The organism is Agromyces sp. NPDC058126 (assembly GCF_042884595.1).
GTDB lineage: Bacteria > Actinomycetota > Actinomycetes > Actinomycetales > Microbacteriaceae > Agromyces.
The window spans coordinates 922,447-979,729 of the sequence record NZ_JBHVTS010000001.1; the positions used below are offsets into that span (position 1 = coordinate 922,447).

51 protein-coding genes (2 of these 51 running past the window's edge) are annotated in these 57,283 nt (G+C 71.7%); 40 read left to right on the plus strand and 11 right to left on the minus strand.

Annotated features, from left to right (window positions below):
• The 10 genes from atpB to ACFVTR_RS04115 form a co-directional block, all read left to right on the plus strand.
• A protein-coding gene (atpB, locus tag ACFVTR_RS04070; protein ID WP_387035384.1) for a F0F1 ATP synthase subunit A crosses the window boundary here: on the plus strand, positions 1-365 show its 3' end. Its footprint begins 433 nt before the window's first position; 365 of the gene's 798 nt are visible here — the last part of the coding sequence; the start codon falls outside the window, past its left edge; its stop codon occupies positions 363-365.
• A gap of 45 nt (positions 366-410) precedes the next feature.
• Complete coding sequence (gene atpE, locus ACFVTR_RS04075) at positions 411-644, plus strand: ATP synthase F0 subunit C (protein WP_022888426.1); 234 nt, start codon at positions 411-413, stop codon at positions 642-644.
• A 28-nt stretch (positions 645-672) separates the two neighbouring features.
• A complete protein-coding gene (locus tag ACFVTR_RS04080; protein WP_387034978.1) occupies positions 673-1,236 on the plus strand; it encodes a F0F1 ATP synthase subunit B in 564 nt (187 codons plus the stop codon).
• A gap of 3 nt (positions 1,237-1,239) precedes the next feature.
• Positions 1,240-2,034, plus strand: a complete 795-nt coding sequence (locus ACFVTR_RS04085) for a F0F1 ATP synthase subunit delta (RefSeq protein WP_387034980.1) — start codon at positions 1,240-1,242, stop codon at positions 2,032-2,034.
• Between the two features lie 92 nt (positions 2,035-2,126).
• Entirely contained in the window at positions 2,127-3,767 is a 1,641-nt protein-coding gene (gene atpA / locus ACFVTR_RS04090; RefSeq protein ID WP_022888429.1) for a F0F1 ATP synthase subunit alpha, read from the plus strand.
• 47 nt (positions 3,768-3,814) lie between these two features.
• Positions 3,815-4,711: a F0F1 ATP synthase subunit gamma gene (locus ACFVTR_RS04095; protein ID WP_022888430.1), complete on the plus strand. Its 897-nt coding sequence runs from the start codon at positions 3,815-3,817 to the stop codon at positions 4,709-4,711.
• A 23-nt stretch (positions 4,712-4,734) separates the two neighbouring features.
• The gene (gene atpD / locus ACFVTR_RS04100) at positions 4,735-6,195 is read left to right on the plus strand and encodes a F0F1 ATP synthase subunit beta (RefSeq protein WP_022888431.1); all 1,461 of its coding nucleotides are present in this window, start codon (positions 4,735-4,737) and stop codon (positions 6,193-6,195) included.
• A 2-nt stretch (positions 6,196-6,197) separates the two neighbouring features.
• The gene (locus ACFVTR_RS04105) at positions 6,198-6,458 is read left to right on the plus strand and encodes a F0F1 ATP synthase subunit epsilon (RefSeq protein WP_022888432.1); all 261 of its coding nucleotides are present in this window, start codon (positions 6,198-6,200) and stop codon (positions 6,456-6,458) included.
• A 10-nt stretch (positions 6,459-6,468) separates the two neighbouring features.
• Entirely contained in the window at positions 6,469-7,041 is a 573-nt protein-coding gene (locus ACFVTR_RS04110; RefSeq protein WP_387034983.1) for an AAA family ATPase, read from the plus strand.
• The gene (locus tag ACFVTR_RS04115; RefSeq protein ID WP_387034985.1) at positions 7,041-7,802 is read left to right on the plus strand and encodes a YaaA family protein; all 762 of its coding nucleotides are present in this window, start codon (positions 7,041-7,043) and stop codon (positions 7,800-7,802) included. Before ACFVTR_RS04110 ends, ACFVTR_RS04115 begins: the two co-directional genes overlap by 1 nt.
• A 148-nt stretch (positions 7,803-7,950) precedes the next feature.
• On the opposite strand, the gene ACFVTR_RS04120 is transcribed toward ACFVTR_RS04115, so the two are convergent.
• The 3 genes from ACFVTR_RS04120 to ACFVTR_RS04130 all read right to left on the minus strand — a co-directional run bounded on the left by ACFVTR_RS04120 (position 7,951) and on the right by ACFVTR_RS04130 (position 10,021).
• Complete coding sequence (locus tag ACFVTR_RS04120; RefSeq protein WP_387034987.1) at positions 7,951-8,766, minus strand: M57 family metalloprotease; 816 nt, start codon at positions 8,764-8,766, stop codon at positions 7,951-7,953.
• Positions 8,767-8,933: 167 nt separating this feature from the next.
• Positions 8,934-9,524 carry a DNA-3-methyladenine glycosylase I gene (locus ACFVTR_RS04125; RefSeq protein WP_387035385.1) on the minus strand — a complete coding sequence of 197 codons (591 nt, stop codon included), beginning with the start codon at positions 9,522-9,524 and terminating at the stop codon, positions 8,934-8,936.
• A gap of 5 nt (positions 9,525-9,529) precedes the next feature.
• A complete protein-coding gene (locus ACFVTR_RS04130; protein WP_387034988.1) occupies positions 9,530-10,021 on the minus strand; it encodes a methylated-DNA--[protein]-cysteine S-methyltransferase in 492 nt (163 codons plus the stop codon).
• A gap of 210 nt (positions 10,022-10,231) precedes the next feature.
• Here ACFVTR_RS04130 and ACFVTR_RS04135 point away from each other — a divergent pair, with 210 nt between their 5' ends.
• The gene (locus ACFVTR_RS04135; protein ID WP_387034990.1) at positions 10,232-11,383 is read left to right on the plus strand and encodes a DUF4192 family protein; all 1,152 of its coding nucleotides are present in this window, start codon (positions 10,232-10,234) and stop codon (positions 11,381-11,383) included.
• A gap of 70 nt (positions 11,384-11,453) precedes the next feature.
• Here ACFVTR_RS04135 and ACFVTR_RS04140 read toward each other — a convergent pair whose 3' ends face one another.
• Together ACFVTR_RS04140 and ACFVTR_RS04145 are read right to left on the minus strand one after the other, a co-directional pair.
• Complete coding sequence (locus ACFVTR_RS04140) at positions 11,454-12,839, minus strand: aspartate aminotransferase family protein (RefSeq protein WP_376940951.1); 1,386 nt, start codon at positions 12,837-12,839, stop codon at positions 11,454-11,456.
• Between the two features lie 12 nt (positions 12,840-12,851).
• On the minus strand, positions 12,852-13,334 hold the full coding sequence (locus tag ACFVTR_RS04145) for an Lrp/AsnC family transcriptional regulator (protein WP_157422563.1): 483 nt from the start codon (positions 13,332-13,334) through the stop codon (positions 12,852-12,854).
• Between the two features lie 147 nt (positions 13,335-13,481).
• Here ACFVTR_RS04145 and ACFVTR_RS04150 point away from each other — a divergent pair, with 147 nt between their 5' ends.
• From ACFVTR_RS04150 to ACFVTR_RS04210, 13 genes are all read left to right on the plus strand, one after another.
• Complete coding sequence (locus tag ACFVTR_RS04150; protein WP_387034993.1) at positions 13,482-14,501, plus strand: FHA domain-containing protein; 1,020 nt, start codon at positions 13,482-13,484, stop codon at positions 14,499-14,501.
• Positions 14,498-15,337, plus strand: coding sequence for a PP2C family protein-serine/threonine phosphatase (locus tag ACFVTR_RS04155; protein ID WP_387034995.1), 840 nt, complete (start codon positions 14,498-14,500; stop codon positions 15,335-15,337). The genes ACFVTR_RS04150 and ACFVTR_RS04155 overlap by 4 nt, the downstream gene beginning before the upstream one ends.
• 116 nt (positions 15,338-15,453) lie before the next feature.
• Entirely contained in the window at positions 15,454-16,857 is a 1,404-nt protein-coding gene (locus ACFVTR_RS04160) for a serine/threonine-protein kinase (protein WP_387035387.1), read from the plus strand.
• A complete protein-coding gene (locus tag ACFVTR_RS04165) occupies positions 16,857-22,724 on the plus strand; it encodes an Ig-like domain-containing protein (protein ID WP_387034997.1) in 5,868 nt (1,955 codons plus the stop codon). The genes ACFVTR_RS04160 and ACFVTR_RS04165 overlap by 1 nt, the downstream gene beginning before the upstream one ends.
• A complete protein-coding gene (locus ACFVTR_RS04170; protein ID WP_387034999.1) occupies positions 22,721-23,692 on the plus strand; it encodes an AAA family ATPase in 972 nt (323 codons plus the stop codon). The genes ACFVTR_RS04165 and ACFVTR_RS04170 overlap by 4 nt, the downstream gene beginning before the upstream one ends.
• A complete protein-coding gene (locus tag ACFVTR_RS04175; protein WP_387035001.1) occupies positions 23,689-25,002 on the plus strand; it encodes a DUF58 domain-containing protein in 1,314 nt (437 codons plus the stop codon). The genes ACFVTR_RS04170 and ACFVTR_RS04175 overlap by 4 nt, the downstream gene beginning before the upstream one ends.
• Complete coding sequence (locus ACFVTR_RS04180) at positions 24,999-27,296, plus strand: transglutaminaseTgpA domain-containing protein (protein WP_387035003.1); 2,298 nt, start codon at positions 24,999-25,001, stop codon at positions 27,294-27,296. The genes ACFVTR_RS04175 and ACFVTR_RS04180 overlap by 4 nt, the downstream gene beginning before the upstream one ends.
• Positions 27,293-27,901 carry a hypothetical protein gene (locus tag ACFVTR_RS04185; protein ID WP_387035005.1) on the plus strand — a complete coding sequence of 203 codons (609 nt, stop codon included), beginning with the start codon at positions 27,293-27,295 and terminating at the stop codon, positions 27,899-27,901. Before ACFVTR_RS04180 ends, ACFVTR_RS04185 begins: the two co-directional genes overlap by 4 nt.
• A gap of 93 nt (positions 27,902-27,994) precedes the next feature.
• Positions 27,995-31,060: an FtsK/SpoIIIE domain-containing protein gene (locus ACFVTR_RS04190; RefSeq protein ID WP_387035007.1), complete on the plus strand. Its 3,066-nt coding sequence runs from the start codon at positions 27,995-27,997 to the stop codon at positions 31,058-31,060.
• A 136-nt stretch (positions 31,061-31,196) separates the two neighbouring features.
• Positions 31,197-32,411, plus strand: coding sequence for a PotD/PotF family extracellular solute-binding protein (locus ACFVTR_RS04195; RefSeq protein WP_376940941.1), 1,215 nt, complete (start codon positions 31,197-31,199; stop codon positions 32,409-32,411).
• Positions 32,412-32,413: 2 nt separating this feature from the next.
• Positions 32,414-33,613, plus strand: coding sequence for an ABC transporter ATP-binding protein (locus tag ACFVTR_RS04200; RefSeq protein WP_387035009.1), 1,200 nt, complete (start codon positions 32,414-32,416; stop codon positions 33,611-33,613).
• A gap of 2 nt (positions 33,614-33,615) precedes the next feature.
• Positions 33,616-34,527, plus strand: a complete 912-nt coding sequence (locus tag ACFVTR_RS04205; RefSeq protein WP_387035011.1) for an ABC transporter permease — start codon at positions 33,616-33,618, stop codon at positions 34,525-34,527.
• Between the two features lie 113 nt (positions 34,528-34,640).
• On the plus strand, positions 34,641-35,423 hold the full coding sequence (locus tag ACFVTR_RS04210) for an ABC transporter permease (protein ID WP_387035388.1): 783 nt from the start codon (positions 34,641-34,643) through the stop codon (positions 35,421-35,423).
• Between the two features lie 79 nt (positions 35,424-35,502).
• On the opposite strand, the gene ACFVTR_RS04215 is transcribed toward ACFVTR_RS04210, so the two are convergent.
• Positions 35,503-36,492, minus strand: a complete 990-nt coding sequence (locus ACFVTR_RS04215) for an asparaginase (protein WP_387035013.1) — start codon at positions 36,490-36,492, stop codon at positions 35,503-35,505.
• Between the two features lie 3 nt (positions 36,493-36,495).
• Entirely contained in the window at positions 36,496-37,869 is a 1,374-nt protein-coding gene (gabT, locus tag ACFVTR_RS04220; RefSeq protein WP_387035015.1) for a 4-aminobutyrate--2-oxoglutarate transaminase, read from the minus strand.
• A 125-nt stretch (positions 37,870-37,994) separates the two neighbouring features.
• Here gabT and ACFVTR_RS04225 point away from each other — a divergent pair, with 125 nt between their 5' ends.
• A complete protein-coding gene (locus ACFVTR_RS04225) occupies positions 37,995-38,474 on the plus strand; it encodes an OsmC family protein (protein WP_387035017.1) in 480 nt (159 codons plus the stop codon).
• Position 38,475: 1 nt separating this feature from the next.
• Here ACFVTR_RS04225 and ACFVTR_RS04230 read toward each other — a convergent pair whose 3' ends face one another.
• Entirely contained in the window at positions 38,476-39,417 is a 942-nt protein-coding gene (locus ACFVTR_RS04230; RefSeq protein WP_387035019.1) for a hypothetical protein, read from the minus strand.
• A 46-nt stretch (positions 39,418-39,463) separates the two neighbouring features.
• The gene (locus tag ACFVTR_RS04235) at positions 39,464-40,225 is read right to left on the minus strand and encodes a lysophospholipid acyltransferase family protein (protein WP_387035020.1); all 762 of its coding nucleotides are present in this window, start codon (positions 40,223-40,225) and stop codon (positions 39,464-39,466) included.
• 85 nt (positions 40,226-40,310) lie between these two features.
• On the opposite strand from ACFVTR_RS04235, the gene ACFVTR_RS04240 reads away from it, so the two are divergent.
• The 6 genes from ACFVTR_RS04240 (at position 40,311) to ACFVTR_RS04265 (ending at position 45,906) form a co-directional block, all read left to right on the plus strand.
• Positions 40,311-40,949: a 4'-phosphopantetheinyl transferase family protein gene (locus ACFVTR_RS04240; RefSeq protein WP_387035022.1), complete on the plus strand. Its 639-nt coding sequence runs from the start codon at positions 40,311-40,313 to the stop codon at positions 40,947-40,949.
• 37 nt (positions 40,950-40,986) lie between these two features.
• Entirely contained in the window at positions 40,987-42,081 is a 1,095-nt protein-coding gene (gene dxr, locus ACFVTR_RS04245; RefSeq protein ID WP_387035023.1) for a 1-deoxy-D-xylulose-5-phosphate reductoisomerase, read from the plus strand.
• Positions 42,082-42,126: 45 nt separating this feature from the next.
• On the plus strand, positions 42,127-43,452 hold the full coding sequence (locus ACFVTR_RS04250; protein ID WP_387035025.1) for a M50 family metallopeptidase: 1,326 nt from the start codon (positions 42,127-42,129) through the stop codon (positions 43,450-43,452).
• A 91-nt stretch (positions 43,453-43,543) separates the two neighbouring features.
• Positions 43,544-44,761, plus strand: a complete 1,218-nt coding sequence (locus tag ACFVTR_RS04255; protein ID WP_387035026.1) for a sensor histidine kinase — start codon at positions 43,544-43,546, stop codon at positions 44,759-44,761.
• Complete coding sequence (locus tag ACFVTR_RS04260) at positions 44,758-45,423, plus strand: response regulator (protein WP_387035389.1); 666 nt, start codon at positions 44,758-44,760, stop codon at positions 45,421-45,423. Before ACFVTR_RS04255 ends, ACFVTR_RS04260 begins: the two co-directional genes overlap by 4 nt.
• A gap of 180 nt (positions 45,424-45,603) precedes the next feature.
• Positions 45,604-45,906: an SHOCT domain-containing protein gene (locus tag ACFVTR_RS04265; RefSeq protein WP_387035027.1), complete on the plus strand. Its 303-nt coding sequence runs from the start codon at positions 45,604-45,606 to the stop codon at positions 45,904-45,906.
• A 59-nt stretch (positions 45,907-45,965) separates the two neighbouring features.
• On the opposite strand, the gene ACFVTR_RS04270 is transcribed toward ACFVTR_RS04265, so the two are convergent.
• Entirely contained in the window at positions 45,966-47,213 is a 1,248-nt protein-coding gene (locus ACFVTR_RS04270; protein ID WP_387035029.1) for a low temperature requirement protein A, read from the minus strand.
• Positions 47,214-47,343: 130 nt separating this feature from the next.
• Positions 47,344-48,528, minus strand: coding sequence for an acetyl-CoA C-acetyltransferase (locus tag ACFVTR_RS04275; RefSeq protein WP_387035031.1), 1,185 nt, complete (start codon positions 48,526-48,528; stop codon positions 47,344-47,346).
• 136 nt (positions 48,529-48,664) lie between these two features.
• Here ACFVTR_RS04275 and ACFVTR_RS04280 point away from each other — a divergent pair, with 136 nt between their 5' ends.
• The 9 genes from ACFVTR_RS04280 to ACFVTR_RS04320 form a co-directional block, all read left to right on the plus strand.
• On the plus strand, positions 48,665-49,861 hold the full coding sequence (locus tag ACFVTR_RS04280; RefSeq protein ID WP_387035033.1) for a substrate-binding domain-containing protein: 1,197 nt from the start codon (positions 48,665-48,667) through the stop codon (positions 49,859-49,861).
• A gap of 77 nt (positions 49,862-49,938) precedes the next feature.
• Entirely contained in the window at positions 49,939-50,694 is a 756-nt protein-coding gene (locus tag ACFVTR_RS04285) for an ABC transporter ATP-binding protein (protein ID WP_387035035.1), read from the plus strand.
• A 38-nt stretch (positions 50,695-50,732) separates the two neighbouring features.
• Positions 50,733-51,476 carry an ABC transporter ATP-binding protein gene (locus ACFVTR_RS04290; RefSeq protein WP_387035037.1) on the plus strand — a complete coding sequence of 248 codons (744 nt, stop codon included), beginning with the start codon at positions 50,733-50,735 and terminating at the stop codon, positions 51,474-51,476.
• Positions 51,476-52,351 carry a branched-chain amino acid ABC transporter permease gene (locus tag ACFVTR_RS04295; protein ID WP_387035039.1) on the plus strand — a complete coding sequence of 292 codons (876 nt, stop codon included), beginning with the start codon at positions 51,476-51,478 and terminating at the stop codon, positions 52,349-52,351. The genes ACFVTR_RS04290 and ACFVTR_RS04295 overlap by 1 nt, the downstream gene beginning before the upstream one ends.
• Positions 52,348-53,439 carry a branched-chain amino acid ABC transporter permease gene (locus tag ACFVTR_RS04300; RefSeq protein WP_387035041.1) on the plus strand — a complete coding sequence of 364 codons (1,092 nt, stop codon included), beginning with the start codon at positions 52,348-52,350 and terminating at the stop codon, positions 53,437-53,439. Before ACFVTR_RS04295 ends, ACFVTR_RS04300 begins: the two co-directional genes overlap by 4 nt.
• Entirely contained in the window at positions 53,432-55,006 is a 1,575-nt protein-coding gene (locus tag ACFVTR_RS04305) for a class I adenylate-forming enzyme family protein (RefSeq protein ID WP_387035043.1), read from the plus strand. The genes ACFVTR_RS04300 and ACFVTR_RS04305 overlap by 8 nt, the downstream gene beginning before the upstream one ends.
• Positions 55,003-55,743: a TetR/AcrR family transcriptional regulator gene (locus ACFVTR_RS04310; protein ID WP_387035045.1), complete on the plus strand. Its 741-nt coding sequence runs from the start codon at positions 55,003-55,005 to the stop codon at positions 55,741-55,743. The genes ACFVTR_RS04305 and ACFVTR_RS04310 overlap by 4 nt, the downstream gene beginning before the upstream one ends.
• Positions 55,740-56,486 carry a 3-hydroxybutyrate dehydrogenase gene (locus ACFVTR_RS04315; protein WP_387035047.1) on the plus strand — a complete coding sequence of 249 codons (747 nt, stop codon included), beginning with the start codon at positions 55,740-55,742 and terminating at the stop codon, positions 56,484-56,486. The genes ACFVTR_RS04310 and ACFVTR_RS04315 overlap by 4 nt, the downstream gene beginning before the upstream one ends.
• Positions 56,483-57,283, plus strand: the 5' portion of a protein-coding gene (locus ACFVTR_RS04320; protein ID WP_387035049.1) for an alpha/beta fold hydrolase. The gene runs 114 nt beyond the window's last position; only the first 801 of its 915 coding nucleotides appear in the window; it begins with the start codon at positions 56,483-56,485; its stop codon lies beyond the right edge, outside the window. Before ACFVTR_RS04315 ends, ACFVTR_RS04320 begins: the two co-directional genes overlap by 4 nt.

Here is a 57,283-nt window from a genome sequence, read left to right on the forward strand (position 1 = left end):
GCGTCAAGAAGAGCCCCAAGAACTTCTTCAAGAACGCCCTCTTCCCCTCGGGCGTGCCGTGGCCGGTGTACATCATCGTCACGCCGATCGAGTTCATCTCGACCTTCATCATCCGGCCCATCACGCTGACGCTCCGACTCATGATGAACATGATCGTCGGCCACCTGCTGCTCGTGCTCTTCTTCGCAGCCACGCAGTTCTTCGTCTTCCAGCTCAGCGGCTGGTGGACCATCCTCGGCGCCGGCACCCTGGCCTTCGGACTCGCGTTCACGCTGTTCGAGGTCCTCGTCGCCGTCCTGCAGGCGTACGTCTTCGCACTTCTCACCGCGGTCTACATCCAGCTCGCGGTCGCAGAAGAGCACTGAGCCCGGGCACCCGCCCAGAACATTCCCTAGGAAAGGAAACCCAACGTGGACGCAACCACCGTTCTCGCCGAGATCAACGGCAACATCGCGACGGTCGGCTACGGCCTCGCGGCGATCGGCCCGGCCATCGGCGTGGGCATCGTCGTCGGCAAGACGATCGAGGGCGTCGCCCGCCAGCCCGAGCTGGCCGGCCGCCTGCAGGTTCTGATGTGGATCGGTATCGCCTTCACCGAGGCGCTCGCCTTCATCGGTATCGCGACCTACTTCATCTTCGTCTGATCCACCCGCCGCAACTGAGGAGGCCAACGTGCTTCATGCAGTACTGAGCGCTGCAACCGAGGGTGGCGAGACGCACAGCCCGGTGATTCCGGAGTCGTACGACATCATCTGGTCGTCGGTCTGCTTCGTCATCATCCTCGTCTTCTTCTGGAAGTACGTGCTCCCGCGCGTCCAGAAGCTGCTCGACGAGCGTGCTGAGGCGATCGAAGGCAACATCGCGAAGGCCGACGAGGCCCAGCGCAAGGCCGAGGCCGCTCTCGAGGAGTACACGGCGCAGCTCGCCGACGCTCGAACCGAGGCCGGTCGCATCCGCGAGACGGCCCGCGAGGACGGCAAGAAGATCGTCGCCGAGGCCAAGGACACCGCGACCGCCGAGGCCGCTCGCGTCACCGCGAGCGCGCAGGCGCAGATCGAGGCCGAGCGTCAGACCGCGCTCGTCTCGCTCCGCTCCGAGGTGGGCACCCTCGCGATCGATCTCGCCTCCGGCGTGATCGGCGAGTCGCTCTCCGACGACGCCAAGGCGACCGCCGTCGTCGACCGTTTCCTCGCCGACCTGGAGGCCTCCGAGGCCACCGCCGGAGGGAAGAAGTAACCCATGGGTAGCGCTACGAGAGAGGCCCTGGCCGGGTCGCGGGCTGCGCTCGCCGAGCTCGGCCGGGCCGACCTTGCCGTCGCCGAGGGTCTCCTCGCCGCCGGCCGGGTGATCGGGTCGTCGTCGCAGCTGCGCACGGCGCTCACCGACGCCGAAGCGGATGCCACGCAGAAGCGCGCGCTCGTCGAGCGCGTCTTCGGCACGCAGCTGCCGGCCGCGGCGGTGTCGCTGGTCGTGACCGCCGCATCGAGCCGTTGGTCGAGCGGCGGGGACTTCCTCGCCGGCATCGAGGAGCTGGGTTACCGCATCGCGGCCGACTCGGCAGCGGAGGGCGTCGACATCGACGCCGAGCTCTTCGCCTTCGACCGTGCGGTCGCGACCGACTCCGAACTCGAGCTCGCGCTCGGTTCGAAGCTCAGCGCGGTCGACGTCAAGTCGAAGCTCGTCGACCGTCTGCTCGGCGGCAAGGCCTCCCCGCAGACCGTGGCGATCGTGCAGAACCTCGTGCAGCAGCCCCGCGGCCGCCGCATCGGCGAAGCCCTCCGGCACGCGGCCACCGTCGTCGCCGACCAGCGCGGCTTCGACATCGCGACCGTCACCTCGGCAGCACCGCTCTCGACTGAGCAGCTCGCCCGGCTCGAGCAGGGCCTTCAGGCCCAGTCCGGCCGACCCATCCGATTCGACACGATCGTCGATCCCGCCCTCCTCGGCGGGATCCGCGTTCAGATCGGCGACGACGTCATCGACGGCAGCGTCGCCAGCCGCCTCAGCTCGCTGCGGCAGAAGCTTGCCGGCTGACGCCGGTTGACATCACGACCGGCGTCCAGCGCCGCCAGACAAACACACTGCATCCGGCGCCCATGAGGCTCGGCCCAGAAAAGGAAATGGCAATGGCAGAACTCTCCATCAGCCCCGACGAGATCCGTTCGGCTCTCTCGGAGTTCGTCTCGTCGTACGAGCCGGGCCAGGCGCAGAAGACCGAAGTCGGCTACGTCACCGACGCCGGCGACGGCATCGCTCACGTCGGGGGCCTCCCCTCCGTCATGGCGAACGAGCTCGTCCGCTTCGCGGACGGCACGCTCGGCCTCGCGCAGAACCTCGACGAAGACGAGATCGGCGTCGTCGTGCTCGGCGAGTTCACCGGCATCGAAGAGGGCATGGAGGTGACCCGCACGGGCGAGGTCCTCTCCGTCCCCGTCGGCGAGGGCTACCTCGGCCGTGTCGTCGACCCGCTCGGCAACCCGATCGATGGCCTCGGCGAGATCACCGGCATCGAAGGCCGCCGTGCCCTCGAGCTGCAGGCGCCCGGCGTCATGCAGCGCAAGTCGGTGCACGAGCCGCTCCAGACCGGCATCAAGGCCATCGACGCGATGATCCCCGTCGGCCGCGGCCAGCGTCAGCTCATCATCGGCGACCGCCAGACCGGCAAGACGGCCATCGCGATCGACACGATCATCAACCAGAAGGCCAACTGGGAGTCGGGCGACGTCAACAAGCAGGTTCGCTGCATCTACGTCGCCATCGGCCAGAAGGGCTCGACCATCGCCTCGGTGAAGGGCGCCCTCGAAGACGCCGGCGCGATGGAGTACACCACCATCGTCGCCGCCCCGGCCTCCGACCCGGCCGGCTTCAAGTACCTCGCGCCGTACACCGGCTCGGCCATCGGCCAGCACTGGATGTACGACTCCAAGCACGTCCTCATCATCTTCGACGACCTGTCGAAGCAGGCCGAGGCCTACCGCGCCGTGTCGCTCCTCCTCCGTCGTCCGCCGGGACGCGAGGCGTACCCCGGCGACGTCTTCTACCTGCACTCGCGTCTGCTGGAGCGTTGCGCCAAGCTCTCCGACGAGCTCGGCGCCGGCTCGATGACCGGTCTCCCGATCATCGAGACGAAGGCGAACGACGTCTCGGCGTACATCCCGACCAACGTGATCTCGATCACCGACGGCCAGATCTTCCTCCAGTCCGACCTCTTCAACGCGAACCAGCGTCCGGCCGTCGACGTCGGCATCTCGGTCTCGCGAGTCGGTGGCGACGCGCAGGTCAAGTCGATCAAGTCGGTCTCGGGCACGCTGAAGCTCGAGCTCGCCCAGTACCGTTCGCTCGAGGCCTTCGCGATGTTCGCGTCCGACCTCGACGCCGCGAGCCGTCGTCAGCTGGCACGTGGTGCGCGCCTGACCGAGCTCCTCAAGCAGCCGCAGTACTCGCCGTACCCCGTCGAGGACCAGGTCGTCTCGATCTGGGCCGGCACGAAGGGCCACCTCGACGAGGTGCCCGTTGAGGACATCCTCCGCTTCGAGAGCGAGTTCCTCGATTACCTGCGCCGCAACACCGACGTGTTCGAGGTGCTGCGTTCGACGAACAAGCTCGAGGACGAGACGATCCAGAAGCTCGAGTCGTCGGTCGCGACCTTCAAGAGCGAGTTCCAGACCGGTGAGGGCAAGCCGCTCGCCTCGGTCGGCTCGGAGCAGTTCGAGGCCATTGCCGCGGAAGACGTCAACCAGGAAAAGATCGTCAAGGGTCGCCGCTAAGGCGGACCCGGCGAACTGAACCGCTGACGTAGGGATACAGGAGAGACATGGGAGCGCAACTTCGGGTCTACCGGCAGAAGATCAAGTCTGCCCAGACGACGAAGAAGATCACCAAGGCGATGGAGCTCATCGCCGCCTCGCGCATCCAGAAGGCGCAGGCTCGGGTGTCGGCTTCGACGCCGTACTCGCGGGCGATCACCCGTGCCGTCTCGGCCGTGGCGACGTACTCGAACGTCGACCACGTGCTGACGACCGAGCCCGAGAAGATCGAGCGCGCGGCGATCGTGATCCTCACGAGCGACCGCGGCCTCGCCGGCGCATTCAACTCGCAGGTCCTGCGCGAGGCGGAGGAGCTCGCCGAGCTCCTCCGCTCGCAGGGCAAGGAGGTCGTGTACTTCCTCGTCGGACGCAAGGCGGTCGGATACTTCCAGTTCCGTCACCGGGAGTCCGAGCGGCAGTGGACGGGCAGCTCCGAGAACCCCGAGTTCGAGCTGGCCAAGGAGATCGCCGACGCGGTGCTCGAGTCCTTCCTGCGCGACGCGTCCGACGGCGGTGTCGACGAGATCCACGTGGTCTACAACACCTTCGTGAGCATGATGACGCAGACCCCCACGGTCGTGCGCCTGCTGCCGCTCGAGGTCGTCGAGGGCGTCGAAGAGCCCGATGCGACGGTCCAGCCGCTGTACGAGTTCGAGCCCGACGTCGAGACGGTGCTCGACGGGCTGCTGCCGGTGTACATCGAGAGCCGCATCTTCAACGCCCTCCTGCAGTCGGCCGCTGCCAAGCACGCCGCCACGCAGAAGGCGATGAAGTCGGCCTCCGACAACGCCGACAAGCTCATCACCGACTACACCCGCCTGGCGAACAACGCGCGCCAGGCCGAGATCACGCAGCAGATCTCCGAGATCGTGGGCGGCGCGGACGCGCTCGTCGCCGCCAAGTAGCAACTCAGAAAAGAGAGAGCAGAATGACTGACACCGCAACCGCGCCGGTCGCCGAGCGTGCCGCCGGCGCTGTCGGACGCATCGCCCGCGTCACCGGCCCCGTCGTCGACATCGAGTTCCCGCACGACTCGATCCCCGAGATCTACAACGCACTGCAGACCGAGATCTCCCTCGGCGGCGAGACCTCCACGCTGACGCTCGAGGTCGCACAGCACCTCGGCGACGACGTCGTCCGTGCGATCGCCCTGAAGCCGACCGACGGCCTCGTCCGCGGCCAGGAGGTGCGCGACACCGGCTCGCCGATCTCGGTGCCCGTCGGCGACATCACCAAGGGCAAGGTCTTCAACGTCATCGGCGAGGTGCTGAACGGCGAGCCCGGCGAGCAGCTCGAGATCACCGAGCGCTGGCCGATCCACCGCAAGCCCCCGGCATTCGACCAGCTCGAGTCGAAGACGCAGCTCTTCGAGACCGGCATCAAGTCGATCGACCTCCTCACCCCGTACGTGCAGGGTGGAAAGATCGGCCTCTTCGGTGGTGCGGGCGTCGGCAAGACCGTCCTCATCCAGGAGATGATTCAGCGCGTCGCGCAGGACCACGGTGGTGTGTCGGTGTTCGCCGGTGTCGGCGAGCGCACCCGTGAGGGCAACGACCTCATCCACGAGATGGAGGAGGCGGGCGTCTTCGACAAGACCGCCCTCGTCTTCGGCCAGATGGACGAGCCGCCCGGGACGCGTCTGCGCGTCGCCCTCTCGGCCCTCACCATGGCCGAGTACTTCCGCGACGTGCAGAAGCAGGACGTCCTCCTCTTCATCGACAACATCTTCCGCTTCACGCAGGCGGGTTCCGAGGTGTCGACCCTGCTCGGCCGCATGCCCTCCGCGGTGGGCTACCAGCCGAACCTCGCCGACGAGATGGGCATCCTCCAGGAGCGCATCACCTCGACGCGCGGTCACTCGATCACCTCGCTGCAGGCGATCTACGTCCCCGCCGACGACTACACCGACCCGGCGCCGGCGACCACCTTCGCGCACCTCGACGCGACGACCGAGCTCTCGCGCGAGATCGCGTCGAAGGGTCTCTACCCCGCGATCGACCCGCTGACCTCGACGTCGCGCATCATGGACCCCCGCTACCTGGGCGAGGACCACTACCGCGTCGCGACGACGGTCAAGCAGATCCTCCAGAAGAACAAGGAGCTCCAGGAGATCATCGCGATCCTCGGTGTCGACGAGCTCTCCGAGGAAGACAAGATCACCGTCGCCCGCGCGCGTCGCATCCAGCAGTTCCTCTCGCAGAACACCTACATGGCGAAGAAGTTCACCGGTGTCGAGGGCTCGACCGTCCCCCTGAAGGACACCATCGAGTCGTTCGACGCCATCGCCCGCGGTGACTTCGACCACGTGGCCGAGCAGGCCTTCTTCAACGTCGGTGGCATCTCCGACGTCGAGGAGCAGTGGGCCCGCATCCAGAAGGAGAACGGCTGAGCATGGCCGCCCTCAACGTGAGTGTCGTCTCGGCCGACCAGGAAGTCTGGTCGGGCGAGGCGGCCATGGTGGTCGCGAAGACCGTCGAAGGCGAGATCGGCATCCTGCCGGGTCACGAGCCGATGCTCGCGATCCTCGCCGGCGGCGAGGTGCGCGTCACCCTGCCCAGCGGTGAGAAGGTCACCGCGAGCGCCGAGGACGGGTTCCTCTCGGTGCAGTCCAACTCGGTGCAAGTCGTCGCGTCTCGCGCCGAACTCTCCTGAGGGGAAGCGGATGCAGGGGGAGCAGCCGTTCGACCGCCAGTTCGGTGACCTGAGCGTCACCCAACTCATCGTCATGGCCGGGTTGCCGGGCGCGGGAAAGTCGACGATCGCCCAGATCGTCGGCGCCCGCCTCGGCGCCACGGTCGTGTCGGTCGACCCGATCGAATCGGCGATTCTGCGCGCCGGGATCGACGCCGACCAGCCCACGGGCCTCGCCGCCTACCTCGTCGCCGAGGAGATCGCCGAGAAGGAGCTCGACTCGGGCCGCACGGTGATCGTCGACGCGGTGAACGCCGCGGAGGCCGCCCGCCTGCAGTGGCGGGATCTCGCCGAGCGGGCCGACGTGCGCCTGCGGGTCATCGAGGTCGTCTGCTCCGACGAGGAGCTGCACCGGGCCCGACTCGAGAAGCGCGAGCGCAGGCTGCCCCACCTCGAGGAGACCACCTGGCGTGCCGTCGAGCAGAGCCTCGAGGGGTACGCCGCCTGGACCGGCCCCTCGTCGGCACTGCCGCGCGTCACGATCGACAGCATCGAGACGCTCGGCACGAACGTCGACGCAGCGCTCGCCTTCATCGGCGCGTAGTGCGGATCCTTCTCCCGCCGTCCGAGACGAAGCGCGACGGCGGCGCCGACGCGCCCCTGGCGCTTACTACGCTCTCGTTCCCGACGCTCTCCGCCGCCCGTGAGCAGACGCTCGCCGCGCTGGACGAGCTCTCGGTCGACGGCGAGGCGATGATGCGGGCACTGAAGCTCGGGCCCCGGCAGGCCGCCGAGGTCGACCGTAATCGCGAACTTCCGAGTGCTCCGACCATGGCGGCGATCGATCGCTACACCGGGGTGCTCTTCGACGCCCTCGACGCCCCGTCGCTCGATGCGGCCGCACGCGAGTTCGCGGGCCGCACCGTCGTCGTGCACTCAGCCCTCCTCGGGCTCGTCGGTGCGCTCGACCCCGTGCCGGCGTACCGCCTCTCGCACGACTCGAAGCTGCCCGGGCTGCGTCTGAAGGCGCATTGGCGTGCGCCGATCGCCGAGGTGCTCGGCCGCGAGCCCGGTCTCATCATCGACCTCCGCTCCGAGGGCTACGCCGAACTCGGCCCGGCGCCGGTGCGCCCCGGCAGCGTCTACGTGCGCGTCGTCTCGGTCGACGGCACCGGGCGCAAGCGGGCGCTGAACCACTTCAACAAGCAGGCGAAGGGGCGGTTCACCCGCGCCGTGCTCGAGGCTCGGCCCGAGCTCGGCACCCTCGACGAGATGCTCGACTGGGCGCTCGCTGCGGGCTTCTCGATGCAACTCGGCGAGGAGCGCGGCGCGGCGTCGCCGCGCGAGGTGGAACTCGTCGCCTGATTCGCCACGCTGACGACTCGGTGGCTGCGGTGTCGCACCTCGTCATGGCTCGGCCCCGGCATTGCGACGTCATGACGCACCGCTGGGTCCGGTCGAACACGACCGGACCCAGCGGGCCTTGACAATGGGAGTGGATGCGAGCGGTGACTCAGCCGCCGTAGAGTGCGACGACGCCCGAGCGGTCGGAGTTCGTCATCGACAGGTCGTCGGACGAGCCGTTGCACTGCGGGTAGTGCATGATCGAGGCCGAGTCGTACGGCGTCAGCGGACGCCAGTTGTTGTCCTCGAAGCAGGTGCCCGATTCGGGGCGCGTGTGCTCGTGCCGGAAGCCGAGGGTGTGCCCGAGTTCATGGCCGAGGATGTTGGTCGGAGTCCACGAGCCCGAGCTCCAGATCGAGTCGTCGATGAGCACGTTCTGCTGGCGGTCGGGCGAGCTCGGGAAGAAGGCGCGTGCGATGTACTGCGAGGTCTGCACCGGCTCGACCGAGAACAGGACCGACTTGTTGCGCGTCGTGCACTGGCCGTCGGCGCTGCTCACGTGCACGAAGTTGATCTTCGACGAGGCGGACTCCCAGAGGGCGGCGCCGCTCGCCATCGCGCTGACGACATCGGCGTGACGCGTGCCGAACTTCGTGCTCACGCAGTAGGTGAGGTTGCCCACCTGCGAGGCCGACCACTTGTCGTCGGCGCCGTTGACCGTGTTGACGATGAGGCCGTCGGTCGGCGTCTCGGGTCCGACGAGCTGGTCGTAGAACGACCGCAGCTCGCTCTTGCCCGAGATCAGCTCGTCACCGTTGACGATGTAGCCGCCGTCGACGTCTCGGAAGGTCGATGCCGAGAACTCCTGGTAGGAGGGAACGTCGGAGTCATCGAGCGGGGTTGCGCCGGCGGCCGGGATTGCCGTGCCGACGGCGAGCGCGGCTGCCGCGGTGGCGGCGAGCGCGAGTGTTCTCGTGATGCGCATGCATGTGCTCCTTCTGAAATGAGCGATCTCCGCTCGCCTGGTCGGCGAGCGGCTTCGGGCCCGCGGGTCGGGCGTCGTTGCCTACCCCCCGAAGTAGGCACAACGTAGCCTGCGCGATTCGAAGGTGTCAAGGATTTCAGGGGTGTTCCGCGCCGCGGGCGCGCGCATCAGACGCTGCGGGAATCCTTCGCCCGGAAGCAACCCGCCACGTGGTCGTCGACCATTCCCGCTGCCTGCATGAGTGCGTACATGGTGGTCGGTCCGACGAAGGCGAACCCACGGCGACGCAGTTCGCGGCTCATGGCGCTCGACTCGGGCGTGGTGGCCGGCACCTCGGCGAACGAGCCCGGAGCGTTCGGGCGCGGGGGAGGGGCGAAGCCCCAGAGCAGCTCGTCGAGCGGCGGTTCGAGCTCGAGTGCGGCGCGCGCGTTGGTGATCGTCGCGCGGATCTTGCCGCGGTGCCGGATGATCCGCGCATCGCCGAGGAGCCGTTCGACGTCGTCGTCGGTCATCGCGGCGACGAGGTGCGGGTCGAACCCGTGGAAGACCTCGCGGAAGGCGGGCCTCCTGCGGAGGATCGTGATCCAGGAGAGCCCGGCCTGGAAGCCCTCGAGGCACACCTTCTCGAAGAGCCGCTGCGGATCGTGCTGCGGGGTGCCCCACTCCTCGTCGTGATAGCGACGGTACTCGGGATCGGCCGCACCCCAGGCGCAGCGCGCGAGTCCGTCGTCACCCACGACCACATCGGGCCGGGGGATCACGCTCACGCGGCGAAGCCGATGCGCTCGTGCCCGAGGAGCCAGAGCTTGGTGGGGATGCCCTCTCCGCCCGAGTACCCGGTGATGCGACCGTCGGAGGCGAGCACGCGGTGGCAGCCGACGATGATCGGAATCGGGTTCGCGCCGACGGCGCCGCCGATCGCGCGGGCCGAGCCCGGGCGGCCGACCGCGGCGGCGAGCGACCCGTACGACACGGCCTCGCCCCAGCCGAGTCGGCGGAGTTCGGCCCAGACCGACTGCTGGAACTCGGTGCCCTCGAGGCGGACGGGGAGATCGAAGTCGGTGCGGGAACCGCTGAAGTACTCGTCGAGTTCGACCCGTGCACGGTCGAGCACGGCGTTGGATCGCTCGGGGGAGTCGTCGTGGGGGAGGACGCCGTCGCATTCGATGGAGAGACCGGTCACGGCGTCGTCGCCGGCGACGACCTCGATGCGGCCGATGGGGCTGTCGAGACGGATGAGGAACACGTTGGTCATGCTTCGAGCGTAACCTCGGCCTCCGACACGATCTCGCGAGAATCGGACATGGCGACGACGCCCACGACTGCGCCGGTGTGGAGGAGGAGTCACGTGGGGGCACAGGCCCCGCCGGGCGACCGCTCCTCCACAGCCGCGGTCGGTGGGCGGACCTCGTCGTCCGTACGGGCGGCGGCCGCGCCCGCCCGCTGCGCGGGGCATCGTCGGGGCATGACCACCATCATCCGCGCCGGATCGGCGCACGAGTTCCTGGCCTTCGTGCCGAGCCTCGCGGGCTTCGAGCCGGTGCGTTCGCTCGTCTGCGTGGCGTTCGAGGGCAGCCGGACCGTCGGGGTGCTCCGACACGACCTCCCTCGCCGTTCGCGCGACCGGAGCGCGCTCGTCGCGGTCGTCGTCGCCACCCTCTGCCGCATGCCGGGCGTCGACGGGGTGGTCCCCGTCGTCTACACCGAGGCGGGGTTCGCCGATCGCGGCGACGCTCCCGAGCGCCGACTCGTCGAACTCCTCGCGGCGCGCGCGAGCGAAGCGGGCTTCGTCGTGCGCGACGGGCTCTGCGTCGCGAACGACGGCTGGGGTTCCTATCTCGACCCCGCACTCCCACCGACGGGGCATCCGCTCGCGCTGATCGACGCGTTGCGGCCCGCGCCCTGCGCCGATGACCGCCGGCACGAACCCGTCGTGTACGCGCTCATCCCCGAGCGCGATCCGCGGCGCACCGCTGCGGTCGTGCGGGCGCTCGACCGTCTCGAGGCGGCCGATCCGAGCGGCGCGGAGTTCACCCGGCTCGGCGCCGACCTCGACCCGGTCGAGCTCGTCGAGCACCTGCTCGAGCCGGGGTCGGTTCCTGCACGGACAGCCGCCTGGTTCCTGCACCTGGCCGCGCGACCGGCGTTCCGCGACGGGATGATGCTCCAGTTCGCGTTCGGCCCGCTGGTCGGCGCGGCCGCGCACGACGATGCCGCGTCGAGCCTCGAACGGGCGGAGTCGCGGGGGATGACGGCCGAGGAGCTCGTGCTGGGCGAGCTCGCAGTCGAGTCGGACGACTCGGTCTCTGAGCTGCTCGCCCGGCTCCTCATGGGGCAGACCGTGCTGCGCCCCGAACGCGCGCGCGTCGAGCGCTCGGTCGACGTCCTCCGTCGGATGATCGCCGACGCTCCCGATCCGCACCGTCCGGGGCCGCTCTGCATCATGGCCTGGCTGATGTGGGCGCTCGGGCGTGGGTCGGCGGCGGGCGCGCTCCTCGACGCCGCGCTCGAACTCGACCCCGAGCACACCATGGCGACCCTGCTCGACCGGCACCTCGGCAGCGGAGCGCTCCCCGAATGGGCGTTCTCCCGACCTCGGGAGCACGGTGCGGGGTGAGGCGGCGCGCGGGACGCAGCAGGGGGTGGCGCCGGGCGAGCCCGGCGCCACCCCCTGTGGCCGTGCGCGATCAGAGGCGGTTCGACGCCTCGGTGAGCACGCTCCGCAGGATCTGCTCGATCTCCTGGAACTCGGGCACGCCGATCGTGAGCGGCGGCGAGAGCTGGATCACGGGGTCGCCGCGGTCGTCGGCGCGGCAGTACAGGCCCGCGTCGAACAGGGCCGTCGAGAGGAAGCCGCGGAGCAGCCGCTCCGACTCGTCCTCGTTGAAGGTCTCGCGCGTTGCCTTGTCCTTCACGAGCTCGACGGCGAAGAAGTAGCCGGCGCCGCGGACGTCGCCCACGATCGGAAGGTCGCTGAGCTTCTCGAGCTCGGCGCGGAACAGCGGCGAGTTGTCGCGCACGTGCTGGAGGAGGTTCTCCTCCTCGAAGATGTCGAGGTTCTCGAGCGCGACGGCGGCCGACACCGGGTGACCGGCCCACGTGTAGCCGTGGTAGAAGGTCGTGTCGCCCTTCGAGAACGGCTCGTAGATGCGCTCGTTGATGATGGTCGCACCCATCGGTGCGTAGCCCGAGGTCATCGCCTTCGCGCAGGTGATCATGTCGGGCACGTAGCCGTACTCGTCGCACGCGAACATGTGGCCGATGCGGCCGAACGCGCAGATGACCTCGTCGGAGACGAGCAGCACGTCGTACTTGTCGCAGATCTCGCGCACGCGCTGGAAGTAGCCGGGGGGCGGCGGGAAGCAGCCGCCCGAGTTCTGCACCGGCTCGAGGAAGACGGCCGCGACGGTGTCGGGGTCCTCCATGAGGATCTGCTCCTCGATGCGGTTCGCGGCCCAGATGCCGAACTCCTCCTCGCTGCCGGTGGGGGCGCCCATGTCGGCCGCACGGTAGAAGTTGGTGTTCGGAACGCGCAGGCCGCCGGGGGTGATCGGCTCGAACGGGGCCTTGATCGGCAGGCCCGTGACGGCGAGGGCGCCCTGGGGGGTGCCGTGGTATGCGAGGGCGCGCGAGATCACCTTGTACTTGCTCGGCTTGCCCATGAGCTTCCAGTAGTTCTTCGCCAGCTTGTAGGCGGTCTCGACCGCCTCGCCGCCGCCGGTCGAGAAGAACACGTGGTTGAGGTCGCCGGGCGCGTAGTCGGCGAGGCGGTCGGCCAGTTCGATCGCCTTCGGATGCGCGTAGGACCAGATCGGGAAGAAGGCGAGCTCCTCGGCCTGCTTCGCGCCCGCCTGCGCGAGGCGCTTGCGGCCGTGGCCGGCGTTGACCACGAAGAGTCCGGCGAGACCGTCGATGTAGCTCTTGCCGTTGATGTCGAAGACGCGGTGGCCCTCGCCCTTGGTGATGATCGGCACGCCCGAGGTCTCCATCGTGGACTGCCGGGCGAAGTGCATCCAGAGATGGTCCTTCGCCTTCTGCTGCAGTGCGGCGTTGTCGTAGACCGTGTCGGTCATGATCTTCCCTTCTTAGCGAGTGCCCCAGTTGTAGAACTGCTTCTGGAGCTTGAGGTAGACGAACGTCTCCGTCGAGTTCACGCCGTCGAGGTTCCGGATGCGCGAATTGAGCAGGGAGATGAGCTCCTCGTCGTTCTCGCACACGACCTCGGCGAGCAGGTCGAAGCTGCCCGCGGTGAGCACGACGTAGTCGATCTCGGGGATCTCGGACAGCTGCTCGGCGAGGACCCGGGTGTCGCCGGACGCCCGGATGCCGATCATCGCCTGGCGGGTGAACCCGAGCTGCATCGGATCGGTCACCGCGACGATCTGCATCACGCCCGACTCGGTCAGGCGCTGCACTCGCTGCCTGACGGCAGCCTCGGAGAGGCCGACCGCCTTGCCGATGTCGGCATAGGAGCGTCGGCCGTCGGCCTGCAGCTGCTCGATGATCGCCTTGGAGACCTCATCGAGCTGCACCGGCCGATGCCCGTTGGAACGACTTGCGTTCGTCATGCCCTCGATTGTGACAGTGAAGGATGCCACTGGCAAGTGATTCCGTTGAATTCCGTACGCTCGACGACGGATTCCATGCATTCCGCTCCCGTTCGCTGCTCAAATCGGGCTCGCTGGCGGGCACCCTGCAGTGCCAGACTGAACGACATGCTCCTCGGGTCGGTCACGAGTCTCGCGACCGCCGGCGCCCCGGCGTGGGATTCGATCGTCGGCGAACGTTTCATCGCGATCCTCGCCGCGCCCGCCGATCCGCGCGTGCTCGACGCGCTCGCCGAGGCCGCCGGCGACCCCCGACCGAGCCTCGAGCGGCTCGTCGCGCTCATCCCCGCACCGCTCGACGACCCGGGCGTCTCCTTCGCCCTCGTGTGGTGGGGCGGCGGCGACGCCGGATCGGTGACCGCGGTCGCGCGGGGCGACGCGGTCGTCGACCTCGACTCGCCCGGAGGGAGTCGCCGCTTCGACGCTCGCGGAATCAGGCCGTGGCATCTCGCGGAGTTCCACGAGGTGTCCGGGCTCCGCCTCACTGCGGCCGTCGCGCCGCTGGCGCCGCTCGGCGGCGGCGCGGTCGTCGCCCACGCCCGCGCGAGCCTCCGAGCGTCCGCGATCGAATGGCGCCGCACCGACGAAGCCCAGGACGAGCGGCTCGCGCGGGAGGCCGACACGGCCCACGCGAGGCATCCGGCCACCGAGGTCGACACCGTGCTGACTGCCGGAGTCGCCTCGTCGGCGGGCCCGCCGAGCGGGCCGAGCGCGGTCGTCGCCCTCGACGACCGGGCCGGCTCGATCCCGAGCGTGCGCATCGCGGGAGGTGCGCCGTTCACCCCAGCCGGCCAGGTCTTCGTCGGACGGCGACCCGCCGCACCGCGGATCGCCGCGTCCGAGGGCCCCGTCCCGCAGCTCGTGCGGGTCGACTCGCCGGGGCGGGTCGTGTCCTCCACCCACCTCGAGCTGCGGGTCGAGGGCGAACGCCTCGTCGCGAGCGACCTGCGCTCGACGAACGGCACCACCGTGGTCGGCCCGAACGGCACCCGACGACTGCGCGCCGGCGAATCGATCGTGGTCGTTCCGGGCATGAGGCTCGACCTCGGAGACGATACGATCATCGAGATCCTCCGACCCCCAGGAGTCGATCCGACGCTCAGAGCAGACAGCAGGCCGAACACGTGACGCAGATAGGCAACGGCAACGCCCGCCATCGGGTCATCCTGCCCGACGGCACCGAGATCACCCTCGCCTGGGCCGCGATCACCGACACCGGGCTGCGCCGCGAGGTCAACGAGGACAGCTACGTCGCCCAAGCGCCCGTGTTCGCCGTCGCAGACGGGATGGGCGGTCACGCCGCCGGCGACTTCGCCAGCGCCGCGGTCGTCACCCGGCTCGCCGAGCACGGCGGCAAGCCGGCGATCGGCACCCCCGAGATCGACGCGTCGCTGCACCACGCCGTGCAGGACATGGGTCGCGGGGCCGGCGTCACCGACGAGGGCAGCGGCACCACCGTCACGGGCGCCGCGCTCGGCACCATCTCGGACGAACCGGCCTGGATCGTGTTCAACATCGGCGACTCCCGGGTCTACCGGCTCGTCGGCGGGGTGCTCGAACAGCTCACCGTCGATCACTCGATCGTGCAGGAGCTCGTCGACGCGGGCCAGATCACCCGCGAAGAGGCCGACACCCACCCGCACTCGAACGTGATCACGCGGGCCGTCGGCTTCCACGAGGCGCCGATCCCCGACTATCGGGCGATCGCCGTCGAGCCCGGCATGCGGTTGCTGATCTGCTCGGACGGGCTCACCAAGGAGCTGACCTCGTACGGCATCCGCCACTTCCTCCTCGCGAACCCCAACGCCGAGAAGGCCGCGGCGCAACTCGTCGACGCCGCGCTCGGCAACGGCGGGCGCGACAACGTGACCGTCATCGTGGTCGACGTGCTGAAGGTCGTGCGCCCCGAGGCGGGCGGCGATCCCGAACTCGACGGCGAGGGCGGGGAGTCGGCGAGGGCCTGACCGGCGGATTCGGGTCGCGCGCCTGATGGCCGGCGACGGCGGAAGCCTACAATGGTGGGCACCGGGCCCCCGTCTCCACCGAACCCGCCGATGACGACCCGAGGAGAACAGGGAGGATCGTGACCCGACGTCTCCCTTCCACGCCGCCGACGCTTCCCGGATTCGAGTTCATCCGGGTGCTCGGGTCCGGCGGCTTCGCCGACGTGTTCCTCTACGAGCAGAACATGCCTCGCCGCCTCGTCGCGGTGAAGGTCCTGCTCGCGGGCGTCGTGAACGACGACCTGCGTCAGATGTTCCAGGCCGAGGCCAACCTCATGGCGCAGCTGAGCTCGCACCCCTCGATCCTCACCGTGTACCAGGCGAGCGTCGCCGCCGACGGGCGGCCGTACCTCGTCATGGAGTACTGCTCCGCCTCGATCGGCCAGCGCTATCGCGCCGTCCAACTGCCGCTCGGCGAGGTGCTGTCGATCGGGGTGCGCATCGCGAGCGCCGTCGAGACCGCCCACCGATCGGGTGTGCTGCACCGCGACATCAAGCCCTCGAACATCCTGACCACGGCCTACGGGCACCCGGTGCTCTCGGACTTCGGCATCGCGGCCACGCTCGGACAGGCCGAGACCGCCGATCCCGTCGGGCTCTCCATCCCCTGGTCGGCGCCCGAGGTGCTCCGCGACGAGATCTCCGGAACGGTGGCGAGCGAGGTGTGGTCGCTCGGCGCGACCGTGTACTCGCTGCTCGCGGGCCGCAGCCCGTTCGAGGTGATCGGCGGCGACAACCAGGCGCAGGCCCTCATCACCCGCATCTCGAAGGGCAAGCTGCCGCCCACGGGGCGGGTCGACGTGCCCGCGAGCCTCGAGGCGGTGCTCGCCCGCGCGATGTCGAAGCAGCCGAAGGCCCGGCAGAGCGGAGCGCTCGAGTTCATCCGCGACCTCCAGGCGGTCGAAGAGGAGCTCGGGCTCCCGCAGACGCCGATCGAGGTGGCGATGGACGACTGGGCCCTCGCCACGGCCGTCGATCTCGACGAGCGCACCCGGGTGAATCCGGCGCGCCCGACCTCCGACGTCGTGCGACGCCGCCGGCGCGCCGCCGCGCAGCGGCCGGCGCCGTCGTCGCGGAACGGGGCGACCGAGACGACGGGTTCGCGCGGACGCAGCGCGCCGCCGACCGCCGGACGGCTCGCCTGGGGCATCTCCATCGTGGCGGTCCTCCTGCTCGGACTGGTCGGCGCCGGTGTCGTGGCCGTCATCCAGAACACGCGATCCATCCCCGTCGTCACCGATGTCCGTGGCAGCGCCGTCGGCGCCGAGGTCACCTTCGAATGGGTCGATCCGGGTCTCCAGCCGGGTGACGCCTACATCGTCCGGGTCGACGGGGATGCCTCGCCGATGCAGCGGGAGACCAGCTACTCGATCGACGCGGGGGAGCGCGACCGCGTCTGCGCGAGCGTGACGGTCACGCGCGACGGCAAGTCGGGAGCACCGAGCGCCGAGCGCTGCGTCGAGGTCGAAGGCGTCGGCTGATGCGACTCGCGATCCCGCGTCGTCATCGCTCGGCGGTCCTCACCGGCGTCGTGGTGGCCGCGGTGGTCGGCCTCGTGGGTGCGATCGCGGTCACGAGCGGCGGCTACGCCTCGCAACGGGTCGATCTCGGCGACGGCGCGGTGTGGGTGGCGAACGAGGGCGCCCAAGTGGTCGGCCGCGCGAGCACTGCGGCGCTCGAGCTCAACTCGGTCGTCGAGACGGGCGGGGGCGCGACGATCGTGCAACGGGGATCGACGGTGCTCGTCCTGGACTCCGATCGCTCGAGCGTCGGCATCGTCGATGCGGCGACCAGTGAGCTGACCCAGCCGGTCGCGGTACCGCCCGAGGTCACGACGCTCGCGCTCGCCGGCTCCTACGTGGTGCTCGCGGCCGACGGCGACGTGTGGCGCACCCCGCTCGCCCAGTTCGACGAGTTCGAAGCGGGTGACGACCCGACGCTGAACTTCGGCGCCGACGCGGTGATCTCCGTCGACCCCGCCGGCGTGATGTTCGCGGTCACTCCCTCGACCGGCGAGGTGGTGGAGGTCGACGCCGCCGGCAGCGCGACGGTGTCGTCCGAGTGGCGCATCGAGCGGGCGACGGATCACGACGTGCAGATCACGTCGGTCGGCGGTCGCTGGGCGGTCCTCGACGTCGACACCGGTGTGCTCGAGCTCGACGGCCGGGCGATCGACCTCTCCCGTGAGATCGAGTCCGGCGACCAGGTCCGGCTGCAGGCCCCCTCGTCGACCGCCGGCGAGATCTGGGTCTCCACGCGGCAGTCGCTCCTCGCCGTCGACCCCGACACCGGGGCGGTGCGCCGCGCAGTCGTCGATCGCTCGGGCTGGCCTCTTCCTCCCGTGGTGCTGAACGGCTGCGTCCACGCGGCGTGGTCCGGCGACGGCGCCTGGCGATCGTGCGACGGCGCGCCGGGTGAGCTGTTCCCGCTCGAGGGCGCCACCGGCGACGACCTCGACTACCTCGCGAACGGCACCGCCCTCGTGCTCAACGATCGCGGCAACGGCCGCACCTGGGCCGCGAGTCGGGACTACCAGCGAATCGACAACTGGACGGACCTGCTCCAGGTCGAGCGCGACGACCAGCAGCTCGAGCGCAACGATCCCGAGGACCGGCCGACGATCGAGAAGCGCAGTGCCGAGCCGGTCGCGGAGGACGACGTCTTCGGCGCCCGCCCCGGACGCTCGACGCTGCTGCCCGTGCTGCTCAACGACTACGATGCGAACGGCGACGTGCTGATGATCGAGCAGCCCGAGGAGCGGCTGCCCGAGTGGGCCAGCCTCGACCTCGTCTCCGAGAACCAGCAGCTGCAGCTCACGCTCTCCGAGGAGGCGACCGGGGTGCTGCGGTTCGCCTATCGGATCGGCGACGGGCACGGCGGCATCGCCACGGCGGACGTCGAGGTGACCGTGCGCGGCAGCGACGAGAACGCGGCGCCCGAACAGCGCCGACGCATCCATGCCGACGTCGCCGTCGCCGGCCGCCTCACCACTCCCGTGCTCGGCGACTGGGTCGATCCCGACGGCGACCCGCTCTTCCTCGCCGAGTCGTCGGCCGACGCGCCCGACCGGGTCTCGTGGTCAGCGGAGGGGGACGTCGTGTTCCACGCGGACGCGGGCTCGACTGGCGAGCGGGTCGTCGGGCTGACCGTCTCCGACGGCCGCGCCGCGGCGGGCGGGACGCTCGAGGTCACGGTGCATCCCGCCGGCGAGGTGCCGATCGTCGCCGAGCCGTTCATCGCACTGGCGACCGCGGGCGAGGAGATCCGGATCGACCCGCTCCGCCACGTCCACGGCGGCACCGGGCAGGTCGCACTGACGGCCGTCCCGGCAAAGCCCGACGTCGAGATCACCCCCGACTACGACGGCGGCACCTTCCGCTTCTCGAGCACCGCGGTGGGCACTCACCACCTCGAATACACGGTGAGCGACGGCGGAGCTCCGGTGACCGGCGTCGTGCGGGTCGACGTGCAGCCGCCGCCCGATCGCGACCCGACGCCCATCACCGTGCCGCACACGGCCTTCCTCCGCGTCGGCGACCCGGCCGACGTCGATGTGCTCGCCACCGACATCGACCCGACGGGCGGCGTGCTCGTCATCACCGACGCCGCCCGCGACCTGACGGGCGTGCAGATCGAGGTCATCGAGCACCGGCTGCTCCGGGTGACCCTCACGGCTCCGCTCGAGTCGGGCTCGACGAGCTTCGCCTACCGCGTGAGCAACGGCCTCGCGGAGGCGGAGGGCGAGGTGACGCTCGTGCAGATGCCCGAGCCGGCGCTCGCGCAGCCGCCGGTCGCCGCCGACGACACCGTCTCGGTGCGCACCGGCGACGTCATCGACATCCCCGTGCTCGAGAACGACGAGCACCCCGACGGCATCCCGCTGCTGCTCGCGCCCGAGCTCGCCTCGAAGCCCGAGGACGGGCTGCTGTTCGCCTCGGGCGACCGGCTGCGCTACTTCGCCCCAGAGGCCCCGGGCACGTACACGGCCACCTATCGGGTCGACGACGAGCGGGGCCAGTACGCGAACGCCGCGGTGACGATCACCGTGCGCAAGGCCGATCCCGAAACGAACGTCGTGCCCGTGCCCGAGGCGGTCGACGCACGGGTGATCGCCGGCGCGACCGTGCGCATCCGGATCCCGCTCGGCGGCATCGACGCCGACGGCGACTCGGTGCAGCTGCTCGGCCAGCAGTCGAACTCCGAGCTCGGCACGGTGGAGGCGACCGGTCCCGACTGGCTCGACTATCGTGCGGCCGACTACTCCGCGGGCACCGACACCTTCGCCTACGCCGTCATCGATGCGCTGGGCGCCCGGGCGGAGGGCACGGTGCGCGTCGGCATCGCGCCGCGCAACGAGCGCCCCGCGGCGCCCGTCGCCGTCGCGGACGTCATCACGGTGCGGCCCGACCGCACGATCACGGTGCCGGTGCTCGACAACGACTTCGACCCCGCGGGCGGGGCCCTCAGGATCGTCGCCGTCGAGCCGAACGGGGAGGGCGCGGCACGCGTCGTCGGCGACCGGATCGAGATCGACGTGCCCGCGGCGGAGAGCGAGTTCGGGTTCGCCTACACGATCGCGAACGACACGCTCGGCAGCTCGTCGAGCTTCGTCACCGTCATCGCGAGCGACGACGCGCCGCTCGCCCGCCCCGAGGCATCCGACACCGTGCTCACGCTGACCGACATCGTCGGCGTGGAGACCGTGGTCGTCCCGGTGCTGCGCGGGGTCTTCCTCGCCGACGGCGACGAGCGCGCGCTCGGCGTCGACCTCGTCGACGGCTACCGACGCGGTGCCGACGTGCTCGACGACGGCTCGATCCGCGTCACGGTCGAGGACCGCCGGCGCATCATCCCCTTCGTGGTGTCGCACCCCGAGGACCCGAAGGTCACCGCGTACGCATTCGTGTGGGTGCCGGGCCGTGACGATGCACTGCCGCAGCTCCGCGCCGACGCACCCGACGTCGAGGTGCGCAGCGGCGAGGCCGTCGAGCTCGAGCTGGACGACTTCGTCATCGCCGCGTCGGGGCGCCCGGTGCGCATCACCGACGAGGCGAGCGTGCTCGCCTCCCACAGCGACGGCTCTTCGCTCGTCGTCGACCGCGACACGCTCCGATTCCGCAGCGAGCCCGGCTACGTCGGGCCGGCCTCGATCTCGTTCACGGCGACCGACGGGGAGTCGGCCGAGGATCCCGACGGGCGCACCGGCACCGTCGTCATCCCGATCGAGGTGCGTTCGAACGAGGACGAGCCCCCGGCGTTCACCGGCGGCGTGATCGACTTCGAGCCGGGTGAGCGGAAGACGATCGACCTGGGCCTGCTCACGCAGCAGGCGAGCTCGTCCGAGCCCGACGAGCTCGCCTACGAGGTGCTGCCGCCGGCGGCCGAGGGCTTCGACGTCGAGCTCGACGACGCCGACCTCACGATCACCGCACGCGCCGAGACCGAGCTCGGCACCGAGTCCTTCGTCTCGATCGGCGTCTCGGACGACGCGGGCGAGGGGAGCGGCGGCCGGATCGTCCTGCGGGTGGTGCCGTCGACGAAGCCCGTGGCCCGCCCGGCCGACGACACGGCGATCGCCGCCCGGGGACGGACCACGTCGATCGACGTGCTGGCGAACGACGAGGCCACCAACCCCTTCCCCGACGTGCCGCTGCGCGTCGTCGACGTCGAGCTGGGCGACCTCCCGAGGGGCGTCGCGATCTCGCCCAGCGAGGACCGCTCGACGCTCACGGTCGAGGTCTCCGAGTCGGCCGCGCCGATCAACACGACGGTCCGCTACCAGGTCGAGGATGCCACGGGGGAGCCGTCGCGCCGGGCCTGGGCCGCGGTGACGGTATCGGTGCAGGATCGCCCCGCGCCCGTCATCTCGCCCCTGCTCACCGGGTTCGGCGACGGCACCCTCGACATCGCCTTCGGCGCCGGCGCGTTCAACAACTCGCCGATCACGGGCTACGAGCTCGTCCAGATCGATCCGACGTCGCGCGACGTGCTCAGGACGACCGTGTGCGAGACGACGAGCTGCACGATCCCGACACCCGGCAACGGTCAGGCCAACGCGGTGATCGTCGAGGTCCAGGCCCGCAACGGGATCGGGCTCTCGGATCCGGTGACGGTGCCGGGGTCGGTCTGGTCGGACGTCGTCCCCCCGCCCGCCGACGGGCTTCGCGCGCTCCCGCGCGACGGGCGCCTCCGGGTCGAGTGGAGTCCCGTCTCCAGCGGGTCGGGCAGCGCCGTCGGGTCGTACGTCGTGACCGTCGCCGGCGTCGCGACCGAGGTCTCCGCGTCGTCCGCGTGCACCGCGTCGCTCTGCAGCGTCGACTCGCAGTCGATCCCCAACGGCAGCCGGGTGCCGGTCGCGGTCAGCGCGCGCAACCAGGCGTACCCGGCGCTCGCGACGTGGACTGAGGCGACGACCGCGGGCACTCCGTTCGGCGCGCCGATCTCCGGCGCGATCGACGTGGCGGGGGATGCCGCGGCCGGCACCGTCACCGTGACGTGGGCGCCGTTCTCGGGCAACGGCGACGCGATCGCCGGCTACTTCGTGCAACGACTCGTCGTGGGCGAGACCGCCGTGCCCGGCGGGTCGCAGGCCTGCTCGGTGACCGCCCCCGCACCCGGCACGGTGGTGCCGCCCTCGACGGGCGGCACGGTCGCCGAGACGATCGGCGTCGGCCCCGACACCTCCAGCGTCCGCTTCACCGGGACGGCGGCCGAATCGGCCCGCTACTCCTTCGTCGTCTGGGGCTACAACCGGGCGGGATGCGCGCACACCGCGGTCGCCGGCACCGTCGTGCGGCCCGCGCCCGGCGACGTCGACCGCGTCGACAGCCGGATGGCGTGGAACGGCGCGGAGACCTGGGACCGCTACATCGACGGGGTCGACGTGGACGCGCCGCGCCTCGAGATCGTCGCCGTCGACGAGAACGGCGTGCAGATGCCCGGGTCGATGCGTGAGTTCCGCGGCTCAGGCTGGCTGCGCGACCTGCTCAACGGGCGGTTCGACTTCGGCGAGACCGGCCGGTTCCAGGTGCGCGGCTGCAGCGTGTGGGGCAGCTGCGGCGCCTGGTCCCAGGTGCTGCCCTCGGGCGGATCGCCGTCACTCACCTTCGCGCTGCCGAGTCGCCTCTGGGACGACCGCGGCACGAGCTGGTCGTGGACGAGCCCGCCCGACAACTCGGGCCTGCCCGCGACGTTCAGCTGCGGCATCGACGGCGACCGCGGTCGCCGGGCGCAGACCCCCACGAGCTGCCAGATCGCGGGCGTCAGCCCGGGCGACCGGGTCTGGTTGGATGTTGAGGTCGCCGGTGTCACAGCCCGGTACGTGGCGACGAGTAAGGAGCCGTCATGACGATGTCCGCAGATGATGCCGCGCGGTTCGCCGCGACCCTCGACCGCCTCGTCGGTGCGGTCGAGGAGGTGCTGCTCGGCAAGAACCGGGTCGTGCGACTCGCGTTCACCGCGCTGCTCAGCGAGGGGCACCTCCTCCTCGACGACGTGCCGGGCACGGGCAAGACCTCGCTCGCACGCGCGATGGCGCAGTCGGTCTCGGGGTCGAGCAACCGGGTGCAGTTCACCCCCGACATCCTGCCCGGCGACATCACCGGCGTGACGGTCTACGACCAGCGCTCCGGACTGTTCGAGTTCCACGCGGGGCCGGTGTTCGCGAACGTCGTGCTCGCCGACGAGATCAACCGTGCGAGCCCGAAGACCCAGTCGGCTCTGCTCGAGGTGATGGAGGAGGGACAGGTCACCGTCGACGGGCAGTCGCACCCGGTCGGGCATCCGTTCATGGTGATCGCGACCCAGAACCCGGTCGAACAGGCGGGCACCTACCGGCTGCCCGAGGCGCAGCTCGACCGGTTCCTCATGCGCACCTCGATCGGCTACCCCGATCACGCCTCCACCATCAGGATCCTCGAGGGGGCCGACCAGCGAGCCCACGACCACCGCGTCGATCCGCAGGTCGATGCCGCCGAGGTGATCGAGCTCGCCGCGCTCGCCCGCACGGTCTTCGTCGACCCCACCATCCACGACTACGTGTCGCGGCTCGTCGACGCCACCCGCACCGCGCGCGAGGTGCGCCTCGGTGTGAGCGTTCGCGGCGCACTCGCCCTCATCCGCACGGCGAAGACGCACGCCGCCGGCCGCGGGCGGCACTACGTGGTGCCCGACGACGTCAAGGCGCTCGCCGAGCCCGTGCTCGCGCACCGGCTCATCCTCGACCCCGAGGCCGAGTTCGACGGCGTGACCGCCTCGAACATGATCGCCCAGGTGCTGATCGAGACGCCGCCACCTTCGACGAGGCAGGCGATGTGACCCTCAGCCCGACGCGAACGACGATCCCCGAGGAGGCTCGCAAGGAGGGCGTGCTCGCGGTCGTCATCGGGCGTGCGGTGCGCGCGGCCGCGGCCGCCGCCGCGTTCGTCGCGGAGGCCGCGCGGTCGGTGCAGGGCGTCGTGACCCCGCTCGGCTGGTGCGTGCTCGCCGCCGGCGTCGTCGCGCTCGTCGTCGGCTACGGATTCGGCCTGCTCGAGGTGGTCGCGCTCGGTTGGGCGCTCCTCGTGCTGATCGCGGCCGCCGCCCTGTGGCTCGTCGGGCGCGGTGCGGGGCAGGTGCGGCTCGTCGTGCCGACGCCCAGGGTCGTCGTCGGCGAGCACGCGGAGGCGCGACTCGTCGCGGTCAACCCCGGCCGGCGACGGTTCGGCGGCGTGCAGCTCGAGCTGCCCGTCGGCGGCGCAGTCGTCGAACGGGTGCTGCCGGGCCTGGCTCGCGGAGGCGAGTACGAGGTGCAGTTCCGCATCCCGACCGATCGCCGCGGCATCGTCCCGATCGGTCCGGCCCGGACGGTGCGCGCCGACCCGATCGGCCTGATGCGCAGGGAGATCGTCTGGTCCGAGACCGCCGAGCTCAAGGTGCACCCCCGTACGGTCCCGATCGCGGCGCTCAGCAGCGGGTTCATCCGCGACCTCGAGGGCTCGCCGACCCGCGACCTCACGTCGAGCGACATCGCGTTCCACGCACTGCGCGAGTACGTCCCCGGCGACGACCGGCGCTACATCCACTGGAAGAGCTCGGCGAAGACGGGCACCTTCATGGTTCGCCAGTTCGAGGAGTCGCGGCGCAGCCGGCTGATGGTCGTGCTCGACCTCGAGCCCGGGGCGTATGCGAGCGATGCGGAGTTCGAGCTGGCGGTGGGCGCCGCGGCATCGGTGGGCGCGCGTGCGATCCGCGACGCGCGCAGCGTCTCCTTCGTCGTCTCCGGTCGGCAGTCCGGGCGCGTCGGCTCGATGCGCGAACTCCCGACGGTGTCGCGCGACCGGCTCGTCGACGCGCTCTGCGTCGTCGAGCGGGAGGAGCGCGTCGCACTGCTGCCCGACGTGGCCCGGGCCGCCGCCGAATCGCTCCACGGGCTCTCGCTCGCCGTGCTCGTCACCGGGACGGCGCGGGGCACGGGCCCGTTGCGCTCCGCCGCGAGCCGGGTGCCCGCCGGGGTCGACGTCGTCGCCGTGCGGTGCTCGCCCGAGGGCGAACCGACCGCCCGTGCCGTCGCCGGTCTCACGGTGTTCGGCATCGGCTACCTCGAAGACCTCCGCGCGATGCTCGCGAGATCGGCGTCGGTCGCATGACGGCCCGCGAGGGGAGCGCCACCGCTGCCGGGCGGGGGTGGTCGACCGCGCTCAGCGTCGCACTCGTCGTCGCCATGCTCGTCGCCGCGATGATCCCGTGGTGGCCGACGTACGAGAGCCCCCCGTTCTTCACTGCGGCGGGCGCCGCGATCGTCGCCGGCGCGGCGATCGGCGTGGCCGGGGCCCGATTCCGAGCCCCCGCCTGGGTGGTCGTGCTCGCGGTCGTCGCCGCGTACCTCGTGCTCGGCGTCGCGGTCGCCGTGCCCGATCGTGCGCTGTTCGGACTGCTGCCCACACCCGAGGGCCTCGCCGAGCTCGTGGCCGGGGCGGCGCTCTCCTGGAAGCAGCTCGTCACGATCGCCGTACCGGTCGGCTCGTACCAGGCCCTCCTCGTGCCGCCCTTCCTCCTCGGGCTCGTCGCGTCGACGAGCGCCGTGAACATCGCGCTCCGATCCCGTCGACCGGCCTTCGCGGTGCTGCCGCCCGCGGCGCTCCTCCTCGCCGGCATCGCGCTCGGCGTCGTGCACGCCACCTTCGCCCTCGAGGCCGGGCTCGTCTTCTTCGTGACCGCCGTCGCGTGGCTCGCGCGGATCAGGATCGCGCAGCGACGGCGCATCCCGAGCGGCCGGCCCGTCGAGGCCACGCTCGCCGATGCGCGGCGCGTGGTCGGGGCATCCGCCCTCATCGCGGTCGCCCTCGTCGGGGCGACCGCGGCCGCCGTCGTGCTGCCGATGCCGGCGCGCACCGTGGTGCGCTCCGAACTGCAGCCGCCCTTCGAGCCCCGGCAGCACGACAGCCCGCTCGCCGGGTTCCGCACCGCCTTCGGCGAGGAGGTCGCCGAGGAGCCGATGCTCGAGGTGCACGGCCTCCCCGCCCGGGCCGGCCTCAGGATCGCGGTGCTCGACACCTACGACGGCATCGTCTACACGGTGGGCGGCGACGACGGCAACGGCGTCTCGGGCCGGTTCAGCCGGGTGCCCTACCGGCTCGACCAGCCCGACGACTACGGCCAGGCCGAGCGGATCGACGTCTCGATCCTGGGCTACGACGACGTCTGGGTGCCCGGGATCGGGCGGCTCGAACGCATCGACTTCTCCGGTCCCCGCAGCGACGAGCTCGCCGAGGGGTTCTTCTACAACGACGTGACCGGCACGGCGGCCGTGCAGCAGGGGCTCCGTGACGGCGACCGGTACACCGCGGTGTCGATGGTGCCGGCGCCGCCGCGCGACGTCTCGGTGCTGCGCCCCGGCACGAGCATCCTGCCGCCGATGCCCGAGCTGCCCGATGAGCTCGAGGACCTCCTCGACGAGTGGGCGCCGCCCGCCGACGCGGAGGGCCAGCGACTCGCGGCCGTCATCGAGGGCTTCCATCGCGACGGCTTCGTCAGTCACGGCCTCGACGGGGAGCGGAGCCGTTCGGGGCATGCGCTCGACCGGATCGCCGAACTCGCCGCGGAGCGGCCGATGGTCGGCGACGGCGAGCAGTACGCGGTCGCCGCCGCGCTCATGGCACGCCGGATCGGATTCCCCGCACGGGTGGTCGTCGGGTATCTCCGCCAGCCGGGCACCGAGTACGACGTGGAGGCCGACGTCGTGCGCTTCCGGAGCCAGGACCGCCAGGCGTGGATCGAGGTGCAGACCTCCGACGGGGAGTGGGTCGCGATCGACCCGAATCCGCCGCTCCGCCCCATCCCCGACAAGGAGCCCGATCAGCCGCAGAGCGTCTCGAGGCCGCAGTCCGCACTGCCGCCGCCCGCGGAGTTCACGCCCGTCGACGACGACGCGACGAAGCCGGATGCCTCCGCCGACGACCCGTCCGACGGCACGGCCGGGTGGCTCGAGGCGCTGCTCGCGGTGCTCGAGGTCTCCGGGGTGGTGCTCCTCGGCCTCGCCGCGATCCTCAGCCCGTTCCTCGCCGTGATGGTCGCGAAGCTGCGGCGGCGTCGACTGCGCCGTCGCGCCGACACCGCCGTCGAACGCATCGAGGGCGGGTGGCGCGAGTTCGCCGACTCCGCGAGCGACTACGGCTACACGATCGTGCCGAACGCGACGCGTGCCGAGCAGGCGGCGATGGTCGGGGGGCTGGGGCCGCTCGTGCTCGCCTCGGTGGTCGACCGGGCGGTGTTCGCCCCGGACGGGCCCGACGACGGCGACGACCGACGGGTCTGGGCCACGGTCGACGAGCTGCTGCGACGGCTCGGCGAAACACGTCGGCCGATCGACCGCCTCCGGGCCGCGATCTCGTTGCGCTCGCTCGGCGGGTACGCTGTGACGCGGAGAGGAGCACGTTCGTGAGGTGTCGGATCTGCGGAGCCGAGCTGCCCGCCGAGGCGATGTTCTGCGGCGAATGCGGCAGTTCGACGAGCGCGACCCCCGAGTCGCGGCGGCGCGCCGACCCGCGGCCCGGCGACACGACGGTCGTCGACCGGATCCGGACCTCCCAGCGCAACAGCGGGGTGATCAGCGTGCCCGTCGAGGGGTTCGCCGCCGCCGTGCCGATCCCCGATGCCGGCGTGGCTGCGCCGGCCGCGCCGGCCGAGCAGGCCGCGCCGCCGGTGGCCGAACAGCGCGCCGCACCGCGGTTCACGCTTCGGTTCAGCACCGGTGAGACGCTGACGGTCTTCGGCACCGGTCTCATCGGGCGTCGGCCGCTGCCGCAGCCTGGCGAGGAGTTCGACCATCTCGTGCAGATCGCCGACCGCACGCTCTCGGTCTCGAAGACCCACCTCGAGTTCGGTGAGCACGAGGGCGTGCTGTGGGTCGCCGACCGCTTCTCCGGCAACGGCACCGTCGTGCGGCGGCCCGACGACGGCGCGCTCCGCTGCGAGCCGGGGCGCCGCTACCTCGTGCCGCGCGGCAGCCGGGTCGAGCTGGCCGAGCAGTCCTTCGTCGTCGCCTGAGGTCAGCTCCTCCACAGACGGCGTGCGACGCCCGCTGTCCACGCGCGGCCAGATGCCGCGCCGCACGGGTGCGACGGGTGATCGGATGTCCCGGTGCACCCTCTCGACCACGCCGACCCGAGCCCCCTGCTGCTGCCGCTGACGCTGCCCCAGGCGCCTCCTCGGCCCGAACGGCCGGGATTCCCGGTGCTCGCCACCCTCGCCCCGGTGGGCGGTGCGCTCGCACTGTGGGCGATCACGGGTTCACCGTTCTCACTCGTCTTCGCGGTGCTCGGCCCGGTCGTCGCGATCGCCTCGCTGCTCGACGCCCGTCGACAGGCGCGACGCCGGCTCCGTCGCGACGAAGCCGAGCGGGAGGCGCGCCTCGACGAGCTCCGCGCGGAGATCTCGGCCCGCCATGACGAGGAGCGCCGTGCGGCGTGGCGGGCGACGCCGTCGCCCTCGTCGATCGTGGCGAGCCCGGCGCGGCCCGTGTGGACCGATCGGACGCCGCCGCCGTTCGTGGTGGGCACCGGGGCCAGGCGCAGTGCCGTGCGCGTCGACGGCGTGCCGTCCGATGCACGCGACCGTGCGGTGCTCGAGGCCGCGGCCCGGCTCACCGGGGCCCCGGTGCTCGCCGAGCCGTCGACCGGCGTCGGCTACGTCGGGCCGCTCGCGCTCGCGCGCTCGGCCGCACGCGCCGCGATCGTCCAGCTCGCCGGGCGCCTCGACCCCCGAGCGATCGCGGTGGCCGCTTCGCCCGGCGCCGAATGGGAGTGGGTCCGGCGACTGCCGCACGGCCGGCTCGACGCGGGGTCCGCCGAGGGCGTCGGCGCGACGTGCATCGTCGTCATCGACCCGGCGTCCGAGCGGGGGGTCGCCGCGAACGGGTCGGGCGCCGGTGCGGGGGTCGTCGAGTCGACGGCGCACGCGGGCTCCGCGGCCAGCGGTCGTTGGCAGCGCACATCCCGCGCGAGATCCGCGGAGCCGTTCCGCCTCGTCATCGCGGAGGAGGTGCGGCACCTGCCCCCTGGGCTGGCCACCGTCGTCCGGCTCGCCGGCCCGCGTGCGGCGGTCGTGCACCGCGACGGCGTCGCGGCGCCCGCGGCGATCGAGCCCGCGCTCGTCGGGCTCGTGGAGGCCAACCGGTGGAGCGACGCCGTGGCGGCCGTCGCCGAGCGGCTCGACCTCGCGGGCGACGACCGGATCCCGCGCCGGGTCGTGCTCGCCGAGCTGCCCGCCGAGATCGAGGGGGCGCACGCCCGCACCTCGCTCGCCGTCGCCGTCGGCGCCTCGTCGGCGGGGCCGCTCGTGCTCGACCTCGTCGAGCACGGTCCGCACGCGCTCGTCGCCGGCACCACCGGCAGCGGCAAGAGCGAGTTCCTTCTCGCATGGCTCGCGGCCCTCGCCCGGGCGTACCCGCCGTCGCTCGTCTCATTCCTGCTCGTCGACTTCAAGGGCGGCGCGGCCTTCGAGCCGATCCGATCGCTGCCCCATGCCGTGGGCGTCGTGACCGATCTCGACGAGGCCGAGGCGCTGCGTGCGGTGCAGAGCCTGCGGGCCGAGCTGCGGCATCGCGAGGCCGTGCTCGCCGGGGTCGGCGCTCGAGACCTCCGCGAGCTCGGCGAGGAGGTCCCGCTCGCCCGGCTCGTGATCGTGGTCGACGAGTTCCAGGCGATGATCGAGCGATTCCCCGAGCTCGGCGGGGTCATCGCCGACATCGCGGCCCGCGGCCGTTCGCTCGGCGTGCATCTCGTGCTCGCCTCGCAACGGCCGAACGGCGTGGTGCGCGAACAGGTCACCGCCAACTGCGCCATCCGGGTCTCGCTCCGCGTCATGCAGCGTGCCGACAGCCTCGCGATCGTCGGCACCGAGGAGGCCGCGGAGATTCCGCCGGATGCGCCGGGGCGGGCGGTCGTCGACCGCGGTGACGGTCGGCCGTTTCGGTTCCAATCGGCGATCGCCGACGAGGCCGCCGTTCTCGGCGCCCGGGTGGCGAGTGCAACGCTGCCGCGCGCTCGCCGGCCCTGGGTCGACCCGCTTCCGAATCGCATCGCGCCCGACGAGCTCGACGGGCTCGTGGGCTCCGAGGGCCAGGTCGCCGGCACCGCGGGTCACGCGGGTGCTCCGGCCACCGTCGGCGCGCCGGCCGCCGGCCGGGCGCCGCGCGGCTTCGGGCTCGTCGACGAGCCCGAGCTCCAGCGACGCTCCGTGGCCGTGTGGAACCCGGCGGTCGACGGTCACCTGCTCGTGGCGGGTGCACCGGGCAGCGGCCGTTCGACGGCCCTCGAGGCGATCGCCGCCGTCGTGCGGGCCGGGCACGGCGCATCGTCGGTCGTCCGGCTCGAGGGGCCGCGGAGTGCCATCTGGGACACCGTCGAGCGGCTCGCCCGCGGCGAGCACGGGCGCGTTGCCGTCCCGCGGCTGCTCGTCATCGACGAGCTCGACACGCGCTTCCGCTCGTGGCCCGACGACTATCGGGCGCTCGCACTCGAACGGCTCGAGACGGTGCTGCGGGAGGGGCGTGCACGCGGGCTGGCGGTGGCCGCCGCGACGACCCAGTGGCTCGGCGTCCCGCACGGTCTCCGCGACGCCTTCGGCGTCCGTCTCCTGCTGCGCCACCCGACCCGGGCCGAGCTCGCGCAGGCCGGGGGAGCGGGCGAGCTCTGGCGGGCCGCCGAGGTGCCGGGCTCGGGCCAATGGCGCGGGCGGCGCGTGCAGGTCGTCGATGCGCCGCGCCCGCAGGTGCCGAGCCCCGCGCGTCCCGTGGAGCACGTGCCGATGCTCGAGATCGAGCCGGGCGCGCGCATTGCGCTCGTGACCACGAGTCCGACGCCCGACGCCGAGGTCCTCCGCGGTGTTGGGCGCTCGCCGGTCGTGCTCGGGCCGCACGCCGACGCCGCGACCCTCGCGGCCCTCGGTCGCGGAGATGCGCCGATCGTCGCGGTCGGCAGCGCCGAGGCGTGGGCGGCGCAGTGGTCGCTCCTCCCGACGATCCGGGAGACCGCGACGATCCTCGTGCGCGGCGGGGCATCCGAGTACCGCGCACTCATCGCCGATCGCGCGCTGCCGCCCCTGCTCGACGAAGGAGGCGCCCAGCTGTGGCTGCGGCCGCCCGGCGGTGCGACCGTGCGGAGGACGTGGCCGATCGCCGAAGCGACAACCGATTCCGCCGTGTGAGACGCGAATGGAAACGGATTCCGTGCAGAACGTTCCAAGAAATTAACGATTCGGACATCAATTGGTGCGTGATCGACCTGCAGTGTGTCAGTATCTTCCCACCCCGCATGCGCTTGCAACCGAAATGGAGTCCCTCGTGAGCACTCGGCCCCTGCCCCAAGACCCGATGATCCGCTCGCTGATCGCACAGGCGCGCCAGTCGCAGCTGAATCGTCGTACCCTCCTCGCCGGCGCCGGTGCCGGCGCGACCGCCCTCGCCCTCGCCGCCTGCTCGACCGGCGGAGGGCAGGCGAAGCCGACCGCCGCGGCCGACACGTCCGAGACCGACAAGACCCTCAACTGGGCCAACTGGGCCGCCTACATCGACGAGGATGAAGACGGCAACTACCCGACGCTGGTCCGCTTCACCGAGGAGACCGGCATCGAGGTCAACTACGAGGTCGCGGTCGACGACAACAACACCTATTACGGCAAGGTCAAGGACCAGCTCGCCCTCGGCAAGGACATCGGGGCCGACACCGTCTGCCTCACCGACTGGATGGTCGGCCGCTGGATCCGCTTCGGCTACACGCAGGAGCTGAACCACGACAACATTCCGAACCTGGCGAACCTCACGCCCGCGCTCGCCGACCCCGACTTCGACCCCGGTCGCAAGTTCTCCGTCCCGTGGCAGGGCGGCTTCGCCGGCATCGCCTGGAACAAGGAGGCCATCCCCGGCGGCCTCACGAGCGTGTCCGACCTCTGGGACGCTTCGCTCAAGGGGCGCGTCGGCGTGCTCTCCGAGATGCGCGACACCATGGGGTGCATCATGCTCGACATGGGCGTCGACATCGCCGGCGACTGGGGCGATGAAGAGTACACGGCCGCCATCGAGGTCCTGCGCCAGCAGGTCGAGGACGGCCAGGTCCGCAACATCAAGGGCAACTCGTACCTCGAAGACCTGAAGAGCGAAGACACCCTCGCCGCGATCGTCTGGTCGGGCGACATCACGGTGCTGAACGCCGAAGCCGGCGACAAGTGGGAGTTCGCCCTGCCCTCCGCCGGCGGAACGCTGTGGAACGACAACTTCCTCGTGCCGGTCGGCTCGCCCCGCAAGACGAACGCCGAGACGCTCATCAACTACTACTACGAGCCCGAGGTCGCCGCAGAGGTCGCCGCCTGGGTGAACTTCATCACCCCGGTCATCGGCGCGAAGGAGGCCGCGACGGCCATCGATCCCGAACTGGCCGAGAACCAGCTCATCTTCCCCAACGAGGAGACGCTGTCGCAGGCTCACATCTTCCGCACGCTCTCGGGTGCGGAGGAGCAGAAGTACCAGGCCGAGTTCCAGTCCATCCTGCTGGGGTCGTGACGGTGTCGATCCGAGAATTCGCCGAACGCGGCGCAGACCTCGAGCTCGTCGGCATCCAGAAGCGCTTCCCGGGCTTCACCGCGATCGAAGAGCTCAATCTCACGATCCCCGCCGGTTCGTTCTTCGCCCTGCTCGGCCCCTCGGGCTGCGGCAAGACGACGACGCTCCGGCTGGTCGCCGGCCTCGAGGAGCCCACGCAGGGCCGCATCCTCATCGGCGGCACCGACGTCACCTCGACGAAGGCGCACCAGCGCCCCGTCAACACGGTGTTCCAGAGCTACGCGCTCTTCCCGCACATGTCGATCCTCGAGAACGTGGGCTTCGGGCTGAAGCGCCGGCGCATCGCCGACGCCGAGGCGCGCGCCCACGAGGCGCTCCGGCTCGTCGAGCTCGACCACCTCGCGCAGCGCCGCCCCGCCCAGCTCTCGGGCGGCCAGCAGCAGCGCGTCGCGCTCGCGCGGGCGATCGTGAACCGACCCGCCCTGCTGCTCCTCGACGAGCCGCTCGGCGCGCTCGACCTGAAGCTGCGCCGCCAGATGCAGCTCGAGCTGAAGTCGATCCAGGAGGAGGTCGGCCTGACCTTCCTCCACGTCACCCACGACCAGGAGGAGGCCATGACCATGGCCGACACCGTCGCGGTGATGAACAAGGGCGCGATCGAGCAGATGGGTGCTCCTGAAGAGCTCTACGAGCTGCCGCGCACGGCGTTCGTCGCGAACTTCCTCGGGCAGTCGAACCTCTTCACGGGCGCGGTGGTCGGCACGACCGACACCGCGATCACGGTCGACGTGCAGGGCACCCCGGTGATCGTCCCGACGGCCCGCGCGGCGCGCCACCAGGGCGAGATCACCGTCGGCGTCCGTCCCGAGAAGGTGGCGCTGCACCGCGAGGCGCCCGCCGCCTCCTCCGAGCGCAACCTGATCGGCCCCGGCCGGGTGATCGACGTCTCCTTCTCCGGGGTGAGCACGCAGTACCTCGTCGCGGTGCCCGGTATCGGCACGCTCACGGTCTTCGCGCAGAACGTCGGCTTCGGGCCGGTCGCCGCGGAGGGCGCGGAGGTGTGGATCAGCTGGGAGATCGAGCACGGCTTCGGCCTCGAGGACGAGCCCGGCGAGGGCGGCCGGTTCCCGTCCGACACCGACACCCGGTCGATCGCCGCGCAGCGGCGCGATGCGCTCGTCGCGGAGCTCGAGGAGCACTGACCATGGCCTTCGCAGCGTTTGCGACGGCGGAGGCGCAGCCGCAGGCACCCAGGAAGAAGAGCCGCATCGCGCTCTTCCTCCTGCTGCCCGGCATCCTCTACCTCGTCCTCTTCTTCCTGACGCCGCTGGTGTCGCTCGTGTTGACGTCGTTGCAGGCGCCGGCCGAGTTCGGCGACATCGGCCAGTACGACTACGCGTTCAACTGGCAGAACTACGTCGACGTCGTCGAGGCGTACTGGCCGCACATCCTGCGGTCGTTCGGCTACGCCCTGGCGGCTACGGTGCTCGCGCTGGCGTTCAGCTATCCGCTGGCGTACTTCATCGGCGTGAAGGCCAGGCGCTGGCCGCTCCTCCAGAGCCTCATGCTCGTGCTCGTGATCGCCCCGTTCTTCATCAGCTTCCTGCTGCGCACCCTCGCGTGGAAGCAGCTCCTGTCGGACGAGTCGTTCGTCATCACCTCGCTGAAGGCGCTGTCGCTGATGGCGCCCGACGCGCATTTCACGGGCACGCCGTTCGCGGTCATCTTCGGTCTGACGTACAACTTCATCCCGTTCATGACCCTGCCGCTCTACACGACGCTCGAGCGCCTCGACCTGCGCTACCTCGAGGCGGGCAGCGACCTCTACGCGAACCCGTTCACGGTGTTCCGCAAGGTCACGATCCCGCTGTCGATGCCGGGCATCGTCGCCGGCACGCTGCTCACGTTCATCCCCGCCGCGGGCGACTACGTGAACGCGAGCCGCGACTTCCTCGGCGGGCCCGACACCCAGATGATGGGCAACGTGATCGAGGCGAACTTCCTCGTCCTGCTGAACTATCCGGCGGCGGCGGCCCTGTCGATCATCCTGATGTCCGCGATCCTCGTGCTCGTCGGCATCTACGTGAAGCGCTCCGGAACGGAGGACCTGCTGTGAGTGGAGAAGTCCAGGCGGCCGCCGTGCTCGGCGGCCTCAGCGAGAGCGAACAGCTCGACGAGCAGCGGCCCGGCCGCAGGGTCCGGCCCCGCCGGCCCGGCCTCGGCGATTGGCTGCTGCCGGTCTACACCGTGATCGCGTTCGTGTTCCTGCTCATCCCGATCGTCTACACCTTCGTGTTCTCGTTCAACGACTCGATCAAGTCGAACATCGCCTGGCGCGGGTTCACCTTCGACAAGTGGCTGAACGTCTGCAACGTCGAGGGCGGCGCGGTCTGCCAGGCGTTCGGCAACAGCATCGTGATCGGTCTCGTCGCGACGGTCATCGCGACGACGCTCGGCACGATGATCGCGCTCGCGCTCGTCCGCTACCGGTTCCGCGCCCGCTCGGCGATCAGCCTGCTGCTGTTCCTGCCGATGGCGACCCCCGAGGTCGTGCTCGGTGCCGGTCTCGCCGCGCAGTTCCTCGCGGTCGGTGTCGCGAAGGACATGACGACGATCATCCTGGCGCACACGATGTTCTGCATCAGCTTCGTCGTGGTGACGGTGAAGGCACGCGTCGCGAGCCTCGACCCGGCGCTCGAGGAGGCGGGGCGCGACCTCTACGGTTCGCCGGCGCAGGTGTTCTGGCGGGTCACATTCCCGCTGCTCATGCCCGGCATCCTCGCCGCGGCCCTGCTGTCGTTCGCGCTCAGCTTCGACGACTTCATCATCACGAACTTCAACTCGGGCGCCGTCTCGACATTCCCGAAGTACATCTACATCTCAGCATCGCGCGGCATCCCGGCGGAGGCCAACGTGATCGCGTCAGCGGTGTTCCTCTTCGCACTCGTGCTCGTCGTCGGCGCCCAGGTGTCGCGAGCGGCACGCGCGAAGCGACTCGCGAAGCTCAGCTGACCCGAACGGGTTTCGCACCGAGACGGATGCCTCGGCGGGAGTGATCCCGCCGAGGCATCCGTCGTTCGTGCCGACTCGTTCAGACGGTCGCGCGGATCTCGCCGACGCGGTGCTCGCCGCCCATGACCCAGAGGTCGAGCTCCGTCTGCACCGCGTCGATCGCGCTGTCGTCGAGGGCGCCGGCCGCGGCGAGCAGGCGCAGCCCGATGATCGTCGACGCGCGCGAGGATCCGTCGAGCACCTTGAGCGCGGTCGTCGTGCCGTCGGGCGCCGACATCACCATGACGCCCTCGGCGCCGAACTTCGCGAACACGCCGAGGCGGTCGATGGCGACGGTGTCGGGCTGGCCCGGCCCCGCGATCGCCCAGGCGTGCTCGCGCGCCGCGGCGGTGAGCGCCGCGGACTCGCGGTACAGGGCGAACGGCGAGCCGGCCTGCGCGGTCGTGATCTTGTGGATGCCGCGGGCGAGCGCCGTGAGCGTGATCGCGTGCACCGGGGCCCCGCAGCCGTCGATCGCCGAGGCGGCCGGCCGCTCGCCAGTGAGCCGCTCGAGCACATCGAGGATGCGCTTCTGCAGCGGGTGCTCGGGGTCGAGGTAGCCCTCGACCGGCCACTCGTTCGCGACGCAGGCGTTGAGCATCGCCGCGTGCTTGCCGGAGCAGGTCATGTAGCCGCGGCGCTTCGCACCCCCGCGGCGGATGAGCTCGTCGCGGGCGACCCGGTCGCCGGGGGCCGAGGTCGGGCAGCCGAGCGCCGCGTCGGCGAGGCCGACCCGGGCGAGGAGGCCGTCGACGAGCGCCACGTGCGCGGCGGTGCCCGAGTGGCTCGCCATCGCGATCGCCGCGTCCTCGCCGCGGAGGGTGACGCCGCTCGTCATCACCGCGACCGCCTGGAAGGGCTTCAGGGCCGATCGCGGGAAGACGGGCGTCGCGACGTCGCCGAGCGCGCGCACGACCTCGCCCTCGGGGGAGAGCACGACGGCGGAGCCGGCGTGCCTGGACTCGATGAAACCACTTCGTTCGACCACTGCGAGCTGGACGGAGTCTTCGACGGAGAACGTCTCGGCCACGGCTCAGCCGAGGGCCGCGAGGCCGTCGTCGAGTACGCGCAGGCCGTCGTCGATCAGCGAGTCGCTCATCGCGAGGCTCGGCAGGAACCGCAGCACGTTGCCGTAGGTGCCCGCGCTGAGGAACAGCACGCCCTGCTGCGCCGCGAACGCGACGAGCGCGGAGACGGCCTCGGGGTTCGGCGCCTTCGTCGTGCGGCCGGTGCCGGGCTGGACGAGTTCGATCGCGATCATCGCACCCTTGCCGCGGATCTCGCCGATGACGTCGTAGCGCTCGGCGAGCTTCTCGAGCCCCGCGAGCAGTGCGGTCTCGATGCGGCGGCCCTCGGCCAGGAGGTCGTGCTCCTCGATGGACTCGAACACGGCGATCGCCGCGGCGCACGCGACGGGGTTGCCGCCGAACGTGCCGCCGAGGCCGCCCGCGTGTGCGGCGTCCATGATCTCGGCGCGCCCGGTGACGGCCGCGAGCGGCAGGCCGCCCGCGATGCCCTTGGCGCTGAGCACGAGGTCGGGCTCCCACCCGAAGTGCTCGCTCGCGAAGTACTTGCCGGTGCGGGCGAAGCCCGACTGGATCTCGTCGGCGATCATGACGACGCCCTGCGCGGTGCACCAGGCCTGCAGCGTCGGCAGGAAGCCATCGGCCGGCACCATGAAGCCGCCCTCGCCCTGGATGGGCTCGACGACCAGGCAGGCGAGATCGCTCGCGCCGACGACCTTCTCGAGGTAGGCGATCGTACGGGCCGCGGCGTCGACGCCCGAGAGGCCGTCGCGGTAGGGGTAGGAGCTCGGCGCGTGGTAGACGTCGCCGGCGAAGGGGCCGAAGCCCGTGCCGTAGGGCATCGCCTTGTAGTTCATCGCCATCGTCAGGTTCGTGCGACCGTGGTACGCGTGGTCGAGCACGGCGACGGCGCGGCGGCCGGTGTGCTTGCGCGCGATCTTCACGCCGTTCTCGACGGCCTCGGCGCCCGAGTTCACGAGCACCGACTTCTTCGCCCAGTTGCCGGGCGTGTGCTCGGCGAGGAGTTCGGCGACCCGCACGTACTCCTCGTAGGGCGTGACCGTGAAGAGCGTGTGGATCACGTCGCCCAGCTGCTCGGTCGCAGCCGCGACCACGCGCGCGTCGGTGTGACCGATCGTGGTGACGCCGATGCCGGCGCCGAAGTCGATGAACTGATTGCCGTCGACGTCGACGAGGATCGCGCCGTTCGCGCGCTCGATGAACACGGGCAGGGCACTCGAGACGCCGCCCGAGACGACCTCGAGGCGTCGGGCCTGCAGCGCCTGCGACTTGGGGCCCGGGACGGCGGTGACGATCTTGCGCTCCTGCGGCACGGAGTACACGGGCGCGTCGGCCCGGGCTGAAATCTGGGAGTCAGTCATGGTGTCTCCACCTTATCGCCGCGGGCGTCGTCGTCGCCGGGCCGGCGGCGCTGCGGAGCGGGCAGAATCGGAGGGTGCACGGTGCCGCGACGAGGTCGCGCCGGCACGGACGAGGAGGCGGCGGAATGCTCGGGACGCACCACTACGAGGTCGCGATCGACTGGCAGGGAGATGAGGGCACGGGCACGAGCGGCTATCGCGACTACCGGCGCCGGCACGTGGTGCGCGCGGCGGGCAAGGACCACGACATCGCGGGGTCGAGCGATCGGACCTTCCACGGCGACCGCGAGCGCTGGAACCCCGAGGAGCTGCTCCTCGCCGCGCTCGCGCAGTGCCACATGCTCTCGTACCTGCACGTCGCCACGAACCACGGCGTGATCGTGCGCGGTTACACCGATGCACCGCGCGGCACGATGGTCGAGGACGGCCGCGGGGGCGGCGCATTCACCGAGGTGGTGCTGCGCCCGAGGGTCGTGGTCGCGGACGCCGCGATGGTCGAGCTCGCCGAGCGGCTGCACGCCGAGGCATCCGAGAAGTGCTTCATCGCCGCCTCGGTGGCGTTCCCGGTGCGCCACGAGGCGACCGTCGTCGTGCTGGGCGACTGAGTCAGGCGCCCGGGCGGGCGGGGAGGGTCGGCCCCGGCGGGCAGGTGTGGCCGCCGACCAGCCGGCTGCACTCGGGAAGGAACCCGGGGTAGCGCTCGGCCTGCGGGTCGCCGAACCAGCGGTGCCACAGGCGCCAGAAGTTGAGGTTGCCGAAGGCCGAGCACCCGTCGCCGGTCTCGGGGGCGGCGAGGGTCGCCGCGCTCGGCTGATAGGGCGTGTAGTTGTAGAGGTTCGCGGTCGCCTGGTTGCGGATCGCCACCTTCGTCGCCCCGCACGCGGCATCGGGGTGGTACTGCACCCGCACCTCGCCGATGCGGTACTGGCGCGCGGGCTCCTCGGTGTACTGCCGGAACTGCCACGCCGCGTTGTACACCTGGTTGAAGAAGCCGAAGTACTTCGCGTCGCAGTCGGCGGTGTCGGGGCAGCCGTAGCCGGTCGCCCGCAGGTAGCCCGACTCGCTCGGACGGGTCAGCAGCGACTGCTCCTTCTGGAGGAGCACGAGCAGGGTGCGCGGGCTGATGCCGCAGGCCTCCGAGACCTTCTGGATGATGCGACTGGCCCGTTCGCGGGTGGCGCCCTCGTAGGCGGCGCAGTGCAGGCCGCCGACGGCGGGCTGCGACTCGGTCGTCTGGCGGTAGTCGGCCAGGCACGGCACATCGTCGGCCGGACGGCAGTCGAGGCCCTCGAGGAAGTCCTGGATCTCGGCCGCGTTCATCGCGCTCGCGTCGTAGAAGGCGTCGTCGCTGACGATGAGCCCCGGGTCGAACTCCCCGGTCGCCGAGGGGATCTCGAACTCGGGGGTGGGGACGGCGCGCACGGCGGCGCCGCCCTGCCACCGTGCGCCCTCGGATGCGGACTCGACGGAGCCGGGGGCGCAGGCGGCGAGGCCGAGGAGCGCGGCCGTCGCGAGTGCGGCGGCAGCGGCGAGCTTCGCGGGAGTCATCGAAGCGACCATAGCGGGTGCGGATCGAGGGCTGCTGGGAACCGCGTCAGACGCGCTCGCGCGGGACGACCTTGTCGGCGAGCCGGGCGAGGGCGCTCTGCGGCGGCACCTCGTTGTACTGGCCGGCGAGCTCCTGCCCGGTGAGTGCGTGGATCGCCGCCATGATCTCGTCGGTCGCGGCACGGCGGGCCCGCCCGCTCGTAGCCGGGCCGTGGTGGCTGAGGTCGAGCGGCTCGCCGAAGCGGACGGTGACCGGGCGGACGCGGGGGAGCTTGGCACCGATCGGCTGGATCTCCTGGGTGCCGACGAGTCCGACCGGCACGACCTTCGCGCCGGTCGTGAGGGCGAGCCACGCGACGCCGGTGCGGCCTCGGTAGAGGCGTCCGTCGGTCGAGCGGGTGCCCTCGGGGTAGAGGGCGAAGGCCTCGGACTGCTCGAGGATGCGGCGTCCGGCGTCGAGCGCCTCCTGCGCCGCGGCACCCGCTCCCCGCTCGACCGGCACGGCGCCGATCGCGCCGAAGAAGGTGCGCGAGAGCCATCCCGAGAACCCCATGCCGGTGAAGTAGCTCGACTTCGCGAGGAACTGCACGGGCCGCGGGGAGGCGAGCGGGATCACGACGCTGTCGACGAACGACAGGTGGTTCGAGGCGAGGATGACGGGTCCGTGCTTCGGCACGTTCTCGCGGCCGGTGATCGTGGGCCGGTAGACGAGGAGGGCGATCGGCTTCAGCATGCCGCGGAAGATGCGGTAGGCGGGACCCCGCTTGACCGCGGGGGCGGGAACGGCGTCGGCCTCGATCTCACTCACCTTCCGACCCTACGAGTGCGGGTATGCGACGGGCGGAATATCCGCGGCCTGCCGCGCACGCGCCGGATGAGGGAGGATTGACGGCATGGACGCGGTCGCCGACGGTGAGATCGTCGAGTTGCCGGGCGGGGACGCCCGAGTGGTGACGGTCGCGCGCGGACGCCGGGGCGGCCCCGGACCCGAACTGCTGCTGCGCCGCCTCGTCGCGGCGGGTGCCGGGGTGCCCGCCGACGACGTCGAGCTCATGCAGTCCTGCGAGACGTGCGGCGGCCGCCACGGCCGCCCGAGCGTCGGGTACCCGACGACCCCATCAGGGGCGCCGTGGTTCGTCGACGCGGGTGCCGCGGGCGAGCTCGTCGTCGCCGCGGCGGCGACGAGGCGACGGGTGGGCGTCGGGGTCGAGCTCGTGGTCGCCGCACTCGAAGGCGTCGACGAGGCGGCGCTCCATGCGAGCGAGCGCGCTGCGCTCGCCGAACTCGAGCCGCCCGAGCGGGCCCGCGCACGGGCGACCCTCTGGGCCAGGAAGTCCGCCCTCCTCCGGGCGATCGGCCACACCGAGTTCACCGAGCCCTCGACGCTCGCGCTGACGCTGCCGGGCGACGACGAGGGGATCGGACGAATCGAGCGCACCGTCCCCGAGCTCGGACCGGGCTGGCGGGGCGTCCGCTTCCACGACCTCACGGTGCCCGGCGCAGTCGTCGCGTCGGTCGCGGTGCTCGCCTGACAGGATGCCACGGCGCTCCGCGCCATACAGTGGTCTCGTGCGCAACGTCATCATCCTCGGCTCATCCGGTTCGATCGGCACGCAGGCCCTCGACGTCATCCGTGCGAACCCGAGGCGGTTCGAGGTCGTCGGGCTCGCCGTCGGCTCGAACCGCGCCCTGCTCGACGAGCAGGCGGCCGAATTCGGCGTCGAGCACACGGCCGTCGGCATCGAGGAGGCCGTGCAGCTCGTGCAGAGCGTCGACGCCGACGTCGTGCTGAACGGCATCACCGGCTCGGTCGGGCTCGGGCCGACGCTCGCGACGCTCGAGCGCGGCACGACCCTCGCACTCGCGAACAAGGAGTCGCTCATCGTCGGCGGCGACCTGGTCACCCGGCTCGCGAAGCCGGGGCAGATCGTGCCCGTCGACTCCGAGCACTCGGCGATCGCGCAGGCCCTGCGCTCGGGCACCGACGACGAGGTGCGCCGGCTCGTGCTCACCGCGTCGGGCGGGCCGTTCCGCGGCCGAGCCCGGGCCTCGCTCGCCGAGGTCACCCCCGCCGAGGCGCTCGCCCACCCCACCTGGGACATGGGGCTCGTCGTCACCACGAACTCGGCGACGCTCGTGAACAAGGGCCTCGAGGTCATCGAGGCGCACCTGCTCTTCGACGTCGACTACGACCGCATCGAGGTGGTCGTGCACCCGCAGTCGATCGTGCACTCGATGGTCGAGTTCGTCGACGGCTCGACGATCGCGCAGGCCTCGCCGCCCGACATGCGCCTGCCGATCTCGCTCGGCCTCGACTGGCCGAACCGGGTCGCGGCTGCCGGCCGCCCGCTCGACTGGACGCAGGCGCAGAGCTGGACCTTCGAACCGCTCGACGACGCCGCGTTCCCCGCGGTCGCCCTCGCCAAGCAGGTCGGCCGCGCGGGCGGCGAGTACCCGGCCGTGTTCAACGCTGCGAACGAGCAGGCGGTGGCGGCGTTCCACGCCGGGCGCATCGGGTTCCTCGACATCGTCGACACGGTGCGCGAGGTGGTCGAGCAGCACGAGGCATCCGGCCCCGTGACCCTCGAATCGCTCGCCGCAGCCGAATCGGCGGCCCGTCGCGCCGCCGATGCGCGCATCGGGCGCCGCTCAGCCGATCGATAGCCCGCACCCAGCGGGCACCGAGCGAGCGGCAGTACGCTGTCCGACGTGGAATCCGTGCTCGCATTCGTGATCGGCGTCGCCATCATCGTGATCGGCCTCGCCGTGTCGATCGGCCTGCACGAGATCGGCCATCTCGTTCCGGCGAAGTTGTTCGGCGTCAAGGTCACCCAGTACATGATCGGGTTCGGCCCGACGATCTGGTCGCGCCGCAGGGGTGAGACCGAGTACGGCCTCAAGGCCATCCCGCTCGGCGGCTACATCGCCATGATCGGCATGTTCCCGCCGGCGAAGGGCGAGCACGCGCACGAGGACTCGACGGGCTTCTTCCGCGGGCTCGTGCAGGACGCGCGCGACTCGAGCGCCGACTCGATCACCCCCGGCGACGAGGATCGCGCCTTCTACCGGCTGCCTGTGTGGAAGCGGATCATCATCATGTTCGGCGGCCCGTTCATGAACCTGCTGCTCGCCGTCGTGCTGTTCGGCGTGCTGCTCATGGGCTTCGGCACGGCGCAGGCCTCGACGACCGTCGGTTCGGTCTCGGCGTGCGCGCTGCCGGCGACGAGCGAGCGCCAGACGTGCGAGCCCAGCGACCCGGCGGCACCGGGCGCCGCGGCCGGCATCGCGCCCGGCGACCGCATCGTCTCGGTCGCGGGCGAGCCCATCGACAACTGGAACGAGTCGACGGAGATCATCCGCGAGCACGCCGACGAGCCCGTCGCGTTCGTCGTCGAGCGCGACGGCGAGGAGCTCACGCTCACGGTCACGCCGATGCTCAGCGAGCGGTACGTGCTCGACGAGAACGGCCAGGTCGTCACGGACGCCTCGGGCGAGCCGCGGACCGTGCAGGCGGGCTTCGTCGGCATCGCGGCGGCGACCGAGACGGTGCAGCAGCCCGCCACGTCGGTGCTGCCGGCCGTGGGCCAGCAGATCAGCGGGGTCACGGGCATCATCTTCAACCTGCCGCAGCGCATGGTCGACATCGCGAACGCGGCGTTCGGGCCCGAGGAGCGCGACCCGAACGGCCCGATGTCGGTCGTCGGCGTGGGCCGGGTCGCGGGTGAGATCGCGAGCCTCGACGAGATCCCGATGGCGTCGAAGGCGGCCGGCCTGATCGGTCTGATCGCGAGCCTCAACATCGCGCTGTTCGTCTTCAACCTGATCCCGCTGCTCCCGCTCGACGGCGGTCACATCGCGGGCGCCCTGTGGGAGGCGATCCGCCGAGGTGTCGCGAAGCTGTTCCGCCGGCCCGACCCGGGTCCCGTCGACCTCGCGAAGCTCATGCCCATCACGCTCGGCGTGGTCGTCATCTTCGGCGCGATGAGCGCACTGCTCATCTACGCCGACATCGTGAAGCCGGTGTCGCTGTTCTGATGACCCGGGCCCTGCCGTACTCCCGTGGGAGTAGGCGATGAGTCGTCGCCGGGCCGACGGCCGCGCAGCCCTCCGGGGGTACGATCGGGCCGTGCCTGATCGACGCAGTCCCGAGCCGAGCCGGTGGGGCGGACCGCCGTGGGCGGGCCCGCCCGCGTGGGCCGGTCTCGACGGCGAGGAGCGCCGCCGGCCTCCCGCGGCCTTCGTGCTGCTCGCCCCCGTCGTGATCAGCCTCATCGTGCAGGTGCCGGCCGCGATCGGGCTCGCGATCTGGCACGACGTCGGCTGGTCGGCCGGGCTCGCGCAGTTCGCGCTCGCCGCGATCGGGCCGCTCGCCCTCCTCGGTTCCCGCCGGTTCCCGGGCCCCACCGTCGCCGTGGTCGCGCTCGCGGCGCTCGCGGACTTCCTCCTCGCACCGGACGCGGGGCCGCCCTACGTCGCACTGCTCTTCGCGATCGTGCTCGCCGTGGCGCGCGGCGCCGTCGTCTGGGCCGCGGTCTCGGTCATCGCGGCGTGGCTGGTCGCCGTCGTCGTGGGTCCCCTCGTCGGGGTCTCCTGGTCGCCGCCGCGCATCGCGTTCACGACGCTCGCGCTCGCCGTGTGCTTCGGCATCGGCTGGTTCGCGCGCTCGCGCCGGGCGCGCTTCGCCGCCGCGCGCGCCGAGGCGATGCGTCGCAGGCAGACGGCCGAGGAGCGCGAACGGGTGCGCATCGCCCGCGAGCTCCACGACGTCATCGGCCATGCGCTCTCGCAGATCAACGTGCAGGCGAGCGTCGGCCTCCACCTCATGGACCGAGATGCCGAGCAGGCGCGCACGGCCCTCGCGCACATCAAGGAGACGTCGAAGACCGCCCTCGAGGAGGTGCGGAGCGTGCTCGGCGTCATCCGCGACGGCGAGGCGCCGCTCGTCCCGCAGGCCGAGCTCGCCGAGCTCCCGCGGCTCGTGCGCGGACTCGCGGCACCCGAGTTCGCGGTCGAGCTCGACGACCGGCTCGCGGCGCCGCCCGGCCGGGCCGTGCAGTTCGCCGCCTACCGCATCGTGCAGGAGGCGCTCACGAACGTGGTGCGGCACGCCGACGCGAGCCGTGCCGTCGTGGTGCTCGAGCGCCCCGGCGACGAACTCCTCGTCACGATCGACGACGACGGCGACGGACTCGCCGGCGACGGGGTCGACGCCGCGGCGGAGGGCCGCGGCATCCTCGGCATGCGCGAGCGCGCCGCCCTGCTCGGCGGCTCCGTCGAGCTCGGCGGATCGTCGCTCGGCGGCACCCGCGTGACGGCGCGGCTCCCGTGGAGCGACGCCGTATGATCCGCGTGGCGCTCGCCGACGACCAGCTGCTCGTGCGGGCGGGGTTCCGTGCGCTCCTCGACGCAGAGGACGACCTCGAGGTCGTCGGCGAGGCGTCGACCGGTGAGGAGCTGCTCGAACTCGTCCGCGACCGCCCGGTCGACGTCGTGCTGATGGACATCCGGATGCCGGGCGGCGACGGGCTGTGGGCGACCGAGCAGATCGCCGCCGACCCGGCGCTCGCGGGCGTGCACGTCGTCATCGTCACGACCTTCGAGCTCGACGAGTATGTCGCCAGGGCCGTGCGCGCCGGCGCCGCCGGATTCCTCGTGAAGGACACCGAGCCCGTCGACCTCCTGCGGGCTGTTCGCGTGGTCGCGGCGGGCGAGGCGCTGCTCTCGCCGGGCGTCACGAAACGCCTGCTCGAACGGATGGCGAGCGGCCTCCGCGATGCTCCCGACGAGACCGCGCTCGCCGCCCTCACGGAGCGCGAACGCGAGGTGCTTCGCCTCGTCGGGCAGGGGCTCACGAACGACGAGATCGCGGGGCGGCTCGTGCTGAGCCCCCTGACCGCGAAGACGCACGTCTCGCGCATCATGCAGAAGCTGCACGCCCGCGACCGGGTGCACCTCGTCGTCGTCGCCTACGAGTCGGGGCTCGTCGCGCCCGGCTGGCAGGAGTAGGCGCAGCCCGCGTCACTCGCGCGTCGCCCTCGCGCCTCCCGCGGGTGAAAGGCGGGGTCGCGACTGCTCCCGGGGGAGCAGTCGAAGTGCCTCCGACGGGCGGATTCGCCCGCGGACGAGCCCGGCGAGACTCGATTCGACGGTCGAGACGCGACCGCACGGACACACCGGGAGCACCTCATGTTCACGACCCTCGCCGCCACCGCGGCCACCCACGTCGGCCCCTGGGCCGCCGGATTCGGATGGGTCTTCTTCCTCATCCCGATCTTCTGGTTCCTCGTCATCGGACTGATCATCTTCCTCGTCAGCCGCAACCGCCGCCGCTACTGGGCGAACGGCGGTCCCGAGGGCTACGGCCCGCCGTGGGCTCGGGGTGCGAGCGCCGAGCAGACGCTCGGCCAGCGCTTCGCGAACGGCGACATCGACGAGACCGAGTACCGCGCACGCCTCGAGGTGCTGCGCGCGAACCGGCCGAACGCCTGATCCGCGCCACGGTGCGGGATGCCGCGGCATGGCGCCGCGACATCCCGCACCGCCCGTCGTCAGCCGAGGATCTCGTCGAGCGCGGCCTTCTGGTGCCGATGCCCGACGGTCTCGTAGCCGACCACGACGACGATCGGCGAGCATGCGGCGACGACGATGCCGACGGGCAGGCTCGCGCCCGCCGCGACCGCGACGACCGCGAGCGCGAGCACGGCGATGCTGCCGAGGAAGAGCCCGATGTGGAACGGGTCGAAGCGAGCCATCAGGAAGCTGTAGAGCGTGAAGAGCGCCGTGAGGAAGATCGCGACCGGCACGACGACCGTGGCGAGGGCGGCGACGTCGGCGATGTGCGCGGCGTCCGTGATCGCGTTCGCCGCGACGTGCAGGCCCGCTCCCGTCGCCGCGAGCGAGCCGAACACGATCATGTGCCCGTAGCCCCACACGTACGAGCGGCGGCGGAACCCGGCGAGGAGCTTGCCCGACGGCATCGTGAAGTAGGTCCACCACAGGCCGAACGCGAGCAGGGTGCCGGCGAACGCGACGAGGCCGGCGTCGATCGACCAGTGCTCCTCCTCGACGACCGCCGAGATCGCGAGGATCGTGCCGAGCACGACCTCGCCGAGCGTGATGATGACGAGCAGCCCGTAGCGCTCGGCGATGTGGTGGGGATGCCACGGCGTCGTGCCGCCGCGACGCTCGGCGAGCGGCGGGATCGCCATCTCGCAGAGGCCGAGCAGCACCCAGATCCAGAGCGTGAGCGCGAAGGGCAGGTTCACGACGATGAGCACGACCCACGCGAGTTGCACGACGCCGAGGTAGCCCGCGTAGCGGAGCGCCGTGCGGCGTGACGCCGGGTCGTGCCGGGCGATGCGCAGCCAGAGGGCGATCGTCGAGAGGCGCATGATGACGTAGCCCGCGATGATGACGGCGTTGTCGACGTGCTCGCCGCCGTCGATCGAGTGGAAGAACTCGGGCATGCCGAGCGCCATCACGAGCACGCCGACCATCTGCACCATGGTCGCGACGCGCACGTAGACGTCGTCGTTGTCGTAGGCGCTCGCGAGCCAGGTGTAGTTGATCCAGGCCCAGCAGATCGCGAACACCGCGAGCGAGAAGGCGATGATCGCCGAGCCGAAGTGGCCGAGGTCGAGCAGGTGCGCCGCCTGGGTGCCCGCCTGGCTGAACGCGACGACGAAGGTCAGGTCGAACAGCAGCTCGAGCGGGGTCGCGGTGCGGTGCGACTCGCTCGGGTCGCGTCCCACCATCCGGCGCAGCCGGTGGTCGAGCGGGGGATGCGTCGGGGTCATGCGCATATCGTTTCAGGAAATCGCCCGCTCGTCAGGACGATTCGGTCGAGATCGTCCTGAGTCGCGTACGTTCTCTTGAAACGGCGTGACCGGATGCCTCGGCGCGGGGCCGAGGCATCCGGGAGGCCGGTCAGCGGCTGAGCAGGAGCGCCTCGCCCTGGCCGCCGCCGCCGCAGAGCGCGACCGCCGCGTTGCCGCCGCCGCGGCGCGCGAGCTCGAGAGCCGCGTGCAGGGCGAGGCGGGCGCCCGAGGCGCCGATGGGGTGGCCGAGCGCGATGGCGCCGCCGTGCGCGTTCACCTTCTCGAGGTCGAGCTCGAGGTCGCGCGCCGACTGCAGCGAGACGGCGGCGAAGGCCTCGTTGATCTCGACGACGTCGAGGGCGGATGCCTCGAGCCCGCCCTTCTCGAGGGCCGCCGCGATGGCGTTCGAGGGCTGCGAGTGCAGCGAGTTGTCGGGGCCGGCCACCTGGCCCGCGGCGCCGACGAGCGCGAGCCAGGGGAGCCCGCGCGACTCGGCCCACTCGCGGCTCGCGACGACGACGGCCGCGGCGCCGTCGGAGAGCGGCGAGGAGTTGCCCGCGGTGATCGTGCCCGAGGCTTCGAACGCGGGGCGGAGCTTCGCGAGCACCTCGACGGTCGAGTCGGGGCGCACGCCCTGGTCTTCGGCGACGACGACGGGGTCGCCCTTGCGCTGCGGGATCTCGACGGGCACGATCTCGTCGGCGAAGACGCCGGCGGCCTGGGCGGCGCCCGCGCGCACGTGGGAGGCGGCGGCGATCTCGTCCTGCTCGGGACGGCCGATGCCGTACCGGCCGTTGAACCGCTCGGTCGAGGCGCCCATCGACTCGCGGTCGAAGGCGTCGGTGAGGCCGTCGTGGGCGGCGTGGTCGAGGAGCTCGACGCTGCCGTAGACGTGGCCGGCGCGGGAGCCGGGCAGGAGGTGCGGTGCGTTCGTCATCGACTCCTGGCCGCCGGCGACGACGACGTCGGCCTCGCCGAGGCGGATGAGCCGGGCGGCGTCGGTGATCGCGACGAGGCCCGAGAGGCAGACCTTGTTGAGCGTGGTGGCGGGCACCCGCCAGGGGATGCCGGCGGCGACGGCGGACTGCTTGGCGGGGTTCTGCCCCGCGCCCGCCTGGAGGACCTGGCCCATGATGACGGCATCGACGTCGTCGGGGGAGACGCCGGCCTTCGCGAGCGCGCCGCGGATGGCGACCGTGCCGAGTTCGACCGCGCTCTGCCCGGCGAGATTGCCGTTGATGCGGGCGAACGGGGTGCGTGCCCCCGCGATGATGACGACGTCGGGGATGCTCATGTCTCCTGGACTCCTTCGTACGGGTTGCGAGCGTTGCGCTTCGCAGCCTATTGTACTTTCCTGAGACCTGAACCAGCTGTCAGGTTTGCCGAGAAGCATCACATTCCCAGCCATTCACTGTTGAGAGGCAGAACCCATGCGGGCTACGAAGAAGTACCTCGCGACGGCCGTCATCGCCGCCGCTTCCCTCGCTCTCGTCGGCTGCGCGCCGACCGCCGGCGCCGACCCGGCCGCGAGCGACGCCGGTGCGCCGGTCAAGGTCGCCATGCTGACCTCGCAGACCGGCCCGCTCGCCGCGTACGGCGAGGCCTACACGGCCGGATTCGAGGCGGGCCTCGACTACGCGACCGACGGCACCGGCACGGTCGACGGCCGTGAGCTCGAGATCGAGTGGGGCGACGACCAGGGCAACCCCGACACCGCCGTCGCCAAGGCGAAGGACTTCATCGGCCAGGGCTACCAGATCCTCGCGGGCACCGCCGCGTCGGGCATCGCGACCGCGCTCGCCGAGCAGGCCGCGCAGAACAAGATCCTCTACATCTCCGGCCCCGCGGCGGCCGACGCCATCACCGGCGTCAACGAGTACACCTTCCGCTCGGGCCGCCAGACCTTCCAGGACGTCGCGACCGCCGGCACGTTCATCGGCGACCCCGCGGGCAAGAAGGTCGTCGTCTTCGCGCAGGACAACGCGTTCGGCCAGGGCAACCTCGCCGGCGTCCAGGCCGTGCTCGGCAGCAAGGGCGCGACGGTCGAGGGCGTGCTCGTCGCCGAGGACGCCACCGAGTTCACGCCGTTCGCGCAGCAGCTCGTCAGCGCCGCGCCCGACCTCGTCTTCGTGGCCTGGGCCGGCGCCTCCTCCGGCGCCATGTGGACGGCGCTCTCGCAGCAGGGCGTCTTCGACGCCGTCCCCGTCGTCACCGGCCTCGGGGATGTCGCCACTTACGGCGCGTACGGCGAGGCGTCCTCCGACATCTCCTTCCTCAACCACTACTTCGGCGGAGCGGCCGGCACCGACGCCGAGGCCGCGATGATCGAGCACCTCGAGGCCGCGGGCGCGACGCCCGACCTCTTCTCGCCCGACGGCTTCGTCGCGGCGCAGATGATCGTGCAGGCCGTGCGCGAGGGCGGCGACACCGTCGACGGCATGATCGATGCCCTCGAGGGCTGGACCTTCGACTCGGTCAAGGGCGAGATCACCGTCCGCGCGGAGGACCACGCGATGATCCAGCCGATGTACCAGGCGAAGCTCGTGCAGGACGGTGACGCCTGGAAGCCCGAGCTCGTCGACACGATCGACGCGGACGAGGTCGCGCCGCCGGTCGCCGGCGAGTGACACCAGGGATCGGCGGCCGCCCGACCCGGCTGGCCGCCGATCCCACCCCCTCGACCGAACCTCGACCGAAGGCAGCAATGACCGACCACGCGATGCTCAGCCTCGAGCAGATCGGCCTCCGCATCGGCGGCGCCCGAATCCTCGAGGGCGTCTCGCTCGACGTGCCGGCCGGGCAGATGCTCGGCGTCATCGGACCGAACGGCGCCGGCAAGACGACCCTCTTCAACGTCGTCTCGGGCGTCGTCCGGCCGACGTCCGGGCGCGTCCTCCTCGACGGCGCCGACGTCACCCGCGACCCGATCCACCGCCGCGCCGCGGCCGGCCTCGGACGCACGTTCCAGACCTCGAGCCTGTTCCCCGCGCTCACCGTACTCGAGAACGTGCGGCTCGCGGCGCAGGCGCACGCGGGCGGGGCGACGAGCCTCTTCCGCATCCCCAGGGCGAGCGACGCCGCGAGCGAGCGCGCCCTCGAGTGCCTGGCCGAGGTCGGCCTCGAGCACCGCGCCGGCGCCGAGGCATCCGGACTCGCCCACGGCGAGAAGCGCAAGGTCGAGATCGCCATGCTCCTCGCCACCGACCCGAAGGTGATCCTCCTCGACGAGCCCATGGCGGGCGTCGCCTCCGGCGACGTGCCCGCGCTCACCGAGGTCATCCGCGGGCTCCACCGCGGCGGTCGCACCGTGCTCATGGTCGAGCACCACATGGAGGTCGTCCTCGGCCTCGTCGACCGCGTCGCGGTCATGCACCACGGCGAACTCCTCGCCGTCGACACCCCGGAGGCCGTCATGGCGAACCCGACCGTGCAGTCCGCCTACCTCGGGGAGGCGATGTGAGCGAGCCCGACCGTGCAGCCCTGCCCCGGGGAGGCGATGTGAGCGAGACCACCCGCCGCGAACCCACCCGCCGCGAACCCATCCTCGTGGTCGACCGCCTCTCGGGGCGCATCGCCGGCCAGCAGGTCATCGAGGACGTCGCCTTCGAGGTGCCCGCCACGGGCGTGACCGCCCTCCTCGGCCGCAACGGCGTCGGCAAGACCTCGACGATCAAGTCGATCCTCGGGCTCATCGAACGCACGGGCGAGGTGCGCCTCGCGGGCGAGCGGATCGAGACGCTGCCAACCCACCGCATCGTGTCGCGCGGCGTCGGCTACGTGCCCGAGGACCGCGAGGTGTTCGGCCAGCTCACCGTCGCCGAGAACCTCCGGCTCGCCGAACGCGACGCCTCGCCACGGCGCGAGCTCGTCGAGCGGCTCTTCCCCGACCTCACCGCCCGCCGCGCGCAGCGCGCCGGCACGCTCTCCGGCGGCCAGCAGCAGATGGTCTCCCTGGCACGGGCCCTCGTGAACGAGAACCGGCTGCTGCTCGTCGACGAGCCCACGAAGGGACTCGCCCCGCGCATCGTCGACGAGGTCGCCGTCGCGCTCGCCGAGGCGGCGCGGACCGTGCCCATCCTCCTCGTCGAGCAGAACCTGCGCGTCGTCCGCCGGCTCGCCGAACGCGTCGTCGTGCTCTCCGGGGGCCGCGTGGTCTTCACGGGCGGCGCCGCCGAGTTCCTCGACGACGAGCAGCTCGTCCACCGCCACCTCGGCGTGCACGACGCGAGCGAGGCCGCCTGATGTCGACGATCGTCCTGCTGCTCATCACCGGTCTCGGACTCGGCGCCCTCTACTTCCTCGTCGCGAGCGGACTCTCGCTCATCTACGGGCTCATGGGCGTCCTCAACTTCGCCCACGGCTCCTTCCTCACCATCTCCGCCTTCCTCGGCTGGGAGGTCGGCCGCCGGGTCTCCGACGGCACCTGGTGGGGCCTCGCGATCTCGGCGATCGTCGGCATCGCCGTCGGTGCGATCGTCGCCGCCCTCACCGAGTACTTCCTCATCCGCCGGCTCTACGAACGGCACATCGAGCAGGCCCTCGTCACCGTGGGCCTCTCGCTCGCGACCGTCGCGCTCTTCGAGGGCATCTGGGGCACCGACCCGATCTACACGGCCCGGCCCGACTGGCTCACGCAGACCACCGAGATCCTCGGCGCGAAGATCCCGAACGACCGGTTCCTGCTCATCGCGTGCGCGGTCATCGTGCTCGGCGGCATCGTGCTGTTCCTCAAGCGCACCCGCTACGGCCTCATCATCCGCGCGGGCGTCGAGAACCGGCAGATGGTCACCGCGCTCGGCATCGACGTGCGGCGCTCCTTCACCCTCGTGTTCGCGATCGGCGGGGCCGCGGCCGGCCTCGGCGGGGTGCTCGCCTCGGTCTACTACGGCTACGTCTCGGCGCACCTCGGCTCGGTGCTGCTCATCTTCGCGTTCATCGTGACGGTGATCGGCGGGCTCGGCTCGCTCACGGGCGCCGCGGTCGCGTCGGTGCTCGTGGCCGTGCTCCAGCAGTTCGCCAACTACTACCTCGGCGGCACCGGCGACCTCGTCGTCGTCGTCGCGCTCGCCGCGGTGCTGCTCATCCGCCCGCGAGGACTCATGGGGAAGATCGCATGACCCGGAACAAGACCCTCTGGCTCGCCGTCGGCGGCGTGCTTCTCGTGGTGCTGCTCGCCGTGCTGCCGCTCCTCGCCATCGAGATCCCGGGCGTGCTGCCGGGCCCGACGTACACGCCGGGCACGCTGCAGCTCATCGCCTACGCGATGCTCATCGCGGCCCTCGCGCTCAGCTACCGCATGATGTTCGGCCTCGCGGGGCTCCTGTCGTTCGGGCACGCCCTGTTCTTCGCGGCGGGCGCCTACGGGCTCGGCATGACCCTCGACGCCTTCGGCCCCGCCGAGTGGCCGAGCGAGCTCATCTTCCTCGGCTCGATCGTCGTCACCCTCGTCGCGGGCTTCGTGCTCGCGGCGACGGTCGGCGCGCTCGCGCTCCGAGTGACCGGCATCTCCTTCGCGATGGTGACCCTCGCCTTCGCCCAGGCGGGCTCGGTGCTCATCCGCCGCAACCCGGGCGGGGCCACCGGCGGCGACGAGGGCCTCGCGCTCGACATCGAGCACGTGCCCGACGCCCTCGTCGGCGTGCTCAACACGCGCAACCTCTACTGGGTCGCGCTCGGCGTGCTCGTGTTCGTGTACCTCGTCGTGCTCTGGGTCGAGCAGAGCCGCGCGGGACACGTCGCCGAGGCGACGCGCGAGAACGAGCTGCGGGTGCGGGTGCTCGGCCTCCGGCCGTACGACGTGAAGCTCCTCATCTTCATCGTCGCCTCGGTGCTCGCCGCCGTCGCGGGCATGGGCTACCTGCTGCTGCAGTCGGGGGCGGCGCCGCGCGTCGCGACGGCCGACTTCACGCTTACCCTCCTCGTCATCGTGGTGCTCGGCGGAGTGGGGTATCGCTGGGGCGCGATCGTCGGCGGTATCGTCTACACACTGCTCGACCAGCGGCTCACGGCGCTCGCGGGCTCCGACTTCATCGCGGGGCTGCCGGCCGTGCTCCGGGTTCCGCTGAGCGAGCCGCTGTTCATTCTGGGAACGCTCTTCATCCTCGTGGTGCTGTTCCTGCCCGGGGGGATCGCGGGCATCCCGCAGCGCATCCGCTCGGGGCGCGCGAGCCACCCGGCCGAGTCGGAAGAGGTGGCCGATGCCTGACGGACGGCACACACTCGGGCGCTGGACCCGCGACCGGGCGCGCGCGACCCCCGAGCGCATCGCGATCGACGACCGCGGCGTGGTCGTGCAGTACCGCGAGCTCGACGAACGTGCCGAGCGGCTGGCCGAGGCGTTCCGCACCGCGGGCTACGCCGTCGGCGACCGGGTGGCGACGATCACCGGCAACAGCGCAGACCAGGTCGTGCTTTTCTTCGCCTGCGCGAAGGCCGGGCTCGTGCTCGTGCCGCTCTCGTGGCGGCTCGCGCCGCGCGAGCTCGCGGCGCAGCTCGAGATCGCGCAGCCCGCGCTGCTCCTCGTCGAGAACGAGTTCGACTCGCTCGGCCGGGCGACCCTCGCCCGTCTCGCGCGGCGCGTGCCGAGCACCGCGCTCGGCGCGCACGGGGTGGAGGCCGAGGTGCCCGCACCCGCCCGCGACGGCGGGCCCGCGGCATCCGATCGCACCGAGGTGCACGACGACGACGCGCTGCTCATCATCTTCACCTCGGGCACCACCGCGACCCCGAAGGGGGCGGTGCTGACCCACGCGAACTGCTTCTGGACGAACCTCTCGTTCTCGCGCATCGCCGAGCTGCGGGCGGCCGACACGGTGCTCGCGGTGATGCCGCAGTACCACGTCGGCGGCTGGAACATCCAGCCGCTGCTCGCCTGGTGGACGGGCGCGACGGTGGTGCTCGAGCGCACCTTCGATCCGGGGCGGGTGCTCCACCTCATCCAGGAGCGGCGCATCACGACCATGATGGGCGTGCCGGCGAACTATCTCTTCCTCGCGCAGCATCCCGCCTTCGGCGACACCGACCTCTCGAGCCTCGAGCACGCGATCGTCGGCGGGGCGCCGATGCCGCCCGCGCTGCTGCGGGCCTGGCACGCCCGCGGCATCGCGCTCACGCAGGGCTACGGGCTCACGGAGGCCTCGCCGAACGTGCTGTGCCTGCCCGACGAGGACGCGCTCAGTCGCGCCGGGTCGGCCGGCAAGCCCTACCCGCACGTCGACGTCGCCGTCGCCGACCCGGTGACCGGCGAGCACCTGGAGGGCGCGGCCGAGGGCGAGCTGCTCGTGCAGGGGCCGGGCGTCTTCGCCGGCTACTTCCGCGACGCGGCGGCCACCGCCGCGGCGCTCGGCGACGGCTGGCTGCACACCGGCGATCTCGTGCGCCGCGACGCGGACGGCTACTTCACGATCGTCGACCGCCTGAAAGACCTCTACATCACGGGCGGCGAGGGCGTCGCACCCGCCGAGGTCGAGGCGGCGCTCATGGCGCACCCGGCGGTCGCCGACGTCGCGGTCGTCGGGGTTCCCGACGACCGCTGGGGCGAGGCCGGCGTCGCGTGGGTGGTCGCCGCGCGCGGCCGCGTCACGGATGCCTCGGAGCTGATCTCGTTCGCCCGCGAGTCGCTCGCGCACTTCAAGGCGCCGCGCGAGGTGCGGTTCATCGACGAGCTGCCCCGCTCGGCGGCGGGCAAGGTGCTGCGGCGCACGCTCGCCGAACGCGCGGGCGCCGACCATGCGGCAGGGCCCGCCCGATCCGAACTGGAGGAGACCCGATGAGCGCGGCACCCCGCACCGCCCGCGGCGAGAAGACGAGGCGGCGCCTCCTCGAGGCGGCCGAGCACGTGTTCGCCGCCCACGGCTACCACGAGGCATCCGTCTCGCGCATCACCGAGCGCGCGGGCGTCGGCCAGGGCACCTTCTACCTGTACTTCGACACGAAGCTCGACGTGTTCAACGAGCTCGTCGAAGACCTGAACCACCGCGTGCGGCAGGCGATGAGCGAGGGCTCCCGCGGTGCGGCGAGCCGCATCGAGGCCGAGCGCGCGGGGTTCGCGGCGTTCTTCCGCTTCACCGCCGAGCACCCGGCGCTGTACCGCGTCGTGCGCGAGGCCGAGCTCGTCTCGCCCGACGCGCTGCGGCTGCACTACTCGCGCATCGTCGAGGGCTACATCGACGGGCTCCGCGACGCCGCCGAGGAGGGCGAGATCGGCGACATCGACCCGACCGTCGCCGCCTGGGCGCTCATGGGCGTCGGCGAGATGATCGGCATGCGCTGGGTGCTCTGGGGCGACGGCGACGCCGCGCCCGGCGACCCGGCCGACCCCACGGCGAGCGGCACCCGCGAGGTGCCGCAGCACGTGCTCGACGAGATGATGCGATTCATCGCCGGGGCGCTCGGCCGCCCGGCGCTCGTCGCCGAGGTACGCTCCGCGCCGGACAGGGCCGGGGCGCTCGGCCGCCCCGCGCTCGCACACGACCCGCGGTCCGCCGCGCACGACAAGGAGGAATCGTGACCGACCTTTCAGGACGACGCGCGGTCGTCACCGGGGGAGCGAGCGGCATCGGCGAGGCCTGTGCGCGCGCCTTCGCCGGCGCGGGAGCGCACGTCGTCATCGCGGACCTCAACGCGGAGGCGGCCGAGCGGGTCGCCGGCGAGCTCGGCGGCGAGGCCTGGCCGGTCGACCTCGGCGACACCGCCGCGCTCGCCGAGCTCTCGCTCGACGCCGACATCCTCGTGAACAACGCCGGCATCCAGCACGTGCGACCCATCGAGGAGTTCGAGCCCGAGCGGTTCTCGCTCATCATGCGGCTCATGCTCGAGTCGCCCTTCCTCCTCATCAGGGCGGCGCTTCCCGGCATGTACGAGCGCGGCTTCGGCCGCGTCATCAACGTCTCGAGCGTGCACGGGTTGCGCGCCTCGCCGTTCAAGTCGGCGTACGTCGCCGCCAAGCACGGCCTCGAGGGGCTGTCGAAGGTGACCGCGCTCGAGGGCGGCCCGCACGGGGTCACCTCGAACTGCATCAACCCCGGCTACGTGCGCACGCCCCTCGTCGAGAAGCAGGTCGCCGACCAGGCGCGCGTGCACGGCATCCCCGAGTCGGAGGTGCTGCCGAAGATCATGCTCACCGAGTCGGCGATCAAGCGGCTCGTCGAGCCCGCCGAGGTCGCGAGCCTCGCGCTCTGGCTGGCCGGGCCCGACGCGGGCATGGTGACGGGGGCCAGCTACACGATGGACGGCGGATGGAGCGCACGATGACCACCGCCTCCCTCGCCGCGTCCGCGTTCTCGGCGCCCGTCGCGGGCGGCGCGCTCGCCGGCGGCCAGTGGCACGTGGATGCCGCGGGGCTGCCCGTGCTCGCGGTGCACGGCATCACCGCGAGCCACCGCAACTGGGACCTCTTCGCGGAGGCCATGCCCGAACGTCGCATCGTCGCCCCCGATCTCCGCGGGCGGGGTCGCAGCAACGGCCTGCCGGGGCCCTACGGCCTCGAGCAGCACGCCGACGACCTCGCCGCGATGCTCGACGCCCTCGGCATCGAGCGGGCGTACGTCGTCGGCCACTCGATGGGCGCCTTCGTCTCGGTGCGGCTCGCCGAGCGCCACCCCGAGCGGGTCGCGGGCCTCGCGCTCGTCGACGGCGGGCTGCCCGTGCCGAGCCCCGAGGGGGTCGCCCCCGAAGAGCTGCCGAAGGTGCTGCTCGGGCCCGCGCTCGAGCGGCTCTCGATGACCTTCGCCGATCGAGCGGCGTACCTCGCCTTCTGGCGGCGGCATCCGGCCCTCGGCCCGTACTGGAACGACGCCGTCGAAGCGTACGTCGACTACGACCTCGACGGGCGCGAGCCCGAACTCCGCAGCTCGGCGAACGCCGACGCCGTCGCCGTGAACGCCGTCGAACTCGACGGTCGCGGCGGTTACACGGCCGCCCTCGAGGCGCTGCCGGGGCCGGTCGACGTCTTCCGCGCGCCGCGCGGACTCCTCGACGCGGCGCCCCTCTACCCCGAGGCGCTCGTCGCCGAGTGGGCCGCGCGGGTGCCCGCCCTCGTGACCCACGAG

What these genes read in the sequence shown, in the direction of transcription:
- ACFVTR_RS04085 (WP_387034980.1), top strand. Translation starts at nt 1,240, where the DNA reads ATGGGTAGCGCTACGAGAGAGGCCCTGGCCGGGTCGCGGGCTGCGCTC.
- atpA (WP_022888429.1), top strand. Translation starts at nt 2,127, where the DNA reads ATGGCAGAACTCTCCATCAGCCCCGACGAGATCCGTTCGGCTCTCTCG.
- ACFVTR_RS04095 (WP_022888430.1), top strand. Translation starts at nt 3,815, where the DNA reads ATGGGAGCGCAACTTCGGGTCTACCGGCAGAAGATCAAGTCTGCCCAG.
- atpD (WP_022888431.1), top strand. Translation starts at nt 4,735, where the DNA reads ATGACTGACACCGCAACCGCGCCGGTCGCCGAGCGTGCCGCCGGCGCT.
- ACFVTR_RS04105 (WP_022888432.1), top strand. Translation starts at nt 6,198, where the DNA reads ATGGCCGCCCTCAACGTGAGTGTCGTCTCGGCCGACCAGGAAGTCTGG.
- ACFVTR_RS04110 (WP_387034983.1), top strand. Translation starts at nt 6,469, where the DNA reads ATGCAGGGGGAGCAGCCGTTCGACCGCCAGTTCGGTGACCTGAGCGTC.
- ACFVTR_RS04120 (WP_387034987.1), bottom strand. Translation starts at nt 8,766, where the DNA reads ATGCGCATCACGAGAACACTCGCGCTCGCCGCCACCGCGGCAGCCGCG.
- ACFVTR_RS04130 (WP_387034988.1), bottom strand. Translation starts at nt 10,021, where the DNA reads ATGACCAACGTGTTCCTCATCCGTCTCGACAGCCCCATCGGCCGCATC.
- ACFVTR_RS04135 (WP_387034990.1), top strand. Translation starts at nt 10,232, where the DNA reads ATGACCACCATCATCCGCGCCGGATCGGCGCACGAGTTCCTGGCCTTC.
- ACFVTR_RS04140 (WP_376940951.1), bottom strand. Translation starts at nt 12,839, where the DNA reads ATGACCGACACGGTCTACGACAACGCCGCACTGCAGCAGAAGGCGAAG.
- ACFVTR_RS04145 (WP_157422563.1), bottom strand. Translation starts at nt 13,334, where the DNA reads ATGACGAACGCAAGTCGTTCCAACGGGCATCGGCCGGTGCAGCTCGAT.
- ACFVTR_RS04150 (WP_387034993.1), top strand. Translation starts at nt 13,482, where the DNA reads ATGCTCCTCGGGTCGGTCACGAGTCTCGCGACCGCCGGCGCCCCGGCG.
- ACFVTR_RS04165 (WP_387034997.1), top strand. Translation starts at nt 16,857, where the DNA reads ATGCGACTCGCGATCCCGCGTCGTCATCGCTCGGCGGTCCTCACCGGC.
- ACFVTR_RS04170 (WP_387034999.1), top strand. Translation starts at nt 22,721, where the DNA reads ATGACGATGTCCGCAGATGATGCCGCGCGGTTCGCCGCGACCCTCGAC.
- ACFVTR_RS04180 (WP_387035003.1), top strand. Translation starts at nt 24,999, where the DNA reads ATGACGGCCCGCGAGGGGAGCGCCACCGCTGCCGGGCGGGGGTGGTCG.
- ACFVTR_RS04205 (WP_387035011.1), top strand. Translation starts at nt 33,616, where the DNA reads ATGGCCTTCGCAGCGTTTGCGACGGCGGAGGCGCAGCCGCAGGCACCC.
- gabT (WP_387035015.1), bottom strand. Translation starts at nt 37,869, where the DNA reads ATGACTGACTCCCAGATTTCAGCCCGGGCCGACGCGCCCGTGTACTCC.
- ACFVTR_RS04225 (WP_387035017.1), top strand. Translation starts at nt 37,995, where the DNA reads ATGCTCGGGACGCACCACTACGAGGTCGCGATCGACTGGCAGGGAGAT.
- ACFVTR_RS04230 (WP_387035019.1), bottom strand. Translation starts at nt 39,417, where the DNA reads ATGACTCCCGCGAAGCTCGCCGCTGCCGCCGCACTCGCGACGGCCGCG.
- ACFVTR_RS04240 (WP_387035022.1), top strand. Translation starts at nt 40,311, where the DNA reads ATGGACGCGGTCGCCGACGGTGAGATCGTCGAGTTGCCGGGCGGGGAC.
- ACFVTR_RS04260 (WP_387035389.1), top strand. Translation starts at nt 44,758, where the DNA reads ATGATCCGCGTGGCGCTCGCCGACGACCAGCTGCTCGTGCGGGCGGGG.
- ACFVTR_RS04265 (WP_387035027.1), top strand. Translation starts at nt 45,604, where the DNA reads ATGTTCACGACCCTCGCCGCCACCGCGGCCACCCACGTCGGCCCCTGG.
- ACFVTR_RS04270 (WP_387035029.1), bottom strand. Translation starts at nt 47,213, where the DNA reads ATGACCCCGACGCATCCCCCGCTCGACCACCGGCTGCGCCGGATGGTG.
- ACFVTR_RS04275 (WP_387035031.1), bottom strand. Translation starts at nt 48,528, where the DNA reads ATGAGCATCCCCGACGTCGTCATCATCGCGGGGGCACGCACCCCGTTC.
- ACFVTR_RS04280 (WP_387035033.1), top strand. Translation starts at nt 48,665, where the DNA reads ATGCGGGCTACGAAGAAGTACCTCGCGACGGCCGTCATCGCCGCCGCT.
- ACFVTR_RS04285 (WP_387035035.1), top strand. Translation starts at nt 49,939, where the DNA reads ATGACCGACCACGCGATGCTCAGCCTCGAGCAGATCGGCCTCCGCATC.
- ACFVTR_RS04295 (WP_387035039.1), top strand. Translation starts at nt 51,476, where the DNA reads ATGTCGACGATCGTCCTGCTGCTCATCACCGGTCTCGGACTCGGCGCC.
- ACFVTR_RS04300 (WP_387035041.1), top strand. Translation starts at nt 52,348, where the DNA reads ATGACCCGGAACAAGACCCTCTGGCTCGCCGTCGGCGGCGTGCTTCTC.
- ACFVTR_RS04305 (WP_387035043.1), top strand. Translation starts at nt 53,432, where the DNA reads ATGCCTGACGGACGGCACACACTCGGGCGCTGGACCCGCGACCGGGCG.
- ACFVTR_RS04310 (WP_387035045.1), top strand. Translation starts at nt 55,003, where the DNA reads ATGAGCGCGGCACCCCGCACCGCCCGCGGCGAGAAGACGAGGCGGCGC.